42 protein-coding genes, 1 tRNA gene and 1 pseudogene (1 of these 44 running past the window's edge) are annotated in these 49,198 nt (G+C 30.4%); 23 read left to right on the forward strand and 21 right to left on the reverse strand.

The window, feature by feature from the left end:
- Positions 1-529 carry the 3' portion of an SCO family protein gene (locus B0A58_RS06580; protein ID WP_089080382.1) on the forward strand. Its footprint begins 146 nt before the window's first position, so the window shows 529 of its 675 coding nt (coding positions 147-675); its start codon lies off the left edge, out of view; it ends in the stop codon at positions 527-529.
- Between the two features lie 44 nt (positions 530-573).
- Here B0A58_RS06580 and ggt read toward each other — a convergent pair whose 3' ends face one another.
- Together ggt and B0A58_RS06590 are read right to left on the reverse strand one after the other, a co-directional pair.
- Positions 574-2,271 (reverse strand): gamma-glutamyltransferase, encoded by a 1,698-nt coding sequence (gene ggt, locus B0A58_RS06585; protein ID WP_089080383.1) that lies wholly within the window; start codon positions 2,269-2,271, stop codon positions 574-576.
- A gap of 41 nt (positions 2,272-2,312) precedes the next feature.
- The gene (locus B0A58_RS06590; protein WP_089080384.1) at positions 2,313-2,996 is read right to left on the reverse strand and encodes a Crp/Fnr family transcriptional regulator; all 684 of its coding nucleotides are present in this window, start codon (positions 2,994-2,996) and stop codon (positions 2,313-2,315) included.
- 153 nt (positions 2,997-3,149) lie between these two features.
- Between B0A58_RS06590 and B0A58_RS06595 the strand changes: the two genes are divergently transcribed.
- From B0A58_RS06595 to B0A58_RS06605, 3 genes are all read left to right on the forward strand, one after another.
- A complete protein-coding gene (locus B0A58_RS06595; protein ID WP_089080385.1) occupies positions 3,150-5,537 on the forward strand; it encodes a heavy metal translocating P-type ATPase in 2,388 nt (795 codons plus the stop codon).
- A gap of 77 nt (positions 5,538-5,614) precedes the next feature.
- On the forward strand, positions 5,615-7,678 hold the full coding sequence (locus tag B0A58_RS06600; RefSeq protein WP_089080422.1) for a M1 family metallopeptidase: 2,064 nt from the start codon (positions 5,615-5,617) through the stop codon (positions 7,676-7,678).
- Entirely contained in the window at positions 7,675-8,565 is an 891-nt protein-coding gene (locus B0A58_RS06605) for a patatin-like phospholipase family protein (protein ID WP_089080386.1), read from the forward strand. Before B0A58_RS06600 ends, B0A58_RS06605 begins: the two co-directional genes overlap by 4 nt.
- Here the strand turns inward: B0A58_RS06605 and B0A58_RS06610 are convergent.
- A complete protein-coding gene (locus tag B0A58_RS06610) occupies positions 8,558-9,079 on the reverse strand; it encodes a DUF7935 family protein (protein WP_089080387.1) in 522 nt (173 codons plus the stop codon). The genes B0A58_RS06605 and B0A58_RS06610 overlap by 8 nt on opposite strands.
- A gap of 81 nt (positions 9,080-9,160) precedes the next feature.
- Between B0A58_RS06610 and B0A58_RS06615 the strand changes: the two genes are divergently transcribed.
- Entirely contained in the window at positions 9,161-9,928 is a 768-nt protein-coding gene (locus tag B0A58_RS06615) for a sulfite exporter TauE/SafE family protein (RefSeq protein WP_089080423.1), read from the forward strand.
- Positions 9,929-9,940: 12 nt separating this feature from the next.
- Here the strand turns inward: B0A58_RS06615 and B0A58_RS06620 are convergent, their stop codons facing one another.
- Together B0A58_RS06620 and B0A58_RS06625 are read right to left on the reverse strand one after the other, a co-directional pair.
- Positions 9,941-10,534: a murein L,D-transpeptidase catalytic domain-containing protein gene (locus B0A58_RS06620; protein WP_089080388.1), complete on the reverse strand. Its 594-nt coding sequence runs from the start codon at positions 10,532-10,534 to the stop codon at positions 9,941-9,943.
- A gap of 437 nt (positions 10,535-10,971) precedes the next feature.
- A complete protein-coding gene (locus tag B0A58_RS06625) occupies positions 10,972-11,292 on the reverse strand; it encodes a YbaB/EbfC family nucleoid-associated protein (RefSeq protein ID WP_089080389.1) in 321 nt (106 codons plus the stop codon).
- Positions 11,293-11,447: 155 nt separating this feature from the next.
- On the opposite strand from B0A58_RS06625, the gene B0A58_RS06630 reads away from it, so the two are divergent.
- Both B0A58_RS06630 and B0A58_RS06635 read left to right on the forward strand, forming a co-directional pair.
- Positions 11,448-13,508: a S9 family peptidase gene (locus tag B0A58_RS06630; RefSeq protein ID WP_243389459.1), complete on the forward strand. Its 2,061-nt coding sequence runs from the start codon at positions 11,448-11,450 to the stop codon at positions 13,506-13,508.
- A gap of 79 nt (positions 13,509-13,587) precedes the next feature.
- On the forward strand, positions 13,588-14,628 hold the full coding sequence (locus B0A58_RS06635) for a PLP-dependent cysteine synthase family protein (protein WP_089080391.1): 1,041 nt from the start codon (positions 13,588-13,590) through the stop codon (positions 14,626-14,628).
- Positions 14,629-14,664: 36 nt separating this feature from the next.
- Here B0A58_RS06635 and B0A58_RS06640 read toward each other — a convergent pair whose 3' ends face one another.
- Positions 14,665-15,207 (reverse strand): hypothetical protein, encoded by a 543-nt coding sequence (locus B0A58_RS06640; protein ID WP_089080392.1) that lies wholly within the window; start codon positions 15,205-15,207, stop codon positions 14,665-14,667.
- A 106-nt stretch (positions 15,208-15,313) separates the two neighbouring features.
- On the opposite strand from B0A58_RS06640, the gene B0A58_RS06645 reads away from it, so the two are divergent.
- The 8 genes and pseudogenes from B0A58_RS06645 (at position 15,314) to B0A58_RS06675 (ending at position 21,314) form a co-directional block, all read left to right on the forward strand.
- Positions 15,314-15,562, forward strand: coding sequence for a hypothetical protein (locus B0A58_RS06645; RefSeq protein ID WP_089080393.1), 249 nt, complete (start codon positions 15,314-15,316; stop codon positions 15,560-15,562).
- A gap of 200 nt (positions 15,563-15,762) precedes the next feature.
- Entirely contained in the window at positions 15,763-16,203 is a 441-nt protein-coding gene (locus B0A58_RS06650) for a KTSC domain-containing protein (RefSeq protein WP_089080394.1), read from the forward strand.
- A 65-nt stretch (positions 16,204-16,268) separates the two neighbouring features.
- Positions 16,269-17,033: a DUF4369 domain-containing protein gene (locus B0A58_RS16795; RefSeq protein ID WP_243389460.1), complete on the forward strand. Its 765-nt coding sequence runs from the start codon at positions 16,269-16,271 to the stop codon at positions 17,031-17,033.
- 18 nt (positions 17,034-17,051) lie between these two features.
- A pseudogene (locus B0A58_RS16800) lies at positions 17,052-17,438 on the forward strand (TlpA family protein disulfide reductase); the annotation flags it as partial.
- Positions 17,439-17,848: 410 nt separating this feature from the next.
- Positions 17,849-17,929 (forward strand) — tRNA-Tyr (locus B0A58_RS06660).
- A gap of 320 nt (positions 17,930-18,249) precedes the next feature.
- Positions 18,250-18,816: an L-threonylcarbamoyladenylate synthase gene (locus B0A58_RS06665; RefSeq protein WP_089080395.1), complete on the forward strand. Its 567-nt coding sequence runs from the start codon at positions 18,250-18,252 to the stop codon at positions 18,814-18,816.
- Between the two features lie 53 nt (positions 18,817-18,869).
- Positions 18,870-20,288, forward strand: coding sequence for a CCA tRNA nucleotidyltransferase (locus B0A58_RS06670; RefSeq protein ID WP_089080396.1), 1,419 nt, complete (start codon positions 18,870-18,872; stop codon positions 20,286-20,288).
- 12 nt (positions 20,289-20,300) lie between these two features.
- A complete protein-coding gene (locus B0A58_RS06675) occupies positions 20,301-21,314 on the forward strand; it encodes a COX15/CtaA family protein (protein WP_089080397.1) in 1,014 nt (337 codons plus the stop codon).
- A gap of 35 nt (positions 21,315-21,349) precedes the next feature.
- Here B0A58_RS06675 and B0A58_RS06680 read toward each other — a convergent pair whose 3' ends face one another.
- The 8 genes from B0A58_RS06680 to B0A58_RS06715 form a co-directional block, all read right to left on the reverse strand.
- Complete coding sequence (locus B0A58_RS06680) at positions 21,350-22,291, reverse strand: hydrogen peroxide-inducible genes activator (RefSeq protein ID WP_089080398.1); 942 nt, start codon at positions 22,289-22,291, stop codon at positions 21,350-21,352.
- Positions 22,292-22,471: 180 nt separating this feature from the next.
- Positions 22,472-23,674: an LETM1-related biofilm-associated protein gene (locus B0A58_RS06685; protein ID WP_089080399.1), complete on the reverse strand. Its 1,203-nt coding sequence runs from the start codon at positions 23,672-23,674 to the stop codon at positions 22,472-22,474.
- A 22-nt stretch (positions 23,675-23,696) separates the two neighbouring features.
- A complete protein-coding gene (locus tag B0A58_RS06690) occupies positions 23,697-25,628 on the reverse strand; it encodes an LTA synthase family protein (protein ID WP_089080400.1) in 1,932 nt (643 codons plus the stop codon).
- 68 nt (positions 25,629-25,696) lie between these two features.
- Positions 25,697-27,427: a sodium:solute symporter gene (locus B0A58_RS06695; RefSeq protein WP_089080401.1), complete on the reverse strand. Its 1,731-nt coding sequence runs from the start codon at positions 27,425-27,427 to the stop codon at positions 25,697-25,699.
- 137 nt (positions 27,428-27,564) lie between these two features.
- On the reverse strand, positions 27,565-28,149 hold the full coding sequence (locus tag B0A58_RS06700; protein WP_089080402.1) for a Maf family nucleotide pyrophosphatase: 585 nt from the start codon (positions 28,147-28,149) through the stop codon (positions 27,565-27,567).
- On the reverse strand, positions 28,142-29,086 hold the full coding sequence (locus B0A58_RS06705; protein WP_089080403.1) for a geranylgeranylglycerol-phosphate geranylgeranyltransferase: 945 nt from the start codon (positions 29,084-29,086) through the stop codon (positions 28,142-28,144). Before B0A58_RS06705 ends, B0A58_RS06700 begins: the two co-directional genes overlap by 8 nt.
- A gap of 36 nt (positions 29,087-29,122) precedes the next feature.
- Positions 29,123-29,632: a KdsC family phosphatase gene (locus B0A58_RS06710; protein WP_014084214.1), complete on the reverse strand. Its 510-nt coding sequence runs from the start codon at positions 29,630-29,632 to the stop codon at positions 29,123-29,125.
- Entirely contained in the window at positions 29,625-30,404 is a 780-nt protein-coding gene (locus B0A58_RS06715; RefSeq protein WP_089080404.1) for a Rossmann-like and DUF2520 domain-containing protein, read from the reverse strand. The genes B0A58_RS06710 and B0A58_RS06715 overlap by 8 nt, the downstream gene beginning before the upstream one ends.
- Positions 30,405-30,623: 219 nt before the next feature.
- Here B0A58_RS06715 and B0A58_RS06720 point away from each other — a divergent pair, with 219 nt between their 5' ends.
- From B0A58_RS06720 to B0A58_RS06735, 4 genes are all read left to right on the forward strand, one after another.
- Positions 30,624-34,967: a CusA/CzcA family heavy metal efflux RND transporter gene (locus B0A58_RS06720; RefSeq protein WP_089080405.1), complete on the forward strand. Its 4,344-nt coding sequence runs from the start codon at positions 30,624-30,626 to the stop codon at positions 34,965-34,967.
- 12 nt (positions 34,968-34,979) lie between these two features.
- Entirely contained in the window at positions 34,980-36,092 is a 1,113-nt protein-coding gene (locus B0A58_RS06725; protein WP_243389461.1) for an efflux RND transporter periplasmic adaptor subunit, read from the forward strand.
- Positions 36,093-36,100: 8 nt separating this feature from the next.
- The gene (locus B0A58_RS06730; protein WP_089080407.1) at positions 36,101-37,219 is read left to right on the forward strand and encodes a VIT1/CCC1 transporter family protein; all 1,119 of its coding nucleotides are present in this window, start codon (positions 36,101-36,103) and stop codon (positions 37,217-37,219) included.
- 100 nt (positions 37,220-37,319) lie between these two features.
- Positions 37,320-37,760, forward strand: coding sequence for a hypothetical protein (locus B0A58_RS06735; protein ID WP_089080408.1), 441 nt, complete (start codon positions 37,320-37,322; stop codon positions 37,758-37,760).
- A 39-nt stretch (positions 37,761-37,799) separates the two neighbouring features.
- Here the strand turns inward: B0A58_RS06735 and B0A58_RS06740 are convergent, their stop codons facing one another.
- From B0A58_RS06740 to B0A58_RS06770, 7 genes are all read right to left on the reverse strand, one after another.
- Entirely contained in the window at positions 37,800-38,588 is a 789-nt protein-coding gene (locus tag B0A58_RS06740) for a TrmH family RNA methyltransferase (protein WP_089080409.1), read from the reverse strand.
- 88 nt (positions 38,589-38,676) lie between these two features.
- Positions 38,677-40,005, reverse strand: a complete 1,329-nt coding sequence (locus B0A58_RS06745) for a DUF58 domain-containing protein (RefSeq protein WP_089080410.1) — start codon at positions 40,003-40,005, stop codon at positions 38,677-38,679.
- Positions 40,006-40,016: 11 nt separating this feature from the next.
- Positions 40,017-41,003 carry an AAA family ATPase gene (locus B0A58_RS06750; protein ID WP_014084206.1) on the reverse strand — a complete coding sequence of 329 codons (987 nt, stop codon included), beginning with the start codon at positions 41,001-41,003 and terminating at the stop codon, positions 40,017-40,019.
- Positions 41,004-41,025: 22 nt separating this feature from the next.
- Positions 41,026-42,216 (reverse strand): DUF4350 domain-containing protein, encoded by a 1,191-nt coding sequence (locus B0A58_RS06755; RefSeq protein ID WP_089080411.1) that lies wholly within the window; start codon positions 42,214-42,216, stop codon positions 41,026-41,028.
- Positions 42,209-42,949 (reverse strand): DUF4129 domain-containing protein, encoded by a 741-nt coding sequence (locus tag B0A58_RS06760; RefSeq protein WP_089080412.1) that lies wholly within the window; start codon positions 42,947-42,949, stop codon positions 42,209-42,211. Before B0A58_RS06760 ends, B0A58_RS06755 begins: the two co-directional genes overlap by 8 nt.
- Positions 42,942-43,892 carry a hypothetical protein gene (locus tag B0A58_RS06765; RefSeq protein WP_089080413.1) on the reverse strand — a complete coding sequence of 317 codons (951 nt, stop codon included), beginning with the start codon at positions 43,890-43,892 and terminating at the stop codon, positions 42,942-42,944. The genes B0A58_RS06760 and B0A58_RS06765 overlap by 8 nt, the downstream gene beginning before the upstream one ends.
- Positions 43,867-44,856 (reverse strand): stage II sporulation protein M, encoded by a 990-nt coding sequence (locus tag B0A58_RS06770; RefSeq protein ID WP_089080414.1) that lies wholly within the window; start codon positions 44,854-44,856, stop codon positions 43,867-43,869. Before B0A58_RS06770 ends, B0A58_RS06765 begins: the two co-directional genes overlap by 26 nt.
- Positions 44,857-44,877: 21 nt before the next feature.
- Here B0A58_RS06770 and B0A58_RS06775 point away from each other — a divergent pair, with 21 nt between their 5' ends.
- Genes B0A58_RS06775 through B0A58_RS06790 form a run of 4 tightly spaced genes read left to right on the forward strand, consistent with a single transcriptional unit; the run spans position 44,878 to position 48,973 of the window.
- Positions 44,878-45,621 carry an RDD family protein gene (locus B0A58_RS06775; RefSeq protein ID WP_089080415.1) on the forward strand — a complete coding sequence of 248 codons (744 nt, stop codon included), beginning with the start codon at positions 44,878-44,880 and terminating at the stop codon, positions 45,619-45,621.
- A 22-nt stretch (positions 45,622-45,643) separates the two neighbouring features.
- The gene (locus B0A58_RS06780; RefSeq protein ID WP_133063081.1) at positions 45,644-46,588 is read left to right on the forward strand and encodes a FemAB family protein; all 945 of its coding nucleotides are present in this window, start codon (positions 45,644-45,646) and stop codon (positions 46,586-46,588) included.
- A gap of 6 nt (positions 46,589-46,594) precedes the next feature.
- On the forward strand, positions 46,595-47,686 hold the full coding sequence (locus tag B0A58_RS06785) for a DegT/DnrJ/EryC1/StrS family aminotransferase (protein WP_089080417.1): 1,092 nt from the start codon (positions 46,595-46,597) through the stop codon (positions 47,684-47,686).
- The gene (locus tag B0A58_RS06790) at positions 47,687-48,973 is read left to right on the forward strand and encodes an O-antigen translocase (RefSeq protein ID WP_089080418.1); all 1,287 of its coding nucleotides are present in this window, start codon (positions 47,687-47,689) and stop codon (positions 48,971-48,973) included.
- The last annotated feature ends 225 nt before the right edge of the window (positions 48,974-49,198 follow it).

Raw genomic sequence — 49,198 nt, forward strand, 5'->3', positions numbered from 1 at the left:
GGTAGATTCTACCGTTCAATATGTAAGTAAATATCATACAATTTCGGATTTTTCATTTACCAATCAAAATGGTAAAACCATAACTCAAAAAGATTACGAGGGTAAAATATATGTTGCCGATTTTTTCTTTACGACTTGTGGTTCTATTTGTCCAAAAATGACTACAAATATGGTTGAAATCCAAAAAGCATTCGCAAATAATCCTCAAGTAATGTTACTATCTCATTCTGTTTTGCCCGATACAGACGATGTAAAAGCATTAAAAAAATATGCTTTGAAAAATGGCGTAAACGATTTAAAATGGCATTTAGTAACGGGCAACAAGAAAGATATTTATACGATGGCTCGTAAATCCTATTTGGCAGTCAAGTTGGGCAAACCCAATGAATTGTATGACATGGTACATACAGAAAATTTTGTTTTAGTGGATACCAAACGTCGGGTAAGGGGGTTTTATGACGGAACAAAACCAGAGGAAATTCAAAAACTTATTGAAGACATCCATTGGCTTTTGGAAAATAACGAATAATTATTACAATTAAATAAACGTTATGTTTTGAAAGTAGGATTTTATTAAAATCCTACTGCTTTATCATCTCCTCTAAAATCTGCACCACCTTCTAATTGCTGGTTTGGCAAAACCAAAATGGCATCTACTTTTCCTATTACAGGGGCTGTTTTTTCGTTTATGAGATAGCCTTTTTTGACTAACTCATTTAATATTTGAGGGTCAAAACGATGAGGTTCAACTAAAATTTCATCGGGTAACCATTGATGATGAAATCGTGGAGCATCTACAGCATCTTGCATACTCATATTGTATTCATAAACATTTAAAAGCGTTTGCAATACCGAAGTGATAATCGTAGAACCTCCAGGTGAACCAAGAACCATATACAACCGGCCATTTTTTTCAACTATAGTTGGTGTCATGGAACTGAGCATCCGCTTTTGAGGAGCAATACTGTTGGCTTTTGCACCAATTAGCCCATATATATTGGCTACACCTGGTTTTATACTAAAATCGTCCATTTGGTTATTCAAAAAAAAACCCAAATCTTCTGAGTATAATTTGGAGCCAAATGCCCCATTTAAAGTGGTAGTAGCGGCAACTGCATTTCCAAAAGGATCTATTATAGAATAATGTGTAGTTTCATTACTTTCTGAAAATGAGATAGTTCCATGGTTCAATTCAGAAGATTTGGTTGCTTTATCAAAACTAAAATCTTTCATTCTCAATTTTAAATAATTTTCGTTGAGCAAGGTTTTTTGAGGAATTTTTACAAAATCAGGATCTCCTAAAAAATAATTTCTATCTGCATAAGCCCTACGTTCGGCCTCTGTAAGTAATTGCATACTTTGTGTAGAATGGTACCCTAATGTTTGTATATCGAAGGGTTCTATTTGTTTTAAGATTTGGGCTAAAGTGATACCGCCGCTAGATGGTGGTGCCATAGCAATAATATTCAAATTTTTATAAGGAAAAACAATGGGTTGCCGCCATTTGACACGGTATTTTTTTAAGTCTTTTAAAGTAATAATACCCTTATTTTTTTGGATAAAGGCAACCAATTGTTGGGCTGTTTTGCCTCGATAATATTCTTTTTGACCATTTTGTAAAATTCGTAAGAGCGTTGCTGCCAATTCAGGTTGTTTTAAGGTATCTCCTTTTTGAAAATCTCTGGCCATTTTTACATTAATGCCACTAATAGTTGCAATATCTTTTTGATGTTTTTGAAATTGAGCCGCTTGTTTTTCGGTTATTACAATTCCTTTTTGTGCCAATTGAATTGCGGGTTGAAAAATATCTGACAAGGGTAACGAACCCAACTTTTTGTGTACTGCAAAAATGCCAGCAATAGTGCCTGGAACTCCAATGGCAAGTCCACCATGTACGCTTAAATTTGGAATAACATTGCCGTTTGCATCTAAATACATGTCCCGATGAGCGGCTAAAGGTGCTTGTTCTCGATAATCTAACGTGCCTACACTCCCATTTGCTTTTCTATAAACCATAAAACCGCCTCCGCCAATGTTGCCAGCATACGGATATGCTACAGCCAAAGCCAATTCAGTTGCACACATAGCATCAAAAGCATTGCCCCCTTTTTGTAAGATAGCTGTTCCTATTTGTGCCGCTTCTTCCCGAGCAGCAACCACCATGGCTTTGGAGGCAATCAATCCTTTTGGTGTTTGGTCTTGTGCCAAAATGAAATTGCTAATTAATAAAAAAATAGATATAAAAAATGTATTTTTAGTAGGTATAGTCATCAAAAATAAAGGTTAGATTTATGAAAATAGTAGTCAGGATTTTAACCTAATGCCAACATTTTTAATTTGTTTGCGTTCAAAATGATTATTTTTTTTCCAATAATATCAATATCATTATTTTTATTAAATTCCGACAATAACCTGATGCAACTTTCTGTTGCCGTACCAATCATGCCAGCCATTTCCTCTCTCGACAATTGAATTTTGAGACTGCCATCTGGATTTTCGCCAAAATTTTCATACAAATAAATCAATGTTTCTGCCAACCGTTGCTTGACTGTTTTTTGAGCTAATGAAATGGTGTGGTCGTCGGCTTCTTTCAAATCGTTGCATATTGTTTTGAGTACCGCCATCGAAAATTTTTGATTTTCCTGAAAAAAGGGCATCATCTCACTTTTGGGTATAAAACATACTTTCATTTCTTCCAAAGCTACTGCACTTAAATTGGCATTTTCGTCGCTAATCATCGAGCGTTGCCCCAGTAGCTCGCCCGATTTGACAATTTTTATAATATGGTCTTTGCCATTTGTGCCAAGTTTGGTCATTTTACAAGCTCCTTCTTTAACACAAAACACCCCATTTGTTGCATCGCCTTCATTAAATATGGCATCCCCTTTTTTTAGATTGTATGTCGTTTTACAAATGGCAACTTTCGCCAATTCAGCTTCAGTTAGAGCGTTTAAAGAACTGTATTTTCTTACATCGCATTGTTCGCAGATTGTCATATTTGATGTATTAAGTGTTGAAATATTTGTAAGTAATATATTTAAAAAATAATTATTCTAAATTTTATAACAAAAATATAACTTTTAATGATAATTATCATCATTTTTTAGAATGTTTTTTTGAATATTTGCATTATACTAAAAATGCTTTTTATGGTTGTCGAAAAATGTTTTCATTGTGGCTTGGATACGGATGCAAATAATGAAATTGAATTTGATAAAAAAAAATTTTGTTGCAATGGTTGCAAAACAGTGTACGAAATATTTTCCATCAACGACATGAGCTGTTATTATGATTTTGAAAAAACACCTGGCAGTACACCCAACGACATTCAGGGCAAATATGATTTCTTAAAAAATGAAGATATTATTATAAAAATATTAGATTTTAAAGAAAATACAAACTGTATTATCTCTTTAACTATTCCTCACATTCATTGCAGCTCGTGTATTTGGGTTTTAGAAAACTTACAACGATTAAATCAAGGCATTTCAAAATCTGAAGTCAATTTTAATCAAAAAAAAGTAAGAATTCATTTTGATAATGATCTTGTTTCGCTTCATGAAATTGTAATTGTTTTGTGTTCAATTGGCTATGAACCCTACATCAGTCTCGAAAATTATGAAACAGGAACTCCGTCTATCGATCGATCATTGACCTACAAACTTGGAGTAGCCTTTTTTTGTTTTGGCAACATCATGTTATTGTCATTTCCCGAATATTTTGAGGTTGATGAATTTTGGCTCAACCAATACCGTAATTTTTTCAGATGGCTTATTTTTGCTTTGTCCATTCCTAGTTTTGTATATGCGGCCAGTAGTTATTATGTTTCAGCATTCAAAAGCCTTAAAAGCGGTATGCTCAATATGGATATCCCAATTGCGTTGGGCATCATTGTCATGTTTGTTCGTAGTACTTTTGACATTATAATGGATTATGGATCGGGTTTTTTTGATAGTTTAACAGGGTTGATATTTTTTATGCTATTGGGCAAAATGTTTCAAATTAAAACTTACAATTTTTTAAGTTTTGAACGAGATTACAAATCCTATTTTCCTATTGCAGTTACCAAAGTAAACCCTACCCATACACTAGAGGAAAGTATAGCGGTATATGATATTCAAAAAGGCGATATGTTGCTCATTCGCAATCAAGAACTGATACCTGTTGATGGTATTTTATTGTCTGAAGAAGCGGCTATTGATTATAGTTTTGTAACGGGCGAATCGCAACCCGTTTTTAAGAAATCTGGCGACACCCTGTATGCAGGAGGCAAGCAAATAGGAAAACCAATAGAAATGACGGTTTTACATACGATTTCGCAAAGTTATCTGACACAATTGTGGAGCAACGATGTTTTTCAAAAAACGGTCAATCAAAAGTATAAAACAATTACAGATACTGTTAGCAAATATTTTACTCCTATATTATTAATCACGGCATTTGCAGGATTTGGATTTTGGATTTTTCAAAATACCAATACCGCTTTCAACGTTTTTACGGCCGTTTTGATAGTTGCTTGCCCGTGTGCATTGGCACTTACCGCACCGTTTACTTTTGGCAATGTATTACGAATATTAGGAAAAAATGAATTTTATCTTAAAAATGCTTTAGTAATAGAGCAAATAGCACAAATAGACACTATTGTTTTTGACAAAACAGGCACCATAACGAGCAATTTAAAATCAGAAATTTCATATATTGGTAGCACTATATTGGATGCCGATATGGCAATTGTAAAAAGTACTTTGAGAAGTTCAAACCATCCATTAAGTAGGTTGTTATATGATTTTTTACCTGCATTTCCATCTATTAAATTAACTGATTATGAAGAAGTTACTGGCAAAGGATTGAAAGCTACTTTCCAAAATAAAACCATCACACTAGGTTCTAAAACATTTGTTGGAGCAGCCTCAATTATTGAAAACGAAAACCACCTGCAAACAGCCGTTCATATAGCCATTTCTGGAGTTTATCATGGTAAATTTGTTTTCAAAAATAATTACCGCAAGGGTTTAACCAAGCTTTTTCAACAATTGAGTACACAATTTGAGTTGAAAATAGTTTCTGGCGACAATGAAGGCGAAAAAGAGCGTTTAGAAAAATGGTTGCCTCCACATGTTGAAATGGTTTTTAACCAAAAACCCGAGCAAAAACTTGATTTTATCAAACAGCTTCAAATCGAAGGAAAGCGAGTCATGATGATTGGCGATGGGCTAAATGATGCAGGAGCACTGGCTCAAAGCCACGTTGGTATTTCAATTTCCGAAGATGTCAATGTTTTTTCTCCTGCTTGCGATGCTATTTTAGCGGCTTCAAAGTTTGAAAAAATTCCTGCATTTTTAGCATATTCACAGCAAGCCATGACTACTATCAAATGGAGTTTTACACTCTCAATACTGTATAATATTGTGGGGCTAGGTTTTGCTCTCACGGGACAATTACAACCTCTAGTTGCAGCCATTATTATGCCTCTAAGCACCATTACCATTGTAAGTTTTGTAACGATAATGAGTACTTATTTTGCAAAAAAATTATAAAAAAACGATTTTTTTATTTTTTTTATCAATAAAACCTAAATTTTGCTATATTTGTTTTGATGAAAAAAAGTAGCAATATGAAGTATTTTCTTTGGTTATTTATCGCAATTGGAACACAGGCACAACAATTCAAAAATGTTGATTTTCAATCTGTTAAAGCAAACTTAGACTTAGATGTAGCAACTAAAAAAGTTATAGGGCAAGTTGCTTTTCAATTTGAGGTAATGAATGAAATAGATACTATAAAAATTGATGCCGTCAATATGAAAGTTGATGATGTTCGGTTAAACAACAAAAAAGTTAAATATTTAGTTACCAACAAACAAATTCTCTTGTTTGACAACATCAAACGGGCTACCAATTACCTTACATTTAATTATGAAGTACAGCCCAAACAAACCATGTATTTTGTAGGCAATAATGACGATTTGCAAATTTGGACACAAGGGCAAGGCAAAAATAGCAGCGCTTGGTTTCCAAGTTTTGATGATTTGAACGAAAAATTGATTTTTAATCTCACGATTGGATTTGACAAAAAATTTGAAGTCATTTCAAATGGCCTATTAAAAAAGACTTTTTTCAAAAAAAATAAAAAATATTGGACTTATGAAATGCAAAAACCCATGAGTTCCTACTTGTTGATGTTGGCAATTGGTCAATTTGAACATCAAAAAATAAAAACTTCATCGGGCATTCCTTTATCATTGTATTATCAGCCCAAAGACCGTTCAAAATATGAAGCCACTTACCGGTATTCTAAAGAAATATTTGACTTTTTTGAAAAAGAAATAGGAGTTCCCTATCCTTGGTCTGTTTACAAACAAATTCCCGTGAAAGATTTTTTATATGCAGGCATGGAAAATACTACAGCAACTATTTTTTCGCAAGATTTTGTTATAGATGCTATTGGTTTTCATGATAAAAGTTATGTCAATGTCAATGCACATGAATTGGCCCATCATTGGTTTGGAGACTTAATTACTTCAAAATCAGATGTAGATCATTGGTTACACGAAGGATTTGCAACATATTATGCCCTTTTGGCAGAAGCACATTTGTATGGTCAAAATGAAATGGATTGGGAATTATACAACATGGCCGAACAATTGCAAAAAGCATCTGAAACGGATTCGATACCCATTTTAAGTAACAAGGCCAGTTCGCTAACCTATTATAAAAAAGGAGCATGGGCACTGCATGCACTAAAACATCAAATTGGGCCAGAAGCATTTCGAAAAGGAATAAAAAATTATTTACAAAAATATCAATTTTTAAATGTCAATACAAATGAATTTTTAGATGAAATGAACAAAGTAGCTCCATTTGATCAGGCTGTTTTTAAGAAAAAATGGCTCGAAAACGGCAAATTTGACATCATTGAAGCCATGAAAATTTTAAATCAAAGCCCGTTCATGAATCAATATTTTGATGTGGCTTCTATGGAAAATGTTAGCTATTTAGACAAAAAAAGTACCTTTTTAGAGCTTATGAAGTCCGATGCTTTTTACCCTATCAAATCAGAAATATTGTTTCAAATTAAAGATATTCCTTACGAGTCAAAATCAGATATTGTACAAGCCGCTTTTGCAACACAAAACTTGTCTATCAAACAAGATATTGCCCGACTGGGTATTCATTCGGAAGATTTTAAACCGCTTTATACTCAATTATTAAATGATAATTCCTATATTACAAAAGAAATTGTATTGACTAATTTATGGCGAAAATTTCCCGAAGACCAAACCGCACTCTTAAATCAAACCCAGGAATGGATAGGTTTTAATGATAAAAATTTACGTATTTTGTGGCTTACCTTGGCATTAAAAACGTCTAATTATAACCCTCAAAACAAAACCTCATTTTATGACGAGTTAATTGAATATTCGTCCGAAAAATATGAAAGTGCTACCCGACAAAATGCTTTAAATAATTTGATTTTTTTAAACAAAAATGATTTCAATTATTTGCCACATTTAGTTCAAGCTTTGACCAGTCATAAATGGCAATTTTCAAAATTTGCAAGAGAAAAAATCCGTTTGATGCTCAAAAATAGCTCCCATCGAAGTTATTTTGAAACTTTATTGGTTACACTTCCAAATGATCAAAAAACAATTTTAAATCATTTATTATTAGAAAAATGAGAGCATTAGTAATTTCAGGCGGGGGCAGCAAAGGGGCTTTTGCGGGCGGAGTAGCCCAATACCTTATCGAAAATAGGGGGTTTGAATACGACCTTTTTTTAGGTACTTCTACCGGCAGTTTGCTAATTCCACATTTGGCATTAAGCAAAGTGGACAAAATTTTTGGCATTTATACAAGTGTTGATATGTCGAAAATTTTTGACATCAATCCGTTTAAAATTAAAATGGAGAATGGAATAGAGGTAGTTAGTATCAATCATTTTAATGTAATCAAACAATTTTTTAGAGGCCGACGAACTTTTGGCGAAAGCCAAAGATTGAGAAAATATATTAAAGATAATTTTACAAAAGAAGAATTTAATCTACTTAAAAACTCCTCAAAAGACATTGTAGTTACAGTTACCAACTTGTCTAAAAACGAAGTAGAATACAAATCGATTAAAGATTTTAATTATCAAGATTTTTGTGATTGGGTTTGGATTTCTTGTAATTATATACCATTTATGAGTTTAAGCTCACGAAATGGCTCTTTGTATGGCGATGGCGGATTTTCTAGCTTAGTTCCAATTCGAGAGGCCATCAATAGAGGAGCCACAGAAATAGATGTTATTATTTTGGAAACAGAAAAATTATTACAACCCAGAAACATCGGAAAAAACCCATTTTCGTTGATGGTTGATTTGTTTCAAACCCTTTTAGACCAAATTGAAAAACACGATATTACCATAGGTAAACTCGCAGCAAATAATAAAAATGTAAAATTAAACTTATATTACACTCCTTCTTCTTTAACAAACAATCCATTGATTTTTAATAAAAATAAAATGAAAATCTGGTGGGACGAAGGGTTTCAATATGCAACCAGCAAAAATAAAGGTATTAAATAATACTTTTTATCTCATTTTTAATAAAAGAAATTGCCTCTACACTTGGTGATTTTTTATCCAAAAGTGCTTTCAAAATAGACTCCCTAAGTTGGTTGGCATTTGTTATTGAAGTTTCTTTATTGGTATTTCTAATAATTTGAATGGTTGTATTTTTAGCAGCCATAATGATAGTCCAAGCCGCTTCAGAAAGGTACAATTGTTGGGTTAAATTGTGTTCAAATTCTTGTTCGATTTGTGCAACAACAAAATTTTCATAATCCCATTTATTTTCGGATATAGGCTGAATTCTAATTAGTAATTGAGATAAAGATATACGCTCTAAAAACAAAATCATTCTTTCAAAAGCTTGTAATTGCAATGGCAAAACCGTTTTTTGACTCTCTTTTTGAAGCATCCATTTCCTGATTTTTTGTTGTTCTTTGAAATGTAAATTAAATAAATAATATGCCACACATCCTGTAATTATGGAGGGTAAGGTATAGGCTAATATTTGAATAAATGGGGTTGATGTCATGATTTTGAATTTGAATGCAAATAAACAAAAAAACAAATCATTTGAAGCATTTATTGAGTATTTTTGAGCAAATTTTTTTTTATGGATGCCATTGTTTTGTTTATATTGTGTTGTACTGCTTTTGTTGCAGGATTTATAGATGCTATTGTTGGAGGAGGTGGTTTGCTTCAAACGCCTATGAGTTTGGTATTATTGCCACAATTTCCAGTGGCAACGGTCATTGGAAGTGTAAAAATTCCTTCATTTTCAGGAACATTTTTGGCAGCTATTCAATATTTAAAAAAGGTAAAACTAAAATGGAACTTGCTGATTATCATGATTTTATTGGCAATTCCAGCTGCTTTTTTGGGCTCATTATTACTAACAAAAGTCAATAACAATTTTATGAAACCCATTTTGCTGATCATTTTAGTTGGCCTTTTGATATACACTTATACTAAAAAAAATTTTGGTCAAAAAAGCATTTTAAATCTTACAAAAAAACAACAGATAAAAGGAGCCATCGTTAGCAGTGTGGTGATAGGTTTTTATGATGGTTTTATTGGTCCAGGCACAGGAAGTTTTTTTGTTTTGGCATTTATTTCACTTTTGGGTTATGATTTTTTAGAAGCATCGGCAAATGCCAAAATGGTCAATTTAGCTACCAACTTAGGGTCTATCATATTGTTTAGCTGTAAAGGCAAAATTATTTGGAGTATTGCTTTGCCAATGGCAATTAGCAACGCTTTTGGTGGATTTTTAGGATCCAAATTAGCAATTCAAAAAGGAAATGCTTTTATAAGAATATTTTTTATAATTGTAGTTGTTGGCACTTTGCTCCGATTTGGTTATGATGTTTTTTATCATTAATGTAAACCAATTTTAATCGATAATCCATAGCAAAACGGGTTTTTTGGAGGCTTTTAATCTAGTATCCAATTTTTGCATAAAAACATCCGATACCGCAGGACAACCCCAGCTAAGTGGGCTTACTTCTGGATATATTTCAGTATTGGAAACGGCCTCCCACGAATGCAACACAACCACCCTTTTTACTGCATTTTGGTTCGACTCTTCCAAACCTTCAAGCCAATATTTGACCTTAATTCCCCATGCACTCCAATCTCTTTTCCCAATTTTATATTTGCCTTTCATAGAACAATGACTGTCTAATCGATTGTCAAATTTGGATTTTTCCCATTTATTTGGATTGTCCGAAAAAACATCGCAACTGCCATGGGTAACTAAATTCCGATCAATAATTTTTTGTTCTTTTATATCGATTACAAAAAAACGATTACGACCTGGATGCAAACTCAAATCCAACAAAAAATAATAGTCAGTATTCATTTCATGGGACTTACAATAATTTTGAGCTTCAAGATGGAAGTTTTTGTAATTTTTTTCAGGCATTTTACTTTGTGCCTGATAGCAAGACCAACTCATAAAATACATCAAGAATATCATATTTTTCATAAAAACTTATTTTTTTGTAGCCATTTATCCCACCGCCTTTTATTTATAAAAGTCCGCTTATGCAAACTTGTTGTTAATAGGGATTTCATAACGAAAACCAACTTTTAATACAACGAATTTCAAAGTATTTTATTGCTAAAAACCGACTTATTTATTCAAAAAAAAAACTAAATGCCAAATAAAACAACAATTTATATAAACTATTTTTTACAAAACCCCTTTGGGGGCTGGGGGGCTTCTAAAGGATTTTCACTACTATCTCTAACGCAAAATACGGTAAATAATAAAAAGAAGTCAAAAACAATCAAAAATAAATTAAGCTACATTCTATTTTGTAGCTTAATTTATTTAGTTATAAAAATATTTATATAAAAATATTTTACTTATATTTATTTTAAATAAAATTATTATCAAATAAATAATAAAAAATTAAAATATTATTTAAATAAATCTTCCATACCAGGCATCATTGGCATATCAATTTTAGTAACAGCATCCATTTCGGCTTGGTTTACTTTTTTGGCCTCAGCAAGTGCTTTATTGAGTGTCAGAATCAAATAATCTTCTAATTGGTCTTTGTCTTCCATAAGTGCTTCGGCAATAGTCAAACTATTGATGCTGCCATTTGCAGTAACACTTACTTTTAGTAAGCCATCGGAACTTTTTTGATCAATCAACACTTGGTCCAAGCGTTTTTTTGTATCTTCCATTTTTTGTTGGGTGTCTCTCAATTTACCCATCATTCCCATTAAATCCATCTTTTTTTTACTTTTTTATTAATAAATAATTTTTTCAATTGACAAATTTAGTACATTGCAACAAATTTTAAGCAATATTTATGAAAACGCTACCTATTATTTTGATTTTATCCCTTATTTTTGCCCCTTCAAATGCACAAAATAAAACAAAAGCAATGACAAAACCACAAACAGCTCCAGTTGCAAAAATAATAGAAAAGCAATTAGAAAAACACGGCGATGTAAGGATAGATCCTTATTATTGGCTAAATGAAAGAGAAAATCCTGAAGTTATTGACTATTTGAATCAAGAAAATGACTATTATAAAGCTGCTACTTTGCATACTCAAACATTTCAAGAAAATTTATTTTTAGAAATGAAATCCCGTATCAAAGAAGATGACAGCTCCGTTCCTTATTTATATAATGGATATTATTACATTACCCGATACGAAAAAGGTAAGGATTATCCTATTTATTCTAGAAAAAAAGGAACTTTAAGTGCAGCCGAAGAAATTTTGTTTGATTGTAATGAAATGGCAAAAGGACATTCCTATTTCAAATTATCGGGACTAAACATTAGCGAAGATAATAAATGGTGTGCCTTTGGTGTAGATACCGTTTCCAGACGAGAATATACCATTATGATTAAAAATTTGGAAACCAATGAAATATTGCCCATAAAATTAGAAAAAACCACAGGCGGTTCTACATGGGCAAATGATAATAAAACCTTGTTTTATACCAGAAAAGATTTGGTAACGTTGCGTTCAGACAAAATATACAAACACCAATTGGGTACAGAGGCAACACAAGATGTATTGGTTTACCATGAAAAAGACGATACTTTTTCTACTTATATATATAAGGAGAAGTCCAAAAAATATTTGGTTATTGGGTCTTCTAGTACATTAACTTCAGAATATCAAATTTTAAATGCCAATGACCCAAATGGAAATTTTCAAATATTTCAAAAACGAACTCGAGGTTTAGAATACAGTATATCTCACTATGGTTCTGATTTTTATATAGTTACAAATAAAGATAAAGCTACCAATTTTAAAGTGATGAAAACACCCGAAACACAAACTTCTAAAGAAAATTGGGTGGATTTAATTCCGCATCGAGCAGCGGTATTGATAGAAGGAATTGAAATTTTTAAAGATTATTTGGTTGTAGAAGAGCGTTCTAATGGATTAAACAAAATCAATATAAGACCATGGAGTGGGGAAGGAGCCTATTATTTGCCGTTTGAAATAGAAACCTACACCGCCTATACAACAACCAATGTTGATTTTGACACGTCGATATTAAGGTATGGATACCAATCGATGGCTACACCACCCTCTATTATTGATTTTGATATGAGTAAAAAAACCAAAACAATATTGAAAGAACAAGAAGTATTGGGAGGCAAATTTGATAAAAAAAATTATATTGAAGAGCGTATTTGGGCCACAGCTACAGATGGAACCAAAGTACCCATGTCTGTTGTTTACAAAAAAGGGATGCAAAAAAATGGTAAAAACCCATTTTTGATGTATGCTTATGGCTCTTATGGCAGCTCTATGGATCCTTATTTTTCTTCAACTAGATTGAGTTTGCTCGACCGAGGTTTTATATATGCCATTGCACACATTAGAGGCGGAGAGGACTTAGGCAGAACATGGTATGAATCAGGGAAATTATTGCAAAAGAAAAACACTTTTACAGATTTTATTGATTGTTCAAAATATGTAATCGATCAAAAATATACTTCAAAAGACCATTTATATGCCGAAGGCGGTTCGGCTGGTGGCCTTTTGATGGGGGCAGTTGTTAATATGGCACCCGAATTATATCAAGGAGTAATTGCTCAGGTACCTTTTGTAGATGTAGTAACTACCATGCTCGACGATGCTATTCCGCTTACAACTGGCGAATATGACGAATGGGGCAATCCAAATGACAAAACATATTATGATTATATGCTTTCATACTCGCCTTACGATAATGTAAAAGCTCAAAATTATCCTAATATGTATGTATCTACAGGTTTGCATGATTCGCAAGTACAATATTGGGAACCCGCCAAATGGGTAGCAAAACTCCGAAAAATGAAAACCAATAATACCCAATTATACTTGGATACCAACATGTCTGCAGGACATGGAGGAGCGTCTGGAAGGTTTGAAGCATTGAGAGAATTGGCCAAAGAATTTACTTTTTTATTAGATTTAGAAAAAATAAATAACTAATTAAAAATAAATTACTTATTTTTGCACATATTCAGAGGTTGCAAAATGAAAAATAAAACCTTAGATTAAGTATTTTTTTATGAAAGAAGAAATAAAAGCATACGATAATATACTAGAATTAATAGGTAATACGCCACTTATTAAGATAAAAAAAGTAACAGAAGGATTGGAAGGCAACTTTTTTGCAAAAGTAGAAGCATTCAATCCCGGACATTCTACAAAAGATAGAATTGCTTTATATATTATTGAAGCCGCAGAAAAAAGAGGTATTTTAACCCCTGGCGATACAATTATCGAAACAACCTCTGGAAATACTGGGTTTAGTTTGGCAATGGTAAGTATCATCAAAGGGTATAATTGTATTTTAGCAGTAAGTTCAAAATCCTCTAAAGATAAAATAGATATGCTTCGAAGCTTAGGAGCAAAAGTGTATGTTTGTCCTGCACATGTCTCTGCAGATGATGAACGTTCTTATTATAATGTAGCTAAAAGATTACATGAAGAAACAAAAGGTTCGGTGTATATCAATCAATATTTCAATGAATTGAATATCGAAGCACATTATAATTCTACTGGTCCCGAAATTTGGGAACAAACCAATGGAAAAATTACACACCTTGTATGTTGTAGTGGTACAGGCGGTACCATTTCGGGTACTGCTAAATATTTAAAAGAAAAAAACCCAAACATCAGAATTTTAGGTGTTGATGCGTACGGATCGGTCTTAAAAAAATACCACGAAACTAAAGAATTTGATTCAGACGAAATTTATCCTTATCGAATCGAAGGATTAGGCAAAAATCTGATTCCAACAGCTACTGATTTTGATGTAATTGACTGTTTTATGAAAGTTTCCGACGAAGAAAGTGCCCATGCAGCCAGAGAAATAACAAAAAAAGAAGGATTGTTTGTAGGCTATACTTCTGGAGCAGTTTTACAAGCCATCAAACAATATGCTGCCGAGGGCGAATTTGACAAAAACGCTAATGTAATAGCTATTTTTCCAGATCATGGCTCTCGATATATGAGTAAAATTTATAGTGATGACTGGATGAATGAGCAAGGTTTTTTTGACAGTATCAATGCCGAAGAAGCTCAAAAAATTGAATTTATCAAATAAAAAAATAAAAAACTCCAAACCAACATTTGGAGTTTTTTATGTAATATAATGTCGTTTGATAGCTTCTAAAGTCTTGTTTGTATATATCAAATCTTGGACTATTTTAATTCTCAAATCTTCTAGTTCAAAATGCTCAAAATGTTTAAACCAATTGGTTAATGTCCAAATGTTTCTTGCTTGTTTGAGTCGTTTTGCCGTTTCAAAGCTCGTTCTCAAAATGGCTTTTCCATCATAATTGGAATTGTTTTTATGTTGGTAATGGATGTCATTTTGATCAATATCTAATTCCAAATAATACAATTTGTCATGATCATTATCTTCAAAAAACGCCTCCCATTTGGCAAAGCCTAATTTGAATTTCCCGTCAGAAAAACCTTTGTTAATCAACCGCCATTTGCTATTGGCCAATCGCCCCCAATGATTAGACAACCGAAACATTCCATCCGAATGATAAAAATATTGACTTCCAGACAAACTAATAAAATCAGGTTTTATGTGGGTAATAGTCGAAGTAGGAACTTCTTCAAAAACACAAAAAGTGTGTTTGAAAGCTTTAGCGCTGGGTTTGAATGGTTTCATTAAATACAAGTTTTAAAAAATAAATTGCAACAAGCCATATTGTATGGCAAAAGTAATGGATTGAAACTAAACATAAAAACGTATATTTGCAAAAAATTAAAAAACCATGACCAAATTACAAGAAAACGACATACTAAAAAAAGGGATTTATACAGGAAACATCGAAAAAGACAACGATAACAACTATTTTTGTGGAGAGTATTTATTAGATTACAAGCAAGTTACACAAAATTTTCAAGTAGGCGATTTGATAACCATCAAAACCATAATCGAAAATCCAAGCGATAAAAGCTACAACCAATACCCTAAAAAATCCAAACGATTTGATTTGGCCAACAGAAAACCAAAACAATAAATTGATCTAAATTTTAGGATATTGCTAAATTGAATTTGCTTTCAAAACAAAAAAATGTACCTTTGCACCCAATTGTGCATTTTTTAAAGCTAAAAAAAAATGTTAAACAATTAAAAGACAATAAGTTATGAAGTTTGTGCTACATTAAATTAACCCTTAAAAAAAACAACAAAACTTCAAAAGCCATTTAATTTTTATTTATGAAAAAAATAGTTGAATACAGAAAGTTACTAAATGTTGAAAAAACAGTAACCCTTAAAGAGTTGAAAAATATTTATCGAAATGCGATGAAAGAAGCACATCCAGATAAATTTCAGGGAGACGATGCAGGATTAAAAGCCGCAGAAGAAAACAGTAAATCGATAATTGAAGCCTATCACTTTTTAGTAAGCATCAATGCCGAAACCATTCAACAAAATTTACCAGAATACAAAGATACCATTGCAAATGCAACCATAACCGACTATAAATATGTAGATAGCCGATTGATAATTAATTTTTCAAACGGTAGTGTTTACGAGTACATCAGCGTGCCAAGAGCCATCTATGTAAAAATGGTAAATGCCGATTCACCAGCACGTTATGCCAAAAGACACATACTTTCAGCCTATCCATATAGAAAAACAATTAACCAAGATTAACAAAATTTTTAGAAAAAACAATATTTATTCAAGTAACTTTACAAAAATTAATTTTAACCAAACAAATGAAAAAAATATTATTATTAGCTACAATTTCTGTAGCAATTTTCTCTTGTAGCAAAGTAAAAAAAGGAGAATTTTTAATCACAGGCGAAGCAAAAGGTGTAGCAGACGGAACATCTATAGTATTAGAAAAACAAGACGAAGCAGGCATGTCGTTAGTACCCGTAGATACTGCAAAAGTAAAAGACGGAAAATTTGAATTATCTGGAAAATTTACAGAATTGTCTATTTATACCATTCAATTAGACAAAGCACAAGGCAAAGTACCTGTGATTATCGAAAACGAAGAAATCAAAGTAACCATAGACAAAGACAGCATCCAAAAATCAAAAGTGTCGGGTACCTATAACAACGATGAATTTACAAAATTCAACGAAGAAATGAAAACAGTTGGCAAAAAAGTTCAAAAAGAAATGATGGACTTTCAAACCAAAAATATGCAAGCCATGACCGATGCTCAAAAAAATAAAGACACGGTAGTTATCAACAAATTGATGAAAGAGTATGGTAAAATTCAAGAATCACTTACAAATGAATATTTAACTTATGCCGAATCGCATCCAAAATCTTTTATAAGTGTACTTATTGTTGAAGGCATGTTCAAACAACCAGGTTTAGATTTTGAAAAAGGAAAAAAAATATACAACAGCTTAACAGAGGAATTAAAAAATACCAAATCTGGAAAAATAATCAAAACAGCTATTGATAATTACAAAGCCCCTCAAGCTGCAGCCCCTCAAGTTGGGCCACAGCCACAAGGCAAATGAAGAGCCAATTTTGAAGCCAAAACGCCTGAAGGCAAAACCATTTCATTACAATCGATAGCTGGAAAAGTTACCATTGTCGATTTTTGGGCCTCTTGGTGTGGTCCTTGTATAGCCGAAAACCCGAATGTTGTGGCTATTTATAAGGAATTTCATTCAAAAGGATTGAACATAATTGGTGTTTCTTTAGATGAAGATGCTGCAAAATGGAAAAATGCCATTGCTAAAGACGGCCTCATTTGGAATCAAGTTTCAAACCTCATGGGTTGGCAAGATCCCATAGCAAAAGCCTATCAAGTAGAAGCCATTCCAGCCACTTTTATCCTCGATAGCCAAGGCAATATAGTAGCCAAAGATTTAAGAGGACAAGAACTCAGAAATAAAATTCAAGAACTACTATCCAAATAATATAAAAACTCCCCTAAAAAGGAGTTTTTTTTGGCTTCAAACAATATGTATAAAAAGGGCGTTACCCACAAGGGGTCGGGCTATTCGCTATATCTTTTTTTATCTAGGCCCAAAAAAAGCCTAAATAAAAAAAGGATGCCGCTACTATCCCTAACGCATTCCTCCTTTCAAAGAACCCTTTTTTCAATATATAAAAATGATTATTACAAGCCATATTTTCAAAATACAAACTTCCTTTATTTTAAGATTCCTAAAAGAAACCAAAATACAAAAAACAGGATAACTCTAGTTAATTAATTATCAAACAGATAGTATTAAAAACAAATAAAATTGAAAAAAAACAACAATTTTATTTGCAAAAACAAAAAACAAATGTATCTTTGCAACGGCTTTTGAGAAACCAACAATTTGGGGAGATACTCAAGCGGCCAACGAGGGCAGACTGTAAATCTGCTGTGAAAACTTCGCAGGTTCGAATCCTGCTCTCCCCACAAAAAGCTCCATATTATATGGAGCTTTTTTTATATCCTATTTTAAAATGTCATTATAAATCAATGTCGTATAGTTAAGCATTAATCGTATCAATCATCTTTGTCAAAGTTTTAAACTTTGTCAAACATCATCTGCAATTATTATATTTCGTTCAACAAAACGACATAGCATCAAAACATCGAACGTATAAAATATTTTAAAATAATGCCACAAATAAGCCTATAATAAAAATTACATCTAAAATATTTAGAAACATTTTTTTTGTTTAATAGTTAGCCGTACTTTTGTTGGTTAATTCATATACACAAATTTTTTTAAAATGGACTTGAGTCAAGAAGTATTTAATGCTTACGAAATTATTAAAAACGGAGGGATTATATTATATCCTACCGATACGGTTTGGGGTATTGGCTGTGATGCAACAAACGAAAATGCTATAAATAAAATATTTCAGCTCAAAAAACGAGCCGCAACACAAAGCATGATTTGTTTAGTAAATGGCGAAAAAATGATGTATAATATTTTTAAAGATATTCCAGAAGTAGCTTGGCAAATCATCGATTTGTCCGAAAAACCAACAACATTGATATTAGACAAGCCCCGAAATGTAGCACCCAATCTCATGGCTCAAGACCAAACTTTGGCCATACGGATGGTTAAAGAACCTTTTTGTTTTAAACTATTAGAACGAATGAAAGTACCATTAGTTTCAACCTCTGCAAACATTACTGGACAGCCAACCCCTCAAAACTTTCACGAAATTTCAAAAGAAATTATCAATGGAGTTGATTATGTTGTCGATTTTAATAGAGATAAAAAAACAACAAAACCATCTACGATTATTAAAATATCGTTGGACGCTCAAGTTAAAATTATAAGAAAATAATTATTAAATTGCAAGTATTTTTTTATATTTAAAATAAAATAGTTTTTAAAGAAATGAATTATAAAACATCATTAAGCCACCCTATTTTTGAAATAATTACTAAAGCTAGTACCCATTTGGGTATAGAATGTTATGTAATCGGTGGATTTGTAAGGGATTTGTTATTAAATAGAGCTTTTAAAAAAGACATCGATGTTGTAGCCGTAGGTAGTGGCATTGCATTAGCCCTAAAAGTTGCCGAAATGTTGCCCAATAATCCAAAAGTTCAAGTATTTAAAACTTATGGCACCGCCATGCTGCGTTTTCAAGATACTGATATTGAATTTGTTGGTGCAAGAAAAGAAAGCTATCATTTTGAAAGTAGAAACCCAGTTGTAGAGAATGGCACGCTTGAGGATGATCAAAACCGTAGGGATTTTACTATTAATGCTTTAGCTCTGTCTTTAAATCAATCAAACTATGGCGATTTAATTGACCCGTTTGATGGTGTTTGTGATTTGAAAAATAAAATTATTCAAACACCTTTAGATCCCGACATTACTTTTTCTGACGATCCATTAAGGATGCTTCGGGCAATTAGATTTGCCACACAATTGCATTTTGACATCAACAGCCTTTCATTCGAATCAATTCAAAAGAATGCCTCACGAATAAAAATTATTTCAGGCGAAAGAATTGTCGATGAGTTGAATAAAATATTAGATACTTCAAAACCATCTATTGGGTTCTTATTATTATACCATTCAGGACTATTGGATTATATTTTGCCAGAATTAACAAGCCTAAATGAAGTTGAAGAAATAGAAGGACATACACATAAGAATAACTTTTATCATACATTAGAAGTTGTAGATAATATAAGTCAAAATACTGAAGATGTTTGGCTAAAATGGGCGGCTTTATTGCATGATATTGGCAAAGCACCAACAAAAAAGTTCCATAAAAAACAAGGATGGACATTTCATGGGCATGAATTTTTAGGCGGAAAAATGACAAAAAAAATCTTTGAAAGGTTGCATTTGCCTTTAAATCATAAATTAAAATTTGTACAAAAAATGGTTGCAATGAGTTCCAGACCAATTGTTTTATCACAAGATTTAGTTACCGATTCGGCTGTAAGGCGATTGGTTTTTGATGCAGGCGATGATATTGAAAGTTTAATGACATTATGTGAGGCAGATATCACAACTAAAAATCCATCTAAATATAAGAAATATCATAAAAATTTTGAAATAGTAAGACAAAAAATTCAAGAAGTTGAAGAACGAGATGCCATAAGAAATTTTCAACCACCCATATCGGGCGAGGAAATTATGAAAATATTTGATATAAAACCTTCAAAAGAAATAGGAATATTAAAAGAAGCTGTAAAAGAAGCTATTTTAGATGGAGAAATACCCAATAATTATGATCAAGCATACGATTTTGTTATTAAAAAAGCAGCAAAACTAGGATTACACATTTTAGAATAAAATACAATTGGAATGCAAAAATATTATATAAAAACGGCAAAAACCGCCCTGATTTTGGTGTATTTAGTTATCATAGCGGGAGCTTTAGTACGAATGACAGGCTCAGGAATGGGGTGTCCAGATTGGCCAAAATGCTTTGGTTATTACATTCCACCCACAGACATCAAACAGTTGTTGTGGCAACCCCAACATCAATATCTTGAAAATCAAGTGATTATAAAAGACGAAAAGTTGTATGTTGCAGTGGGCAATTTTAAAACCCAAACGACATTTGACCCAACACAATGGCGACCTTATACTAAACATGACTATGCAATATTTAATGCCAAACACACTTGGATCGAATACCTTAATCGACTAGCAGGTGCCTTGGCTGGAATAGTAGTTTTTTTGATGGCTGTTTGCTCATTTGGATTTTGGAAAACCAATAAAAAAGTTACCATTTGGTCATGGATTACAGTAATCTTAATGGGATTTCAAGGTTGGTTAGGGGCAAAAGTGGTTTATTCTGTATTAAATCCAATAAAAATTACCTTACATACTTTTGTAGCATTACTCATTGTAGCTGTTATGTTATCAGCAATTGATGCTGCTAAAAAGCAAGTTTTTCAACATGAGAATAATATTTTATTCAATAAAATATTAATATTATCAATATTTTTAACATTAATTCAAATAATTTTAGGTACACAAGTAAGACAATTTGTTGATGATCAAATAAAAATGTTGGGGTATGATCAAATGCACATAATATTAGAACACCCAACTATTACATTCTATATCCATCGAACGCTGTCAATGTTGGTTTTGTTTTCAACAATTTATCTTTATATTCAAAACAAAAGCTTTGCAGTGCAATTAAAATTGGTTAATTGGATCATGCTTGCAGTTGTTTTTGAAGCTTTAAGCGGCATCATTATTACCTACTTACATTTTCCATTTGCTTCACAGCCAATACATTTGGTATTTGCTTCTGTTTTGTTTGGATTACAATATCAATTAGCAATACAATTGATAAAAAAATAATTAACCAACTTATCATTTTGAAAGCATCAAACTATTTATTTTTTATATAAAGGACTAATGATTTGCACGTTTTGAAATGCAATTGCACCTTTGATTACACCAGAAATACAAGTACGAAGTGCCTCTATAATATGGATTTTGAGTTCATTTTTAGGAAAAATTAAACTTACTTCTCGTGCCGGTTTTGGTTCTGAAAAATGTTTTAATTTTAGTTTGTTATTTTCATTCAAATCCAAAGTATGTAGATAGGGTAGGAGGGTCATACCCAAACCTTCGTCGGCTAATTTTATTAAAGTTTCAAAGCTCCCGCTTTCAATTTGAAAATGATTTGTATTAAAATTCTTATCATTTTTACATAAATTTAAAATTCCATCTCTAAAACAATGTCCATCTTGTAATAATAAAATTTCTTCAATATTCAAATCAGATATTTCTATCTCTTTTTTATTTGTATGGGTGTGATTTTCTGGTAAATATGCTACAAAAGGTTCATAATATAAAACAATTTCTTTTATTTTTTCCTCCATCAAAGGGGTAGCCGCAATTGCTGCATCAAGAGTTCCAGAATTTAAGTGAGTAATTATTTCATCTGTATTAAGTTCTTCAATTATTAATTTTATTTTAGGATATTTTTTTATGAAATTATTTAAAAACATAGGTAGCAAAGTAGGCATAACGGTGGGTATAATCCCTAATCTGAATTCGCCACCAATATAGCCTTTTTGTTGTTCAACTATATCTTGAATTCTATCTGCTTCATTTACAATGTTTTTTGCTTGCGAAACTATTTTAATACCAATATCAGTAAGTTGAATGGGTTTTTTACTTCTATCAAAAATAAGAATATTCAATTCTTCTTCAATTTTTTGTATTTGCATACTTAAAGTAGGTTGGGTAACAAAACATTTTTCTGCAGCCAAAGTAAAATTTTTATGCTCAGCTACTGCTAAAACATATTTCAATTGTGTGATTGTCATAAAATAAAGTATTTTGATGCAAATATATAAACAAATCAATTTAATTGATACTTTAATCAATTTTATTTTGGTTCAATAAAAAATTTAAAATATTTTGTGAACATAAGGCAACTAAAAAATCTTTAAACAGCTTGAGGTAGATATGAATATCTTAATGTAATTTTAAATGTAAATGAAAATTTAATCTTCTTCTGTTAAATTTTCATTAAATGCCGAAGGGAGTAATTTAGGTATAAATTTAATTAAAAGCGGCAAAATCAAACTGCCTCCAGGTATTAAAAAAATTGTTAAAGAAGGAATTGTTTTGCATAAATCTAATAGTTGTAATTTAATTTTCTTTTTTTCTTTTTCATCTAAATCCCTTTGTGTTGAAATAGCCAATAATTTCAACAATTCTTTACTTTGAGATAATTCTTTCAATAATCTATTTTTATTGCGAATGATCAAAACTTCAATAGTCAAAGCTGTATTGACATAGAAATGTTTGACGGGATTGGCATCATTAAAATAAGGAATTTCAGATTTATTTTGTTGAAAATAGATTTTTGTTTCCTCAATACTATTTTCAACAAATGAATCATCAATTTGCATCAGTTCGGCTAATTTATGTAAAAAATAGATTTCATCATTTTCTATTTGAAAATCACTCCACATTGACAGTCCAGCTAAATCTATCATATAATATTTTTCCAAAATATGATCAAAATACCCAACTTCTAGTTGTTCCATATTTTGAACATTAATTTTAGAAAATTTGGTATATCTTACAGAAGATTCAAATAATTTTGAAATTAATTCATCATTTTTACTTTTATGCTGCTTAAATTTTAATGCTAATGATATAATACTTATAATAATTTCTTCAGTTTTTTGAAAATATTTGTTAGATATAAAGCCGTTATGTATATATCTTTCAAAACCCAATACGTCGATAAATAAAAGTGCATTTGTTAAAATATTGGAAAAATTTTTACTTAAAAGATCTTGATTGGTTTGTACACGACTATCTATAATTTGTTCTAACTTTAAACTATGATCTTGTGTTGAAAATAATTTTGTAATAATATTATTTGAATTTGGAATAATTTCTAGATAATATTTTGAAATTATTTTCAAAAAATCTGTATGATTTTTAATATTTGAATTCCGTAGGTACAACTGATACAACGTATTTAACAAAGCAATTTTTGTTTTTTCATCGGGTTTCCAATGCAAACTATCCATTTGCTTTGGTGTATCAAATGAGACTATATGTCCAAAAATTAATCCTGTTTTTCTGATATTTTCATAAAATTTGAAAGTAGATATTTCTGTATTTATGTTTTCAAAATTTTGTTCCTGAAAAAATTTTTCTACCCAACCAGGTGCCGATGGATTAATCATATTGCTAATTTATATATAAAAATTAATTTTTACTACTTAATTTTTTGTCAATAACTCGCTCCATATAATCTTGAATGAAGGCTTTACATTTGGTTTCTATTTGATTCATCGTGGTATTTCTTTTGGTTATTAAATTGATAGACAATGATTTATCTGATTTATCATAAAACCCAATTGCTTTTTTACCATCAAAAATACAAATGTAAGGCCCTTCTAAAAATTGATAATAAGTTCCGTTTGAATTGATTATAAAAGGAGTTTCTGATTGTGCAACTAAACTGCGCCCCCAACTTCTAAATGGTTTTGGATAACCTATCATGTCCAATATGGTTGGGTAAATATCAATCTGTTGAGCATAGTCATCATTTACACCAACATATTGATTTCCAGGTTTATAAAACATGATTGGAATGGCATAGTGATTGATTGGTTTTTGATATTCTTCATAATAAATTTGATTGCAATGATCTGCCACAAACACAAAAATAGTGTTTTGAAACCACGAAGTCTTTTTGGCAGTTTTAAAAAATTGCTTCAAACTATAATCAGAATAGGCAATACATTTGTGTATGGGTAATTGCTTTTCTGTAAATTTTTGTTTGTATTGGTTTGGTATATTATATGGTTCGTGAGAACTTACTGTAAATATTGTTGCCAAAAAAGGGTTTTTAGTATTATCTAAATTACGTTTCATAAATTGTAAAAAAGGTTCGTCCCAAATGCCCCAAAATCCATCAAAATCTGCTTCATTTTGATATTCTGTCCTTCCATAATATTGGTTGATTCCTAATATGTTTGAAAAACCTAAGAAACCCATTGAACCATTGGCTGCTCCATGAAAAAATTTTGTTTCATAACCTATTGATCCTAAAGTAGATACCAAAGATTCGATTTTTTGTTTAGGATAAGGCGATGATGTAAATGCATCTTTAAATGAAGGAATTCCTGCCAAAACAGACGACATGCCATGTATGGATTGTCTTCCATTAGCATAAGCATTTGTAAATATTAGACTATTATTAGCCAACGAATCTATAAATGGAGTATGGCTTTCATATTTTGGAATTGTAGTGTTTTTATTAAAAGCCCCAACATATTCTTTACCAAAACTTTCTAATATAAATATTACAATATTTGGCTTAATACTTGGATTATTTTTGTAAAATTTAATAGGTCGAATGGTTTTTTGTATCAGATTTGGGTTTATTTCTGGATAATTAGTTTTTTGAAAGCTATTGCTAAACATGGTTCTAATTATTGCAAATGGTGTATTTAAAACAAAATCGGAATGTGCGGGATATTTTACATGTTTACTGGCATCAAGAATATTTATTGGTCGAGTAGATTTATCAAAATCACCTCCTCTTATTCCAGCAATTACAAAGGCTACGATGATTAAAAAACTAACTATTGAAGATCCAAAATATTGAAATTTATTTGAGGGTAAATATTTTTTTATATTAATTTTTTTATAAATATAAACCCATAAATACAACGTAATGATCAATAATAAAAAAACATGCCAATAGTGAATCAGAAAACCACTAAAAAGTTTGAATTTATTTGTTTCATTTTCTAATATATTTTTTACAACAATTGTTGTTCTTGCAAATGTATATTTGTAATAAATAAAATCTATAAAATTAGATGAATAAGCTATACTATTGAATAGGAAATAGATATAAAATAAAATTTGCTGGTATTTGGGAGTTGTATTTGTCCAAAACGGAATAATAGATAATAAAATGAAAAGGCTATTGGCATATAGAATGGCTGTTGTATCAAAAGCTAGTCCATAATAATATAGTTCAAAAAATGTTGCAATTGAATTGATTTTTAATAGATCTACATTATAGATAAAAAACAATAATCTTGCTACAAAATAAAATAAATAGGCAAGTAATAATCTTATAAGTAAGATTTTATATTCTGAAATTCTAAAATTTTTAGTCATGTATTTGCAATACTGTAATTGTAATTAAAATAGATGCAAATATAAATTAAAATATTTGTATAATGGAATTAATTGGTTTTATCTAATACTGAATTTTTGTTTATTAAATAGAGTTGAAACAAACTTGCAAAACCTAAAGTTAATACGGCACCAATAAAATTAAGCCACAAGTAACCTAATTTTTCTTGTCCGTTTGGATAACTATAAAAAGTGAAGTAATAGATTACAAATATTATTAATTGACTGATAATTGCACTATAAAAAATGGCTTTTGACTGTATGAATTTAAAATAGAAACCAGCTATAAAAATGCCCAAAACGGTTCCATAAAATATTGAACCAATAATATTTACAAGTTGAATCAAGTTTTCAAATAAAGACCCAATACAGGCAAACAATATGGCAATTATGCCCCAAATTAATATAAAAATTCTTGTTATTTTTACATAATATTGATCATCTTTTTCTGTTTTTATATTTCTTTTAAAAATATCAAAAGTAGTAGATGTGGCCAATGCGTTGATGCCAGAGGCAGTACCAGACATGGCAGCTGAAAAAATTACGGCAAGAAGCAACCCTAAAATTCCTTTTGGTAAGTTGTGCAATATAAAATGTAAAAATACATAATCCTTGTCATTTGTTTCTGCTTTATCATCTGCCTTCGAAATAATTTCTTTAGCTTGATCTCGTAAATCTTTTTCTTTTGCAGATAATGAAATTAATTTTTTTCTTAAAATTGGATTATCATAATTTTCTTTTAAATGGTCTATATAAAGTAAATTATATTCTTTTTTTTCTTCGTTTAGAGCAGTTAATTCTTTTTCTAATAGATTATATTCTTCTTTATATTTACTTTTTTCAACTATTATTTTATTATTCGGATTGAAGTTTAAGGGGACATTATTAAACTGATAAAATACAAAGACCATAACACCTGTTAAAAGAATAAAAAATTGCATTGGTACTTTCAAAAAACCATTCATAATAAGTCCTTTCTGACTTTCTAATATTGTTTTACCCGTTAAATACCGACCAACTTGCGATTGATCTGTTCCAAAATAAGAAAGCATTAGAAAAAATCCACCTGTAATTCCACTCCAAAAGGTATAACGGGTTTCGGGATCTAATGAAAAATCCAAAATATTCATTTTATCATTGGCACCTGCAATTTGTAAGGCATTTATAAACGTCATGTCGTTGGGCAAAAAATGTAAAACCAAATAAAATACAATAAACATGCCCAACATGATTACAAACATTTGCTGTGTTTGTGTAATATTAAGTGCTTTTGTACCACCGGTATAGGTATAAATAATTACTAAAATACCTATTATTATATTCAAATATGTAATATTCCATCCTAATAATGTAGATAATATAATAGAAGGTGCATATATTGTAAGCCCTGTTCCTAATCCTCTGGGTAATAAAAAAAGTACACTTGCTAAGGTTCGGGTTTTTAAATCGAATCTTTTTTCGAGGTATTCATAAGCAGTATAAACTTTTAATTTATGGAAAATAGGTATGAATGTCATGGCTATCACTACCATAGCAAACGGTAAACCAAAATAAAATTGTACAAAACCCATACCATCTTGATAGGCTTGTCCTGGAGTAGATATAAACGTAATTGCACTGGCTTGAGTAGCCATAACAGACAATCCGACAACTTTCCAAGAGGTTTGTCTATTGCCTAACAGGTAGTCTTGAACATTTGTACTTCCTTTTGTACGCCATGTTCCATAAATTACAATAAATAATAAGGTTAATATTAAAACAATCCAATCGATTTGTTGCATAGTCTAAGCATAAATTTGCATGATAATATAAAAAATAACAATATAAAGGGTATTTAATATAAGCACCCATGTATAGCTAGATTTCCATTTTTTATCACTTTTTTTGTTCATAATCATAAACTATTTTAAATAAATATTTAATCTAAATGATAAAAATAGTCAAATACTTTGTGTGTAGGAAGTCCTACAACATTACAATAAGAGCCCTCGATTTTTGTAATTCCAACCAAACCTATCCATTCCTGAATGCCATAACTTCCTGCTTTGTCATAAGGTTTATAATTTTGTAAATAATAGGTTAGCATCTCCTTGTTTAGTTGTGCAAAGGTAACATAAGTTTTGTCTTCTATGACGATTTCCGATTGACATGTTTTAAAACAAACAGATGTGATGACTTCATGTGTTTGATTAGATAATTTTTGTAACATTGTCATTGCTTCCTCAGCATTTTTTGGCTTTTCAAGTGCTTCTCCGTTTAGCCATACTATCGTATCGCTAGTTATTACGATATCGTTTACTTCCAATTCATTTTCATAAGCTTTGGCTTTCAATTTACACAAATAATTGGTTATTGCAGCTGCTTTTAATTCACTTGGATATATTTCATCAATTGCTTTGACCTTGATTGTAAAATGGATATCAAGTTCCTTAAAAAATTGTTGTCTTCGGGGGGAACCTGAAGCCAAGATGATGTTATATTTTGAAAGTTTTTCTTTAAGCATTTTGTTGTATGTTTAAGGTAATAATTGCAATTGATCCAATGCCAAATAAAAGTAGCCATTTCAAAACCCAACTTAAATGACTATAATCTTGTTTGTTTTTTGCAAAACTTGTTTTGATTGCTGCATATAATAATGGTGCTAAAATAGTCATTAAGCCATAAAAAGTAGCATAAAATAAATTATTTTCATATAAATAATTGTATATATAATATATTATCATTAGTATTGAAATAATGAACAACATAAATACTAATTTTAATGTAATTGAAATTCCAAAATATATAGGTATGGTTTGCATGTCCTGCTCACGGTCTCCTTCTATATCTTCTATATCTTTAATTATTTCTCTTATAAAATTTATGATAAATGTAAATATTGCATAATCAAATATTATAGAAAATAAAATTTTCATCAATATAATATTATTATTATTGATTATGGGATATAAATTAAAAATACCAATAATGATGACACTCATTGATAAAACAAATGCTGTAAGAATATTTCCAATTATCAAACTTTGTTTTAAATTGGTTGTATAAAAGTATAATAAAGATGATATAATTATAAAAATTATAGCTAAATTTGGCTTATTTACTATATTTGAAATGTAAAAACCAATTAAAACACCAATTATTGTGCATAAAAAATACAAATTATAAGCTAAATTTTCTTTAATTGCTATTCCTACTACAACTTGATGGGGCTTGTTTTTTAAATCGGTTTCCACATCATGGATGTTATTGATGATGTATCCGCCTGCCGCAATGCAAACTGTTGCCATAATTAGTAAATAATATTGAAAATCGTTTAATGCCAATTGATTATTATGGTTTTTTAAGAATCCTATTCCATCAAAACCTCCAAATCTAAAAAGCCATTGCATCAGGGCCAACATCAATAAATTTTGATACCGTATGAGTACTAAATATTTCATTTAAAATAATTAAAATAGAATAATATTTGTATTTATTTATAATATTGTCCATTTTTCTTGAACTTTCAACACTTGTTCAATTACATCTCTTACTGCTCCATTCCCGCCTTCGATGTGTGAAATATAATGAGAAATATTTTTTATTTCTGGGCAAGCATCTTGTGGACAACATGCTAAACCAACTTTTTTCATTACTTCATAATCAGGAATATCATCACCCATATATAAAATATGTTCTGAATTTATTTTATATATATCTATAAATTCTTCATATATTTCTAATTTATTAAGAACTCCTAAATATATATCATAAATTCCTAAATTTTTAAGTCTTTCTCTTACCCCTTCATTTTTACCTCCAGATATAATTGCAATTTTATATCCTAAAGCTAAGGCTCTTTGCATTGCATACCCATCTCGTACGTTCATTTGTCTTAATAATTCACCTTGACTGGTAATTTGTATCATATTATTTGTTAAAACACCATCTACATCAAAAATAAATGTTGTAATTTGATTCATGATTTGTTTATAACTTTTAGGCATTGGCTATAATTGTTTGGGTTAATATTTGGTAAATTTTTCTATAGGTGTCATTCTGCAACATATTGATATGGTTTTCAATAGTTTCAAAATCCTTTCTTTTTGCTGGACCTGTTTGTGCCTCTTTAGGATTTAAGTCATTGATTTTCAAGGCTGTTTCTTGAATTAATGGTTTTAAAATACTGAAAGGGATGTTGTTATCTTTACATATTTCATGAGCAATATCATACATTAAATTGGTAAAATTATTTGCAAAAACGGCTGCTATATGTAGTGTATTTCGTTGTTTGGAGTCTATTGTTACAGTTTTATCGCTAATTTTTTGTGCTATATGTTTCAATAGATCCATTTTTGATTCATCTTTTGTTTCTAAACAAATAGGAACATTTTTGAAATTCATTTTTATATTATTAGAAATACTTTGCAATGGATAAAAAACGGCTTTTTGAAGATGGTTGGCTAATTTGTTGATAGAAACAGTGCCAGATGTATGGGCAACTAGCTGATTTTCAATAGGTATTTGTTCAGAAACACTAGCAATTGCATCATCTGTAACGGCAATAAACATCAAATCTACTGGTTTTAGTTGATGCATTTCTGAAATGATCTCAATTTGATTATGTGAAATAGTAGTTTTATTATGATTTCTAACTAATAATTGTACTATTTTTATGGTTTTAATAGCTGAAAAAGCAGCTATAAGTTGCTGTGCCACATTGCCATAACCAATTATAGAAATGGTATATAAAGGTTTTAAGGGATCCAAATTTGACAAAATATTGATATTTTTTTATAAACTTTATTAAATATGTATGTCGCAAATTTACATTAATATCCAAAGATAAACAATGCCATGTCAAATTTCTTTTCATACTTATTTCTTATTATTTATTTTAGGTTTTATTTTTTTATTTTGAACTATTATCTTAAGCAATTGTTAAGATAAAAATTAAAAAAATGACTTAATTTTGTAAAAAAATAAATCAAATATACAATGCTCGAAAAAATCATTGCTTTTAGTCTAAAAAATAAGCTCATTGTGCTTTTATTTACTGTTTTTGTGCTTGGTTTTGGGCTATTTTCACTTACGCAAATTTCTATTGGAGCAGTTCCAGATGTAACAAACAATCAGGTTCAGGTGATTACGACGTCTCGAAATTTATCTACACAGGACATTGAGCAATACATCACTTATCCTGTTGAAATAGAGATGGCTAATTTGCCAGGCGTTCATGAAATTAGGTCTATTTCAAAATTTGGATTGTCTGTGGTTACAATTGTTTTTGATGACAACATGGGTACCTATTTGCCTCGACAATTGATAGCTGAAAAAATAAAATCGGCTTCAGAAAAAATACCTGAAGGGTTTGGCACTCCCGAGATGGGGCCTATTACTACTGGCCTAGGCGAAATTTATCAATATACATTAGAGGTACGTCCAGAATTTAAGGCTCAATATACTGTTACCGATTTAAGAACGCTTCAGGATTGGGTTGTCAAAAGGCAATTGTCTGGTATAAAGGGAGTTGTGGAAATTAATACTTGGGGTGGGTTTTTAAAACAATATGAAATTGCAATTGATCCAAGCCAATTGAAAGCAATGAATATTAGTGTAGCCAAAGTATTTGAAGCCTTGTCTAAAAACAATGGAATTGCAGGTGGAGCTTATATCGAAAAAGTGAATCAGAGCTATTTTATTAGAGCAGAAGGCAAGGTGAAATCGATTGAAGATATTGAAAATAATGTAGTTGAAAACCATAGCGGTAGTCCAATTTATATAAAAAATGTGGCTCAAGTGCAGCTAGGAAGTGCCAACCGTTTTGGGGCAATTACTGGTAATGGCGAAGGTGAAAAAGTTTTGGGTCAAGTTATGATGCTAAAAGGAGGCAATTCAAAACAAGTAATTTCGGATGTTAAAAATAGGATTGCAACCATACAAAAAACCTTACCTGAAGGTGTTTATATCAACGGATTTTTGGAAAGAAGTGAATTGGTTGGTAAAACAACATTTACAGTGGCAGAAAACCTAATATTAGGTTGTTTAATTGTTATATTTGTAGTAGTTTTATTGCTTGGAAATTGGCGTTCAGGACTTGTTGTGGCTTCGGTAATTCCTTTGTGCTTGCTATTTGCCATTTCATTTATGAACATTTTTGGAATTGATGCCAATTTGATGAGTTTAGGAGCCATTGATTTTGGTATTATTATAGACGGTGCAGTCATCATTGTGGAGTTTATTGCGTTTCAAATTGCCCACCAATCACACCAACTAAACACGCTAACAAAACAGGACAAACAATTAAAAATAGATGAAATTACATACAAAAGTGCATCAAAAATGATGAATTCTGCTGTATTTGGACAACTAATTATTTTGATAGTTTTTATACCAATTTTATCTTTGTCGGGCATCGAGGGCAAAATGTTTAAACCAATGGCCTTGACATTTAGCTTTGCATTATTAGGTGCCATGTTGTTTTGTTTTACATACGTACCCGTTGTGGCCTCGCTGTTTTTGAAACCCACGGTAGAAAATCATAACAGTTTGTCAAACAGGCTTATACGAAAACTAAATCGATGGTATTTGCCTATTATAACATGGGCTTTGGCCCATACTCAAAAAGTGTTGTATGGTGCATTGGGTTTACTAATTTTGTCTATTGTATTATTTTCTACCATGGGTGGCGAGTTTATTCCTACATTGGATGAAGGCGATTTTGTCATTCAACCTGTTTTAAAAACAGGCACCACTTTGAGTAAAACAATCGAAACAACTACCAAAATAGAGAATATTATTTTGAAAAAATTTCCTGAAGTCAATCAAGTTGTCAGTAGAATTGGTGCTGCAGAAGTTCCAACAGACCCTATGAGCATGGAAGAAAGTGATATAATTGTCAAACTAAAACCCAAATCAGCATGGGTTTCTACTAGTTCAAAAGACGAATTGGCCGATATGATTAAGAAAGCCATTACAAATCAAATTCCAAATTTGGATATAGAATTTACACAACCCATAGAAATGCGGTTTAATGAATTGATTTCTGGAACAAGATCAGATGTTGCTATAAAAATATTTGGCGAAGATTTGTCAATTTTGGCACAAAAAGCGTACGAAATTAAAAATGCAATTGCACATGTTGAAGGAGCTTCTGATATTATTGTCGAAAAAACAGAAGGATTGCCTCAAATGGCTATTGTATATGACCGGTCTAAAATAGCTCGATATGGCATGAACATTGCCGATTTGAACGACCACATTGCCTTGGCCTTTGCTGGTAAAACGGTGGGCAATGTATTTGAAGGCGAAAAACGTTTTGACATGGTCATCCGAATGGACAAATCTAATAGAACCAGCATCGAAGACATTCAAAATTTGTATGTTACAACCCCATCTGGCCATCAAATTCCGTTAAATGAACTGGCTATGATTAGCTATACCGAAGGGCCCGCCAAAATTTCCAGAGACAATACCAATCGCAGAATTGTAGTTGGTATCAATGTCAGAAACCGTGATATGCAAAGTGTAGTAGTTGATATACAACAAATTATAGAATCGAAAATAAAATTACCTACAGGTTATCGGATAGCTTATGGCGGTCAATTTGAAAATTTACAAAGTGCCAAAGCCCGTTTGATGATTGCTGTACCGATTGCTTTATTTTTAATATTTATCTTACTTTATTTTGCTTTTGGTTCCATCAAAGAGGCGTTAATGGTATATTCTGCCATTCCACTTTCGGCTGTTGGAGGCATTTTATTACTTTGGATAAGAGATTTACCTTTTAGTATTTCTGCTGGTGTAGGTTTTATTGCACTTTTTGGCATAGCGGTTTTAAATGGAATTGTTTTGATAGAACATTTTAAAGAACTTAAACACCAAGGTTTTGAAACAATGGATGGCTTAATTTTGAAAGGAACTACTGATAGATTAAGACCCGTTTTACTCACCGCTGCCGCAGCAGCTTTAGGATTTTTGCCTATGGCCATTTCGGCATCGGCAGGTGCAGAAGTACAGCGACCACTTGCCACGGTGGTTATTGGTGGTTTGTTTTCTGCAACCATATTAACGATGATTGTTTTACCTATATTATTTAAAGTAATGAATGAAAAAACACTTAAATTTTCAAAATTAAATAATCAAAAACCTACTTTAATGGTAGTCCTATTGATGCTATTCTCTTCTTTTGGGTTTTCTCAATCCTCTAATACAGAATTAAACTCATTGATTAACAATGCTTTAGAACATAATAAAATGATAAAAGCAGGTGAATTACAAATTCAAAAAATGAATGAAAATGTCAAATCAGCTTATACATTTGATAAAACAAACCTGTATTATGGCTACGATCAAAATAATTTAGGTCTCAATAATGTTCCCTTGAATGTTTTGGGGATTCAACAAAGATGGAGTTTGCCTAGTGTGTATAATGCTCAAAAAAAATGGCTTGAATCCGAATCAGCAACTGAAAAAGCCCGATTTGACATTCAAAAAAATAAATTAAAATGGCAAATTGCCTCTTTGTATCATCAAATTGTTTATCTTCAACATAAAGAAAAATTGTATATTTATTTGGATAGTTTGTATCAAAATTTTTCAAAAGCCAGCGACAGACGATTTGAATTGGGCGAAACCAATTATCTTGAAAAAATGACTGCTCAAGCTAAATTTAGAAAAATCAGAACAGTGTTGGCTCAAATCAATCAAGAAAAAAAGGCTCAATATGAATTGATCAAAGTGTATGTGCCTCAAAATGAACCTATTGTAATTGTTAATCAAACCATAGAGCCAATATCTAATCTTGAACAAATGGGCAGTAAACAATTGTATATCAATTATTTAGAAAGTATTTCAAACCAAAATAAAGCCCAATTGAATTGGCATAAAAAACAATTATTACCAGAAATCAATTTGGAATATTTTCAAGGTAAAAACCGTGCTACATCGCCAGTTCATGGTTTTCAAATTGGGATTGCGGTACCATTATTATATTTTGGTCATCAATCAAAAATAAAAGTGGCTCAATTAGAAAAAGATCGATTTGAATACCAAAAAGACTATGAAATAAATCAAATTGATCAATTTAACGTTCAGAAAATTAATGAATTAAACAAATTTCAAGAAGGCATAAATTACTATAATCAAGTTGGAAAAAAATTGGCAAACGAAATTTTAAAAGTAGCCAATAGCAGTTACAAGCATGGCGAAATTGATTTTTTCCAATACATCCAAAGTTTAGAAAATGTAACCAATATTCAATCAGATTACTTGGATAATGTATTAGAATTCAATAAGATACAATTAGAAATACAATATACTCAAAACATTAATAATTTATAAATGAAACAAAAAGTGAAAAAAATAGGGTATTTATTAGCTTTAGCAATCATTTTTTCTTGTAAGGAAAACACAAGTGAAAAAGAAATAATTGTTAATGATGGATTAATAAAAGTTACAAAACAACAATTTGAGTCAGCAAAAATGATCATCAGTACTCCTACAGAGCAAGACTTTGATGTTGTTGTAAAAACATCAGGAAGAATTGATGTTCCGCCACAAAATAGATCTAAAATAACTACATTTATTGGAGGATATGTTAAAAAAACCCAACTTTTAGTTGGAGATAAAGTGGTGAAAGGGCAAGCATTGATTACCCTTTCAAGCACAGAGTATTTAGACATTCAAAAAGAGTTTTTGGAAATTTCTGAACAAATTCAATATTTAAAATCAGAATATGATAGGCAAAAAACGCTATTTGACGAAAAAATTACTTCTCAAAAAAATTATTTAAAAGCAGAAAGTGATTACAAAAAGGCAAAAGGAATGTATCAAAGTCTTAAAGCTAAATTAACCATGTTGCATATCAATCCACAACAGGTTCAAAACGGAAAATTAACCTCAGAAATCACTATTTATGCTCCAATAACTGGTGATGTAACTATTGTTAATGCAAATGTTGGCCAATTTGTAGCCCCTTCGGATGTGATGATTGAAATAATTAATAACAATGATTTGCATGTAGAATTGAACGTTTTTGAAAAAGACATCCTCAAAATAAAAGCCAATCAAGCCATTTGGTTTCAAGTACCCGAAGCATCAAAAGAATTTTTCAAAGGGAGTGTGCATTTGATTGGAAAATCTATAGAAGGTCCTGATAGAACTATAAATGTGCACGGTCATTTAGACGACAAATTGAAACAAAAATTATTAACCGGAATGTTTGTTGAAGCACAAATTGTTGTCGATGCTCAAAAAGGATTAGCGGTGGCAAAAGAAGCCGTAATCAATGAGAATAATAAAAATTATGTACTTTTACTAAAAAATAGTAAAACAAATTACGAATTTCAAAAAGTATCTGTGCAAATTGGTGCTAAAAATGATAAATATATAGAAATAATTCCTAACGCATTACTTAGCAAATCATCTAAAATATTGACAACAGGTGTATTTGATGTGATCGAATAAAAAACAAAATGAATATAAATAAACTTAAAGATCAGTTACAAACAGAAGTAGATACTGCTTTTTTATATACCAGTATTGCAACTATTCAAAACGACGAAAACTTAAAAAAAGTATTATTAAGTTTGGCCAAAATAGAAGAGGGACATGCCAATCATCTTTTGACAAAAATCAAATTGACACATCCAGAGGTATCTATGCCTGCAGAATCTGGAAGAGCAAAAATACAATTAAAAGTAGGTAAAATATTTGGATATAGTTCTATTATTACTAATTTGTCTAGTATTGAAAAACAATTTGCTGAAAATACTATAAAAAATAAAATCAAATCTGGAGAAAAATTAACAGGGTTTGAACACAATCATTTGAATATCATTGAGGCCATCAATCAAAATGAAGCCTTAAATGTGTCGGGCGGATTTTTATCAAAATTTGAAAGCAGACACAAATCTGTTGGTGGCAATGCCTTGCGGGCTGCCGTTTTGGGATCCAACGATGGATTGGTTTCCAATATGAGTTTGGTAATGGGAGTGGCAGGGGCAGCTGTTTCAAATAATTCTATTTTACTTACAGGTTGTGCGGGTTTGCTTGCAGGGGCTATTTCGATGGCACTAGGAGAATGGTTGTCTGTTCAAAGTTCTAGAGAGTTGAATATGAGACAAATAGAGTTAGAAATGGAAGAATTGGAAGCCTCACCCGAAGAAGAGAAAAAAGAATTAGTATTGTTGTATCAAGCAAAGGGCATGTCATTATACGAGGCACAAAAACTAGCCGACAAAGCATTTGAAAACTCCGAAACGGCTCTTGATGCCATAATTACTGAGGAATTAGGCATAGACAAAGAAGAACTTGGAGGGTCGGCTTGGGAGGCGGCAATTGCCTCCTTCCTTTTATTTGCTATTGGTGCTATAATTCCGTTATATCCTTTTATGATTTTTGAAGGTAAATCTGCTATTTTATTAAGTATTGCAAGTAGTATTGTAGGTCTTTTTGGAATTGGAGCCTCTATAACTTTATTGACAGGCAAAAATATTTGGTTTTCTGGATTCAGACAAGTTGGTTTTGGTCTGGCCGCTGCTGCTATAACTTATGGCATTGGATCTTTAATTGGAGTTTCGTTGGCGGGTTAGTATTTTTTTAAAAAAGTTTTCAAATTTTGATATTACTTTCAAATTTTGTATTATATTTATACCAAATTTTTTAGTTTTTTATTAATTAAATTTATATATTATGAATGAAGCCCATTTACATTTAGTCATCAATCATTTTCCAATCATTGGCCCTATTTTGGGGTTTGGAATACTATTAATAGGTATTTTTTTAAAAAATAATACTCTAAAAAATACAGCATACATCATTTTTATTGTATCCTCTTTGTTTGGAATAGCAAGTATGTCCACTGGCGAAGAAGCAGAAGAATTGGTTGAAAAATTGCCTAATATTGGTCATGAAATCATACATGAGCACGAAGAAATTGCTGAAAAATTAGCACTTACTTTGAATATATTGGGATTGGTAGCTATTTTTGGTTTATTTCTTAATTTGAAAAACCATGTTAGAGCCCATATCATAAGTTATATTGCAGCAGTTTTAGGGATAATTGGAATTGCCATTGCAACCCAAGTTGGTACTACGGGTGGTGCAATTCGACACATTGAATTAAGAAAATAAATACAAAAATTTATCATTTTTTAACTTAATAGTATATTTTTAAAAACCTCTCTGCCTTTTAGCTTCAAAAATCAAAATGGCAGCTGCCACAGATACATTCATGGAATCAATTGCTCCTTGCATTGGAATACAAATGTTTTGCTTTGCCGCTAAACGCCATTCGGCTGTAAGCCCTGTTGCTTCTGTACCAACAACGAGTGCGGTAGGTAGGGTATAATTTTCGGTATGATAACTGGTAGCATCCTGCAATGTAGCCCCATAAATGGCAATATTATGTGTATACAAATAGTCGATAATTTCAGAAGTACTTGCAGTTGCTATTTGATTTGTAAATAAACAGCCCACACTTGATCTTATTATATTAGGATTATACATATCCGATTTTGGATTGGCAATAATAACTGCGTCTAAATTGGCAGCATCGGCGGTTCGAAGTAATGCTCCAATATTTCCTGGTTTTTCTGGCGATTCTGCCACTAAAATTAAAGGATTTTTTGAAAGATTTAATTCAGAAAGCAACATTTTTTTGGTTTTTGCCACCGCAATAATGCCTTCTGTACTGTCTCTATAAGCTAATTTTTGATAAATTTCTTTGTTTATTTCAATGATTTGATCCTCGGTTTTTATCACGTTTTTGTAGGATTCCATGGAAACCAATTCGGGTACAAATAAAAGATTTTCTATTTGATAACCACCTTTTATAGCTAATTCAATTTCTCTTTTACCTTCAATCAAAAACAAACCTGTTTGTCTCCTACTTTTGGCTTTTTCTTGTAATAAAACCAACGATTTGATATAACTATTGTGTATAGAAGTAATTTTTTTCATAAATATATTAATTTTTTTATAAGTTATATCTTGTAATATTATTAGGGGTAATTGTTTAGCCAGTTGCGTTTATATTTGTTTTACTGCTTTATAATATGCCTCTTGATTTGATTTCAAGATATTTGTTGATGGTATCTAAAGTTACATTTTCTGGAGACGTTAGCAAAGCATGGATGCCATATTTTTTTAATTCATTGACAATTAATTTTTTTTCAAAAGCAAATTTTTCTGCAATTACTTTATCATAAACTTCTTGTATATTTTTTGATTTTTTATGTATTAAATTATTTAACTCTGTATTATTAAAAAATACAACTACTAACAAGTGGTTTTTGGCAATTCCTTTTAAATATGGCATTTGACGGTGCAAGCCTTCTAAAGTTTCAAAATTGGTATATAAAACTATCAAACTTCTTTGGTTAATTTTTGTCTTAATATCCACATACAACCTACCAAAATCACTTTCAAAAAAATCTGTTTTGATGTTGTATAAGGTTTCCAAAATTTGATTCATTTGCGAGCCTCTTCGTTCCGCAAAAACCCTATTTTCTACTTTTTTTGAAAACGTAAACATTCCTGCCTTATCTTGTTTTTTCAAAATTACGTTTGATAATACCAAAGTGGCATTGATGGCATAATCTAATAAACTTAAGCCATTAAAAGGCATTTTCATAACCCTTCCTTTGTCTATTACCATATATACTGTTTGCGATTTTTCGTCTTGAAATTGATTGACCATCAAAGCATTTTTTTTGGCTGTGGCCTTCCAATTTAATGTTCTAATGTCGTCTCCAGTTACATATTCTTTTATTTGTTCAAACTCCATTGAATGACCAATTTTTCTTATTTTTTTAATTCCATATTGAAATAAATTATTCGAAAATGCTATCAAATCATATTTCCTTAATTGAATATATGATGGGTATGTAGGCACTATTTTATCTGAATCAAAAACAAATTTTCTTGAAATCAATCGCAAAGGGGAACTTACATATACATTCAAATGTCCAAAATGGTAAGCCCCTCTTTCTGTTGGTCTTAAAAAATATTTGATATTAAGGTCTTTTGCATGTTTTATTTTTTTATTTATTTCAAAATCTCTAATTTGAAATTGAAATGGAATTTCGTCAATTATTTTAGTATGTATTGTAAATGAATATTTATTTTTAATAGTAATAACTATCTCATTTTCATCGCCATTTGATAGTTTTTCAGGAATACTTCTATGGGCGTTTATTCCCGTAATGCTGTATAAAAGTATGCCGTCTATGACAACACATGTTATTACCGCAATTACAATTATCCATGTTGCTCTATATAATGCTGGAAAAATAAATGACAATACAAAAATGCTTATAATAACTAATATTATATAAAAAAATAAATTATTTATATAGGTTTTTTTGAAAAAATTCATATAATGGCTGATTATCTTGGAATTTCGATACTTTCAATGATTTGTTTAATAATTGCTATGCTAGTTATTCCTTCCATTTCTCGTTCTGGTGCCACAATTACACGATGTTGCAAAACGGGAACAGCGGCTTCCTTAATATCTTCGGGCGTTACAAAGTCTCTGCCTCGTATTGCTGCAAAGCCTTTAGCAGCATTTAAAATAGCGATAGAAGCCCGTGGCGAGGCTCCTAAATATAATAATGCATTCTGACGGGTATTGATTACAATTTGTGCGATATAGGAAATAAGTTGATTTTCTACAATTATTTTTTTTACCAAATGCTGGTATTCCATGATGTTGGAATGGGACAATATAGACTGTATATTGGCCAATTTGTTTTTATCTTGAAGCAAATGTTCCTTCTGAACAATAGCAATTTCTTGTTCTAAATTAGGATAATGAACCGCAATTTTAAACAAAAACCGATCCAATTGTGCCTCTGGAAGCCGATAAGTTCCTTCTTGCTCTATTGGATTTTGCGTAGCAATAACTAAAAATGGGGCCTCCAATTGGTATTCGTTTCCATCTATCGTTATTTGCCTTTCTTCCATTACTTCAAACAAAGCGGCTTGTGTTTTGGCAGGGGCTCTATTAATTTCGTCTATCAAAACCAAATTAGAAAAAATAGGGCCTTTTTTAAATTCAAAAACCGATTTTTTCAAGTCAAATACAGAGGTGCCTAGTATATCAGACGGCATTAAATCTGGTGTAAATTGTATTCTACTAAAATGGATATTCAATGTTTTGGCTAATAATTTGGCTGTAATCGTTTTTGCAACTCCAGGCACTCCTTCTAACAACACATGACCGTTAGACAAAATGGCAACCAACAATTGATCAATCATTTTTTCTTGCCCCACAATGACGCTGCCAATTTCTGCTTTTATGGCTTGGATACTGTCTAATAACGGACTTAAATTAATTCTAGATTCAAAATTGACGTTTTCAATATTTTCCATTGTTTATCATTTTTAATTTTGTTTATATAATTTTTTCTATTGCTTGATCTAATGCTATCAAATCATCTTGTGTAGCATTTCGGTTTGTTTGGTTAAATTGCTGTATTAAAAACACTACTTTTTCAATATCAACCAAGTTTTTATTTGATTTTTGATGTAATTTTTTTATGAAATGTTCATCTAAATGGGTGGTGTCAATCAAAAATTCGGTTCGGATTCTTTCTAAGAAATAAATTATTTTTTTGTCAAAAATATAATTAATATCTCCTTCTTGAAAATACAAATTTCCAATGGTTTGTGTAAATTCTATAGTAGTATTTGTAAGTGGTTCTAGTATTGGAATGCTACGTTGCCTGCGTTTTGAATTGAAAATAACAAATAAAAGTAAACCAATCCATACAAAATACCATGCCCATTGAAGTGCGGGTTTGCTTAATATAAATCGCATGGGCGATGACGAAATGCTCGTTCGTTTTTGGTTTTTTGTATGCCAATATATTGTTGATTTTGGAATATAGGAAAGCACTTTTTCTGAATATTCATAGTTGTTATTTTTTAATAAATAAAAATTAGTAAATGAAATGGGTAAAGAATGTAATAAAAACTGACCTTTACCAAAAGGCACTTTGATGTAGTTTACTCTTGTGCTATCGCCCGATTGGTATCCTAAAACCAACGTATTCAATGTATCAATTTTAGAAAAATAATAATTTCCTGATCCTTCTGCTATGGCATATTTTACCGAACTTACATTAGGATTGGCCATCCAAGTACTGTTTTTTTCATGAAAATCTTGTTTTAATTCCACATGTAAAGTGTCCAATATTGTTTTAGGAAACACTTTATGGCTTAAAAAAACAGTATGACCCTCTTTTACAAATTGCAATAATGATTTACATGATTCTGTATCATAATCAGAATAATTTTTAATATAAATATAGGTTCCCGAAATAGTATATTTTGCAACTTTGCTGGATTCTGATTCATGTTTTGAAAAAAACTCGTAAGGGGTTTCGGTTACTTTTTCGACCTTTTGATCCTTAAAAAACCCAACTATTTCTTTGTCAAATACATATAATCCATAAGGAATTTTGTCATCAGTATCATAGCTTGCTGTCCAATCAATTGGTTTAGGAATATTACTATCTATAATTATAATACCTACAATAATGATTAGCAAAAGTCCAAAATATATTTTAAAAGTATTACTCATTTTTAAATTCTTTTAGGGCTTTTTTAAATGTATGAATAGCTTGTTCATACGTATAATCGGTTATTTCAAATTCGCCATACCAAATATTGTTGTACAAATAAGATAAGTAAGAAAAATCATTTTTATGTTTGGTAGATTTCAATTCATAAATATAATCTGAATTGGTTTTTTCTTTGTCCCATTCAATTAATTTTTGGTCTGATAATGTTTGCAATAACCACAAATAATAATATCTGATCGTCAATCGATTGGATTTGTTTTTTATGGCTTTTTGAATCAATTTTTCAAAGTCAATTTCATGGATATTTTGTGTAAACATTTCTTGCTGTATTACTTTTTGTTCAGAATTTTTTCCAAAAATCCATTGAGCTTCTTTATTTAAAAATGATTTAACAATCATATACACCACAAAAATGATTAATATTATAGATAAAATTCTTAATATAATATCAATTGTAGCATAATTTAGGACTGAATGTTGATTATGGTTGCTACCTCCAAATAATTCATGCAGCCAATTTATAAATTTATCCCAAATATTTTTTTCAGAAGATTCATTTTCATAAATAAATTCCTTGTCTGTATATTCTTGTTTAAATAATGGTTTATATTGACGTGTGTTTGTATGTGCAGTATCAATTTGTATTGGATTTGTTTTTAAATTTTTTGAAAAAACCAATCCAAAATTCAAAACCAATAAAAAAATCGATGTTATTTTTAATAATTTATTCAAAATCAGTACCAATTAAATCAATTTGACTAGTTACGTTGTGTGCTTCATTCATTTCTTTATGACTATAAAATATCAAACTTTGTTGAATAAATATAAAATTTTGAAATATTATACTTAATAAAAATGAAAGTATGATAATGACTGTAAATATAATAGAAATAATAGAAAATAAATCATTTTTGGGATTATTTTCAATATTTTCTAAAGAAAACATCATCCAAACTACCGTAATTAAATAGGGTATCATAGTAATAAATCCTTGAATGGTTTGTACTAAAAATATAGTGGTAAGAGTAGATCCGATTATTGGCCAAAATTGCGACCTCACCGTGGTTAAAGCGTTGTTTAATGATTCAAAAAATGTGCAATCATCTACAATATATTCATGATAACTAATTGAAATCCACGACATAAATGCGGGTAGCATAATAAACAATAATGGAATTCCAATTATAATAAAACACAGCAATATCAATATTCCAAATAAGATAAAACCTAAAGGCATGATGATAAATATAATACCTAAAGTAAATTTTATCATTTTAAAGGTTTGTTCTTTTATCGCTTTGATAATGGATTTTGCAGAAATTTCCTTTTCATTATTTTGATTTAAAAGTTCTAAATATATAATTGGAAAAGTATAATTGACTATTGATAAAAAGAGTGTTAAAATGATAAAAATAGCCAATACACTAAAAAATAATGGAGCATTATTCTGAAAATAGTCATTTATTACACTAGGACTTTCACCTGTATTCATGGATTTCATGATGATTTCCATATAAAATTTAGATAAAAAATACAAAGTAAATACTAATATTATTATAAAAATACCATTAATTTTTATAAAATTACTAAAATAATTTTTACCATATATTTTAAAAAATGATATATTGTCGGAAATATAATCATTAAAGTTACGTTTTTTGTATAGTTGAAACATTTTTTTTATGTATTTGTTTGTTAATAATTATTGGATAGATCAAATAATAATAGGTAATAATGAACAATGTTGAAATAATAATAAAAAAACCTAAACTCATGGGCATTTCTAGTGCATATCTTGTAATAAAACCTTCCAAAAAACCCGCCGCAATTGTAAAAGGCATGGTACTAATCAGGATTTTGATGCTGTTTTTTAAACCAATTTTGAAAGCGTTCATTCTAGAATAGGTTTGAGGAAACAATATGGATGCCCCTAAAATGTAGCCTGCAGCCGTTTCTATAACTATGGCAAAAATTTCCATAGCTCCATGTATCCAAATGCCTCGAACGCTTTTAATAAAAACACCTTGCTGAACAAAAAAATATTGAAAAGATCCGAGCATGATGGCGTTATTTAACGAGTAATAAAAGGTTCCTAAACCGCCAAAAATGCCAAAAATATAACAACACATTCCTACATATAAGTTGTTGATGGTAATACCAATAAAACTACCCCAATTGCTACCAGATTTGTAAATAGCCACTGGATTTCCTTTTTTAATGTTTTCTAAAGTGGTATTAACATACTCATCACCTAATATTAAACGTACAAAATTTGGATCATATTTGGCAGATACTACGCCTATAAAAGTGGTAATCATAAAGGTAGTAAATGCAAAATAAATGTAATACCGATACTGATAACACAACAACGGAACTTCTGTTTTAAAAAAATATACCAATCTGTTTTGCTCTGTTCGCTTGGTTTTATAAATTTTTTGATAAATTTGCGAAGCCAAATAATTGATGTACAAAACCGTCTTACTTTTTGGGTAATAGGTTTGAGCATAAGCTAAGTCATTCATAATTTGAATGTACAAACTAGCCATTTCATCAGGATTTTTTTTAATTTTACCAAAAATAGCTTGCTCAAAATCAAGCCATTTTTCTTTATTTTGTTTAATAAATGCAATCTCTCTCATAGAGGGCTAAATTATAAAATTATGTCAGATTTAACAATAAATACTACACAAAATGTTACAATCAATTTTACGGCTGCTTCCATAGGCGAACGAATGTTGGCAAGTCTATTGGATTTACTGATAAAAATAGCTTACGGTATAGCTGTTTCTTATGTAGTTTTTGATGTTTTTAATTTTAATAATTGGATGCAAACATGGGATGATTGGTCGAAATTTGCTATTTATATCGTGATTTTTTTTCCAATTTTGATATATTCTTTAGTTTTAGAAAGCATTTTTGAAGGGCAAACCATTGGAAAAAAAATTATAAAAATAAAAGTTGTAAAAATGGAAGGCTATCAAGCCCATATTGGTGATTTTTTTATAAGATGGCTTTTTAGAATTGTAGAAAATAACTTAATGGGTGGATTAATTGGTTTAATAGCTATGATAATCAGCAAAAAAGTGCAACGATTTGGCGATATGGCTGCTGGAACGGCGGTTATTACTCTAAAAAATAATATTACAATTAATAGCACTATTTTAGAAAATATTGATAATCAATACGTGCCAATTTACCCTCAAGTCATCAAACTTTCTGATAACGATATGCGAATTATTAAGGAAACTTTTGAAAATGCTCGTGTAAAAGGCGATTATGAAACATTGAAAAAATTAGTTTCAAAAATTGAATCTGTTTCAGGTATCAAAAATCAATCTGGAAATGTAACTGATTTCATAAGAACAGTGTTGAAAGATTACAATTTTTATACTCAAAATATGTAATGTCAAATAAAAAAAAGAGCAATTGGAAGAACTAAACATTAGGTTGTACGAACCTTCAGATTTTCAAAAATGGAATGATTTTGTTGCAGATGCTACAGAATCGTCTTTTTTATTTGATCGAAATTATATGGAATACCATAAAAATAGATTTACAGATTATTCTTTAATTATCTATACAAATAAGGCATGGGTTGCAATACTGCCAGCTTTTTCTTTAGATAATAATTTGTATTCCCATTTTGGTTTAACTTATGGGGGATTCGTGTTTTCTAAAACATTTCCCACAGTTGAAAAAGAAAAAATACTTCAAAAAGTTTTATCTTTTTTGCGAGAGGCACATTTTAAACACTTGTATATCAAACCCATTGTTCAAATTTATAAGAAAAAAATAGATTTCGGAATGGAGTATTTATTGGTTAAAAACCAAGGTGTTCTATACCGAAAAGAAATGAATTTGGCCATTGATTTTGCAAATTGGCATGGTTCCAAAAGCAAATGGAAACATTATAAAAAAGCGGTTCAAAATGGTTTAATTCTAAAAAAAGAAACTACATTTGACGGCTTTTGGAATCAAGTTTTGATCCCAAAATTAGCAGATAAGTACCAAACCAAGCCAGTACATTCAATTGAAGAAATATCTTATTTGCATAATAAATTTCCCGATAAAATATTGCAATATAATGTGTATTTACAAAACGAATTGTTAGCGGGCATCACATTGTTTGACTTTGGTTTTGTTGTCAAATCTCAATATGGTGCCACAACATCTAAAGGTATGAAATACAGAGCATTAGATTTTGCATTTATTGCTTTAATTGACATGTTTCAACATCAAAAAAAATATTTTGATATGGGTACCGTCAATGAAAACGAAGGAAAAAGCTACAATATTGGACTGATTCAACAAAAAGAAGAATTAGGATGTAGTGTGTACTTACAAGAATATTATAAGATAAATATTTCATAAAAAAACATGATAAAATTTCTTGATTTACATCAAATAAACAAACCGTACGAAAAAATGTTTCAATCTAAGTTTAAAGAAATTTTAGATAATGGATGGTATATTTTGGGTCAAGAGCTTATAAATTTTGAAAATAGTTTTGCAAAATATTATAATATGAAACATGCTATTGGCGTTGGCAACGGTTTAGACGCTTTGATAGTAACTTTTAAAGCCTATCTTCAGTTGGGAATATTAGCACCTGGAGACGAAGTAATTGTTCCTGCTAATACATATATTGCTAGTATCATTAGTATAGTTGAAGTGGGTTTAACTCCTGTGTTGGTAGAACCTTGTTTAGACACGTATAATATAAATCCTCATGAAATAATTACCCATTTAACCCCAAAAACGAAAGCCATTTTAGTTGTTCATTTATATGGTCAATTAGCTGAAATGTCTGAAATACAGAAAATAGCACTTTATAACGGACTTGTAATTGTGGAAGATGTGGCACAAGCAGTAGGAACATTTTTTGAAATAGATGACAACATACGAAGTGCAAAATGCTTTAGTTTTTATCCTGGAAAAAATTTAGGGGCTTTAGGCGATGGAGGAGCCGTTTTGACAAACGACTCTGAGCTATCAAATACCATAAAATTATTAAGAAATTACGGTTCAAAAGTAAAATATCAAAACGAAATTATTGGTGTTAATTCTAGGTTAGATGAAATGCAAGCTGCATTTTTGAATATCAAATTACCAAATTTGAATGAAGATAATAGAATTAGACAAAATATTGCAAAAGAATATCTAACAAATATTAAAAATGATAAAATAATATTGCCAAAATGGGATTATCAAACCCAACATGTTTTCCACCTTTTTGTAATTAGAACTGCAAACAGATTGGATTTACAAAATTATCTTTCAGAAAAAAAGATAGAATCCATGATCCATTACCCCATACCACCTCATAAGCAATTGGCTTTTAAATGTTGGAATTCAAATTCATTTCCTATTACTGAAATGATTCATAATCAAGTGATTAGTATTCCTATGAGTCCTGTTTTGACATCAAATGAAATCCATTATATTATTCAAACTCTAAATCAATATTAATTGAAAATAAGACATAAAATACTACAATCTAAATTATTTAAAGTTACTTCTTTAAATAGTATTAGTGTTTTAATAAAAATTGTAATAGGAATTGTTTCATCAAAAATATTAGCCGTTGCAGTTGGGGCTTCTGGTATGGCTTTGATAGGTAATTTTAGAAATTTTTTAAATGTAATTGAAAGTATTTCTACATTTGGTACAGCTAATGGTATTATCAAATTGGCAGCAACGCATAAAAAAGAGGATGATAAATTGAAATCAATTCTTTCTACCTTGCTATTTTCTACTGTATTTTTATCAATTTTTTTATCATTTCTGCTATTTTTTTTAGCTAATTATATTCAAGACCAAATTTTTGGTAGCCATTTTAATTTTGTTTCGATTATTCGTGTTTTAGCATTGGTTTTGCCGTTATATGCCTTGTCAATTGTCATGATGGCATTTTTAAATGGATTAGGTGCTTTCAAAAAAATCATTTATCTCAATATGATTGGCAATGTTTTAGGGTTGGTTTTTACAATTTATTTAGTAGGAAATTGGCATACTTATGGTGGTTTACTTGCAAGTATTTTTGCACCAACAGTACTTTTTTTTATTGCTTATTATTATTTAAATCAACAAATTAATATCATAAAATCTTGTAAATGGACTTTTTTTAATAGTCAATTATTAATTAATTTGTTAGATTTTTCTTTAATGTCTTTAGTTTCAGCTATTGGAACACCTATTGTTTTACTTACATTAAGAAATGTTGTTGTATTGCAAATAGGATTGCAATATGCGGGGTATTGGGAAACTATGACTAGAATATCAAATTATTATATGATGTTTATTACAACTATTTTAAGTTTGTTTTTTTTGCCTAAATTAGCCGCTTTTCCTAGTAAAAAGGACATTAAAAAAACATTTATGTTATATTACAAAACATTATTACCTGTTTTTATTATTGGTAGTGTTTTTATATATTTATTTAGATTTTATATCATCAATGGGCTATTTACATCTGAATTTCAACCCGTTGAAAATTTGTTTTTGGGACAACTTATTGGAGATGTTTTCAAGGTTGCATCACTTATTTTGGGTTATAATTTATTGGCCCAAAAAATGACTAAAACGTATATTGTTACAGAATTAGTTTCGTTAGCGGTGATGTATTTTTCTACATTATTTGCCATACAATATTTTGGATTTCAAGGTATCGTAATTGGTCATTGTATAACATTTGTAAGTTATTTTATTGTTTTGTTATTTGTTTTTAGAAAGATTATTTTTATAAAAAATATTTAAAAAAATATAAGTTATTTTATTTTAAAAATAATAAATTACTTATAAAAACATATATAATGATATGACTAAATGCTGTTAGTTGTATCATTTTTTGCGTTATGGATAGTAGTGGAAATCCTTTTTTGAGGCTTTATCTGACTAAAAAAAGATTATTTCACAATATTATATTTCTTTTTGAGTTTAATGAACGTTGTTTGAAACGGATAGCCCGAACCTTGGGGAACG

It is taken from the genome of Flavobacterium branchiophilum NBRC 15030 = ATCC 35035, from assembly GCF_002217205.1.
Lineage (GTDB): Bacteria > Bacteroidota > Bacteroidia > Flavobacteriales > Flavobacteriaceae > Flavobacterium > Flavobacterium branchiophilum.

Excerpts from the sequence above, each read along its gene's own strand:
- ggt (WP_089080383.1), bottom strand. The coding sequence starts at position 2,271 with ATGACTATACCTACTAAAAATACATTTTTTATATCTATTTTTTTATTA.
- B0A58_RS06590 (WP_089080384.1), bottom strand. The coding sequence starts at position 2,996 with ATGACAATCTGCGAACAATGCGATGTAAGAAAATACAGTTCTTTAAAC.
- B0A58_RS06595 (WP_089080385.1), top strand. The coding sequence starts at position 3,150 with ATGGTTGTCGAAAAATGTTTTCATTGTGGCTTGGATACGGATGCAAAT.
- B0A58_RS06600 (WP_089080422.1), top strand. The coding sequence starts at position 5,615 with ATGAAGTATTTTCTTTGGTTATTTATCGCAATTGGAACACAGGCACAA.
- B0A58_RS06605 (WP_089080386.1), top strand. The coding sequence starts at position 7,675 with ATGAGAGCATTAGTAATTTCAGGCGGGGGCAGCAAAGGGGCTTTTGCG.
- B0A58_RS06610 (WP_089080387.1), bottom strand. The coding sequence starts at position 9,079 with ATGACATCAACCCCATTTATTCAAATATTAGCCTATACCTTACCCTCC.
- B0A58_RS06615 (WP_089080423.1), top strand. The coding sequence starts at position 9,161 with ATGGATGCCATTGTTTTGTTTATATTGTGTTGTACTGCTTTTGTTGCA.
- B0A58_RS06620 (WP_089080388.1), bottom strand. The coding sequence starts at position 10,534 with ATGAAAAATATGATATTCTTGATGTATTTTATGAGTTGGTCTTGCTAT.
- B0A58_RS06625 (WP_089080389.1), bottom strand. The coding sequence starts at position 11,292 with ATGGATTTAATGGGAATGATGGGTAAATTGAGAGACACCCAACAAAAA.
- B0A58_RS06630 (WP_243389459.1), top strand. The coding sequence starts at position 11,448 with ATGACAAAACCACAAACAGCTCCAGTTGCAAAAATAATAGAAAAGCAA.
- B0A58_RS06635 (WP_089080391.1), top strand. The coding sequence starts at position 13,588 with ATGAAAGAAGAAATAAAAGCATACGATAATATACTAGAATTAATAGGT.
- B0A58_RS06640 (WP_089080392.1), bottom strand. The coding sequence starts at position 15,207 with ATGAAACCATTCAAACCCAGCGCTAAAGCTTTCAAACACACTTTTTGT.
- B0A58_RS06645 (WP_089080393.1), top strand. The coding sequence starts at position 15,314 with ATGACCAAATTACAAGAAAACGACATACTAAAAAAAGGGATTTATACA.
- B0A58_RS06650 (WP_089080394.1), top strand. The coding sequence starts at position 15,763 with ATGAAAAAAATAGTTGAATACAGAAAGTTACTAAATGTTGAAAAAACA.
- B0A58_RS16795 (WP_243389460.1), top strand. The coding sequence starts at position 16,269 with ATGAAAAAAATATTATTATTAGCTACAATTTCTGTAGCAATTTTCTCT.
- B0A58_RS06665 (WP_089080395.1), top strand. The coding sequence starts at position 18,250 with ATGGACTTGAGTCAAGAAGTATTTAATGCTTACGAAATTATTAAAAAC.
- B0A58_RS06670 (WP_089080396.1), top strand. The coding sequence starts at position 18,870 with ATGAATTATAAAACATCATTAAGCCACCCTATTTTTGAAATAATTACT.
- B0A58_RS06675 (WP_089080397.1), top strand. The coding sequence starts at position 20,301 with ATGCAAAAATATTATATAAAAACGGCAAAAACCGCCCTGATTTTGGTG.
- B0A58_RS06680 (WP_089080398.1), bottom strand. The coding sequence starts at position 22,291 with ATGACAATCACACAATTGAAATATGTTTTAGCAGTAGCTGAGCATAAA.
- B0A58_RS06685 (WP_089080399.1), bottom strand. The coding sequence starts at position 23,674 with ATGATTAATCCATCGGCACCTGGTTGGGTAGAAAAATTTTTTCAGGAA.
- B0A58_RS06690 (WP_089080400.1), bottom strand. The coding sequence starts at position 25,628 with ATGACTAAAAATTTTAGAATTTCAGAATATAAAATCTTACTTATAAGA.
- B0A58_RS06695 (WP_089080401.1), bottom strand. The coding sequence starts at position 27,427 with ATGCAACAAATCGATTGGATTGTTTTAATATTAACCTTATTATTTATT.
- B0A58_RS06700 (WP_089080402.1), bottom strand. The coding sequence starts at position 28,149 with ATGCTTAAAGAAAAACTTTCAAAATATAACATCATCTTGGCTTCAGGT.
- B0A58_RS06705 (WP_089080403.1), bottom strand. The coding sequence starts at position 29,086 with ATGAAATATTTAGTACTCATACGGTATCAAAATTTATTGATGTTGGCC.
- B0A58_RS06710 (WP_014084214.1), bottom strand. The coding sequence starts at position 29,632 with ATGCCTAAAAGTTATAAACAAATCATGAATCAAATTACAACATTTATT.
- B0A58_RS06720 (WP_089080405.1), top strand. The coding sequence starts at position 30,624 with ATGCTCGAAAAAATCATTGCTTTTAGTCTAAAAAATAAGCTCATTGTG.
- B0A58_RS06730 (WP_089080407.1), top strand. The coding sequence starts at position 36,101 with ATGAATATAAATAAACTTAAAGATCAGTTACAAACAGAAGTAGATACT.
- B0A58_RS06735 (WP_089080408.1), top strand. The coding sequence starts at position 37,320 with ATGAATGAAGCCCATTTACATTTAGTCATCAATCATTTTCCAATCATT.
- B0A58_RS06740 (WP_089080409.1), bottom strand. The coding sequence starts at position 38,588 with ATGAAAAAAATTACTTCTATACACAATAGTTATATCAAATCGTTGGTT.
- B0A58_RS06745 (WP_089080410.1), bottom strand. The coding sequence starts at position 40,005 with ATGAATTTTTTCAAAAAAACCTATATAAATAATTTATTTTTTTATATA.
- B0A58_RS06750 (WP_014084206.1), bottom strand. The coding sequence starts at position 41,003 with ATGGAAAATATTGAAAACGTCAATTTTGAATCTAGAATTAATTTAAGT.
- B0A58_RS06755 (WP_089080411.1), bottom strand. The coding sequence starts at position 42,216 with ATGAGTAATACTTTTAAAATATATTTTGGACTTTTGCTAATCATTATT.
- B0A58_RS06765 (WP_089080413.1), bottom strand. The coding sequence starts at position 43,892 with ATGTTTCAACTATACAAAAAACGTAACTTTAATGATTATATTTCCGAC.
- B0A58_RS06770 (WP_089080414.1), bottom strand. The coding sequence starts at position 44,856 with ATGAGAGAGATTGCATTTATTAAACAAAATAAAGAAAAATGGCTTGAT.
- B0A58_RS06775 (WP_089080415.1), top strand. The coding sequence starts at position 44,878 with ATGTCAGATTTAACAATAAATACTACACAAAATGTTACAATCAATTTT.
- B0A58_RS06785 (WP_089080417.1), top strand. The coding sequence starts at position 46,595 with ATGATAAAATTTCTTGATTTACATCAAATAAACAAACCGTACGAAAAA.